This window comes from Pseudomonas silesiensis (assembly GCF_001661075.1).
Lineage (GTDB): Bacteria > Pseudomonadota > Gammaproteobacteria > Pseudomonadales > Pseudomonadaceae > Aquipseudomonas > Aquipseudomonas silesiensis.
On sequence record NZ_CP014870.1, the window covers coordinates 3,292,915 to 3,350,585 of the forward strand.

General features: G+C 61.3%; 48 protein-coding genes and 1 pseudogene (1 of these 49 running past the window's edge). 35 read left to right on the forward strand and 14 right to left on the reverse strand.

Features of this window, described 5'->3' with window-relative positions:
- The first annotated feature begins 126 nt into the window (after nucleotides 1-126).
- The 10 genes from PMA3_RS14715 to PMA3_RS14760 all read left to right on the forward strand — a co-directional run bounded on the left by PMA3_RS14715 (nucleotide 127) and on the right by PMA3_RS14760 (nucleotide 11,578).
- Complete coding sequence (locus PMA3_RS14715; RefSeq protein WP_064677837.1) at nucleotides 127-1,485, forward strand: glutamine synthetase family protein; 1,359 nt, start codon at nucleotides 127-129, stop codon at nucleotides 1,483-1,485.
- Between the two features lie 173 nt (nucleotides 1,486-1,658).
- Nucleotides 1,659-2,747 (forward strand): polyamine ABC transporter substrate-binding protein, encoded by a 1,089-nt coding sequence (locus tag PMA3_RS14720; protein ID WP_064677838.1) that lies wholly within the window; start codon nucleotides 1,659-1,661, stop codon nucleotides 2,745-2,747.
- Nucleotides 2,744-4,036, forward strand: a complete 1,293-nt coding sequence (locus PMA3_RS14725) for an NAD(P)/FAD-dependent oxidoreductase (RefSeq protein WP_064677839.1) — start codon at nucleotides 2,744-2,746, stop codon at nucleotides 4,034-4,036. Before PMA3_RS14720 ends, PMA3_RS14725 begins: the two co-directional genes overlap by 4 nt.
- 249 nt (nucleotides 4,037-4,285) lie before the next feature.
- On the forward strand, nucleotides 4,286-4,882 hold the full coding sequence (locus PMA3_RS14730) for a paraquat-inducible protein A (RefSeq protein WP_064677840.1): 597 nt from the start codon (nucleotides 4,286-4,288) through the stop codon (nucleotides 4,880-4,882).
- Nucleotides 4,879-5,544 carry a paraquat-inducible protein A gene (locus PMA3_RS14735; protein ID WP_064677841.1) on the forward strand — a complete coding sequence of 222 codons (666 nt, stop codon included), beginning with the start codon at nucleotides 4,879-4,881 and terminating at the stop codon, nucleotides 5,542-5,544. The genes PMA3_RS14730 and PMA3_RS14735 overlap by 4 nt, the downstream gene beginning before the upstream one ends.
- The gene (locus PMA3_RS14740) at nucleotides 5,525-7,180 is read left to right on the forward strand and encodes a PqiB family protein (RefSeq protein ID WP_064677842.1); all 1,656 of its coding nucleotides are present in this window, start codon (nucleotides 5,525-5,527) and stop codon (nucleotides 7,178-7,180) included. The genes PMA3_RS14735 and PMA3_RS14740 overlap by 20 nt, the downstream gene beginning before the upstream one ends.
- Before the next feature lie 17 nt (nucleotides 7,181-7,197).
- Nucleotides 7,198-7,758, forward strand: coding sequence for a PqiC family protein (locus PMA3_RS14745; protein WP_064677843.1), 561 nt, complete (start codon nucleotides 7,198-7,200; stop codon nucleotides 7,756-7,758).
- Nucleotides 7,759-7,895: 137 nt separating this feature from the next.
- On the forward strand, nucleotides 7,896-8,909 hold the full coding sequence (locus PMA3_RS14750; RefSeq protein ID WP_064677844.1) for an iron ABC transporter substrate-binding protein: 1,014 nt from the start codon (nucleotides 7,896-7,898) through the stop codon (nucleotides 8,907-8,909).
- 3 nt (nucleotides 8,910-8,912) lie between these two features.
- Nucleotides 8,913-10,511, forward strand: a complete 1,599-nt coding sequence (locus PMA3_RS14755) for an ABC transporter permease (protein WP_064677845.1) — start codon at nucleotides 8,913-8,915, stop codon at nucleotides 10,509-10,511.
- Entirely contained in the window at nucleotides 10,508-11,578 is a 1,071-nt protein-coding gene (locus tag PMA3_RS14760) for an ABC transporter ATP-binding protein (protein ID WP_064677846.1), read from the forward strand. The genes PMA3_RS14755 and PMA3_RS14760 overlap by 4 nt, the downstream gene beginning before the upstream one ends.
- A gap of 9 nt (nucleotides 11,579-11,587) precedes the next feature.
- On the opposite strand, the gene PMA3_RS14765 is transcribed toward PMA3_RS14760, so the two are convergent.
- Nucleotides 11,588-12,526, reverse strand: coding sequence for a site-specific integrase (locus tag PMA3_RS14765; RefSeq protein WP_064677847.1), 939 nt, complete (start codon nucleotides 12,524-12,526; stop codon nucleotides 11,588-11,590).
- Entirely contained in the window at nucleotides 12,519-12,668 is a 150-nt protein-coding gene (locus PMA3_RS32680) for a hypothetical protein (protein ID WP_161491147.1), read from the reverse strand. The genes PMA3_RS14765 and PMA3_RS32680 overlap by 8 nt, the downstream gene beginning before the upstream one ends.
- A gap of 47 nt (nucleotides 12,669-12,715) precedes the next feature.
- Here PMA3_RS32680 and PMA3_RS14770 point away from each other — a divergent pair, with 47 nt between their 5' ends.
- Nucleotides 12,716-14,095, forward strand: a complete 1,380-nt coding sequence (locus PMA3_RS14770; protein WP_064677848.1) for a UDP-glucose dehydrogenase family protein — start codon at nucleotides 12,716-12,718, stop codon at nucleotides 14,093-14,095.
- On the opposite strand, the gene PMA3_RS14775 is transcribed toward PMA3_RS14770, so the two are convergent.
- The 3 genes from PMA3_RS14775 to PMA3_RS14785 form a co-directional block, all read right to left on the reverse strand.
- Entirely contained in the window at nucleotides 14,062-15,135 is a 1,074-nt protein-coding gene (locus tag PMA3_RS14775) for an NAD(P)/FAD-dependent oxidoreductase (protein WP_064680713.1), read from the reverse strand. The two genes, PMA3_RS14770 and PMA3_RS14775, sit on opposite strands and share 34 nt — an antisense overlap.
- Nucleotides 15,128-17,314, reverse strand: coding sequence for a hypothetical protein (locus PMA3_RS14780; protein WP_064677849.1), 2,187 nt, complete (start codon nucleotides 17,312-17,314; stop codon nucleotides 15,128-15,130). Before PMA3_RS14780 ends, PMA3_RS14775 begins: the two co-directional genes overlap by 8 nt.
- 249 nt (nucleotides 17,315-17,563) lie before the next feature.
- Nucleotides 17,564-18,532: a LysR family transcriptional regulator gene (locus PMA3_RS14785; protein WP_064677850.1), complete on the reverse strand. Its 969-nt coding sequence runs from the start codon at nucleotides 18,530-18,532 to the stop codon at nucleotides 17,564-17,566.
- A gap of 331 nt (nucleotides 18,533-18,863) precedes the next feature.
- Here PMA3_RS14785 and argH point away from each other — a divergent pair, with 331 nt between their 5' ends.
- The 10 genes and pseudogenes from argH to PMA3_RS14835 form a co-directional block, all read left to right on the forward strand.
- Entirely contained in the window at nucleotides 18,864-20,291 is a 1,428-nt protein-coding gene (argH, locus tag PMA3_RS14790) for an argininosuccinate lyase (protein ID WP_064677851.1), read from the forward strand.
- 153 nt (nucleotides 20,292-20,444) lie between these two features.
- Nucleotides 20,445-21,323 (forward strand): amino acid ABC transporter permease, encoded by an 879-nt coding sequence (locus PMA3_RS14795; RefSeq protein ID WP_046047004.1) that lies wholly within the window; start codon nucleotides 20,445-20,447, stop codon nucleotides 21,321-21,323.
- 10 nt (nucleotides 21,324-21,333) lie between these two features.
- Nucleotides 21,334-22,098 carry an amino acid ABC transporter ATP-binding protein gene (locus PMA3_RS14800; protein ID WP_064677852.1) on the forward strand — a complete coding sequence of 255 codons (765 nt, stop codon included), beginning with the start codon at nucleotides 21,334-21,336 and terminating at the stop codon, nucleotides 22,096-22,098.
- Nucleotides 22,099-22,151: 53 nt separating this feature from the next.
- On the forward strand, nucleotides 22,152-22,976 hold the full coding sequence (locus PMA3_RS14805; RefSeq protein WP_064677853.1) for an ABC transporter substrate-binding protein: 825 nt from the start codon (nucleotides 22,152-22,154) through the stop codon (nucleotides 22,974-22,976).
- Nucleotides 22,977-23,188: 212 nt separating this feature from the next.
- Nucleotides 23,189-24,037 carry a polysaccharide deacetylase family protein gene (locus PMA3_RS14810; protein WP_064677854.1) on the forward strand — a complete coding sequence of 283 codons (849 nt, stop codon included), beginning with the start codon at nucleotides 23,189-23,191 and terminating at the stop codon, nucleotides 24,035-24,037.
- On the forward strand, nucleotides 24,030-24,917 hold the full coding sequence (locus tag PMA3_RS14815; protein ID WP_064677855.1) for a polysaccharide deacetylase family protein: 888 nt from the start codon (nucleotides 24,030-24,032) through the stop codon (nucleotides 24,915-24,917). Before PMA3_RS14810 ends, PMA3_RS14815 begins: the two co-directional genes overlap by 8 nt.
- A 291-nt stretch (nucleotides 24,918-25,208) precedes the next feature.
- Nucleotides 25,209-26,387 carry an MFS transporter gene (locus PMA3_RS14820; RefSeq protein ID WP_064677856.1) on the forward strand — a complete coding sequence of 393 codons (1,179 nt, stop codon included), beginning with the start codon at nucleotides 25,209-25,211 and terminating at the stop codon, nucleotides 26,385-26,387.
- 158 nt (nucleotides 26,388-26,545) lie between these two features.
- Entirely contained in the window at nucleotides 26,546-27,253 is a 708-nt protein-coding gene (locus tag PMA3_RS14825; protein ID WP_064677857.1) for an HPP family protein, read from the forward strand.
- A 278-nt stretch (nucleotides 27,254-27,531) separates the two neighbouring features.
- Complete coding sequence (locus PMA3_RS14830; RefSeq protein WP_064677858.1) at nucleotides 27,532-28,638, forward strand: enoyl-CoA hydratase/isomerase family protein; 1,107 nt, start codon at nucleotides 27,532-27,534, stop codon at nucleotides 28,636-28,638.
- Between the two features lie 3 nt (nucleotides 28,639-28,641).
- Nucleotides 28,642-29,772 (forward strand): annotated as a pseudogene (locus tag PMA3_RS14835) (acyl-CoA dehydrogenase family protein); the annotation flags it as partial.
- Nucleotides 29,773-29,793: 21 nt separating this feature from the next.
- On the opposite strand, the gene PMA3_RS30810 reads toward PMA3_RS14835, so the two are convergent.
- The 7 genes from PMA3_RS30810 to pssA all read right to left on the reverse strand — a co-directional run bounded on the left by PMA3_RS30810 (nucleotide 29,794) and on the right by pssA (nucleotide 38,159).
- Nucleotides 29,794-30,567, reverse strand: coding sequence for an enoyl-CoA hydratase (locus tag PMA3_RS30810; RefSeq protein WP_082930476.1), 774 nt, complete (start codon nucleotides 30,565-30,567; stop codon nucleotides 29,794-29,796).
- Nucleotides 30,568-30,600: 33 nt separating this feature from the next.
- A complete protein-coding gene (locus tag PMA3_RS14840) occupies nucleotides 30,601-31,728 on the reverse strand; it encodes an acyl-CoA dehydrogenase (protein WP_064677859.1) in 1,128 nt (375 codons plus the stop codon).
- 152 nt (nucleotides 31,729-31,880) lie between these two features.
- Nucleotides 31,881-33,074, reverse strand: a complete 1,194-nt coding sequence (locus PMA3_RS14845) for an acetyl-CoA C-acyltransferase (RefSeq protein WP_064677860.1) — start codon at nucleotides 33,072-33,074, stop codon at nucleotides 31,881-31,883.
- Between the two features lie 12 nt (nucleotides 33,075-33,086).
- Complete coding sequence (locus PMA3_RS14850) at nucleotides 33,087-33,848, reverse strand: SDR family NAD(P)-dependent oxidoreductase (protein WP_064677861.1); 762 nt, start codon at nucleotides 33,846-33,848, stop codon at nucleotides 33,087-33,089.
- Nucleotides 33,849-33,870: 22 nt separating this feature from the next.
- Nucleotides 33,871-35,529, reverse strand: coding sequence for an AMP-binding protein (locus PMA3_RS14855; protein ID WP_064677862.1), 1,659 nt, complete (start codon nucleotides 35,527-35,529; stop codon nucleotides 33,871-33,873).
- A 276-nt stretch (nucleotides 35,530-35,805) separates the two neighbouring features.
- Nucleotides 35,806-36,816: an AraC family transcriptional regulator gene (locus PMA3_RS14860; RefSeq protein ID WP_064677863.1), complete on the reverse strand. Its 1,011-nt coding sequence runs from the start codon at nucleotides 36,814-36,816 to the stop codon at nucleotides 35,806-35,808.
- The gene (gene pssA, locus PMA3_RS14865) at nucleotides 36,816-38,159 is read right to left on the reverse strand and encodes a CDP-diacylglycerol--serine O-phosphatidyltransferase (RefSeq protein WP_064677864.1); all 1,344 of its coding nucleotides are present in this window, start codon (nucleotides 38,157-38,159) and stop codon (nucleotides 36,816-36,818) included. The genes PMA3_RS14860 and pssA overlap by 1 nt, the downstream gene beginning before the upstream one ends.
- A gap of 184 nt (nucleotides 38,160-38,343) precedes the next feature.
- On the opposite strand from pssA, the gene PMA3_RS14870 reads away from it, so the two are divergent.
- The 3 genes from PMA3_RS14870 to PMA3_RS14880 all read left to right on the forward strand — a co-directional run bounded on the left by PMA3_RS14870 (nucleotide 38,344) and on the right by PMA3_RS14880 (nucleotide 40,457).
- Nucleotides 38,344-38,907 (forward strand): TetR/AcrR family transcriptional regulator, encoded by a 564-nt coding sequence (locus tag PMA3_RS14870; protein WP_064677865.1) that lies wholly within the window; start codon nucleotides 38,344-38,346, stop codon nucleotides 38,905-38,907.
- Nucleotides 38,908-38,963: 56 nt separating this feature from the next.
- Complete coding sequence (locus PMA3_RS14875; protein WP_064677866.1) at nucleotides 38,964-39,440, forward strand: nuclear transport factor 2 family protein; 477 nt, start codon at nucleotides 38,964-38,966, stop codon at nucleotides 39,438-39,440.
- Between the two features lie 237 nt (nucleotides 39,441-39,677).
- Entirely contained in the window at nucleotides 39,678-40,457 is a 780-nt protein-coding gene (locus PMA3_RS14880; RefSeq protein ID WP_064677867.1) for a TSUP family transporter, read from the forward strand.
- Here the strand turns inward: PMA3_RS14880 and nudC are convergent.
- On the reverse strand, nucleotides 40,425-41,255 hold the full coding sequence (nudC, locus tag PMA3_RS14885) for an NAD(+) diphosphatase (RefSeq protein ID WP_064677868.1): 831 nt from the start codon (nucleotides 41,253-41,255) through the stop codon (nucleotides 40,425-40,427). The genes PMA3_RS14880 and nudC overlap by 33 nt on opposite strands.
- Nucleotides 41,256-41,260: 5 nt before the next feature.
- The gene (locus PMA3_RS14890; protein ID WP_064677869.1) at nucleotides 41,261-42,073 is read right to left on the reverse strand and encodes a crotonase/enoyl-CoA hydratase family protein; all 813 of its coding nucleotides are present in this window, start codon (nucleotides 42,071-42,073) and stop codon (nucleotides 41,261-41,263) included.
- A 557-nt stretch (nucleotides 42,074-42,630) separates the two neighbouring features.
- Here PMA3_RS14890 and glgA point away from each other — a divergent pair.
- The 11 genes from glgA to PMA3_RS14945 form a co-directional block, all read left to right on the forward strand.
- Nucleotides 42,631-44,217 (forward strand): glycogen synthase GlgA, encoded by a 1,587-nt coding sequence (gene glgA, locus PMA3_RS14895; RefSeq protein WP_064677870.1) that lies wholly within the window; start codon nucleotides 42,631-42,633, stop codon nucleotides 44,215-44,217.
- Nucleotides 44,218-44,231: 14 nt separating this feature from the next.
- On the forward strand, nucleotides 44,232-46,028 hold the full coding sequence (gene treZ / locus PMA3_RS14900; RefSeq protein WP_064677871.1) for a malto-oligosyltrehalose trehalohydrolase: 1,797 nt from the start codon (nucleotides 44,232-44,234) through the stop codon (nucleotides 46,026-46,028).
- Complete coding sequence (gene malQ / locus PMA3_RS14905) at nucleotides 46,025-48,103, forward strand: 4-alpha-glucanotransferase (RefSeq protein WP_064677872.1); 2,079 nt, start codon at nucleotides 46,025-46,027, stop codon at nucleotides 48,101-48,103. Before treZ ends, malQ begins: the two co-directional genes overlap by 4 nt.
- Entirely contained in the window at nucleotides 48,100-50,895 is a 2,796-nt protein-coding gene (locus tag PMA3_RS14910) for a malto-oligosyltrehalose synthase (protein ID WP_064677873.1), read from the forward strand. Before malQ ends, PMA3_RS14910 begins: the two co-directional genes overlap by 4 nt.
- 21 nt (nucleotides 50,896-50,916) lie before the next feature.
- Nucleotides 50,917-51,270: a DUF2934 domain-containing protein gene (locus PMA3_RS14915; protein ID WP_064677874.1), complete on the forward strand. Its 354-nt coding sequence runs from the start codon at nucleotides 50,917-50,919 to the stop codon at nucleotides 51,268-51,270.
- Nucleotides 51,271-51,383: 113 nt separating this feature from the next.
- Nucleotides 51,384-53,546, forward strand: coding sequence for a glycogen debranching protein GlgX (glgX, locus tag PMA3_RS14920; protein WP_064677875.1), 2,163 nt, complete (start codon nucleotides 51,384-51,386; stop codon nucleotides 53,544-53,546).
- Between the two features lies 1 nt (nucleotide 53,547).
- Complete coding sequence (locus tag PMA3_RS14925; RefSeq protein WP_064677876.1) at nucleotides 53,548-54,537, forward strand: acyl-CoA dehydrogenase family protein; 990 nt, start codon at nucleotides 53,548-53,550, stop codon at nucleotides 54,535-54,537.
- Nucleotides 54,534-55,292, forward strand: coding sequence for a PIG-L deacetylase family protein (locus tag PMA3_RS14930; protein ID WP_064677877.1), 759 nt, complete (start codon nucleotides 54,534-54,536; stop codon nucleotides 55,290-55,292). Before PMA3_RS14925 ends, PMA3_RS14930 begins: the two co-directional genes overlap by 4 nt.
- A complete protein-coding gene (locus tag PMA3_RS14935) occupies nucleotides 55,289-55,888 on the forward strand; it encodes an SAM-dependent methyltransferase (protein ID WP_064677878.1) in 600 nt (199 codons plus the stop codon). Before PMA3_RS14930 ends, PMA3_RS14935 begins: the two co-directional genes overlap by 4 nt.
- Nucleotides 55,889-56,072: 184 nt before the next feature.
- Nucleotides 56,073-56,831 carry a PIG-L deacetylase family protein gene (locus PMA3_RS14940; RefSeq protein WP_064677879.1) on the forward strand — a complete coding sequence of 253 codons (759 nt, stop codon included), beginning with the start codon at nucleotides 56,073-56,075 and terminating at the stop codon, nucleotides 56,829-56,831.
- Between the two features lie 203 nt (nucleotides 56,832-57,034).
- A protein-coding gene (locus PMA3_RS14945; protein WP_064677880.1) for an endonuclease/exonuclease/phosphatase family protein crosses the window boundary here: on the forward strand, nucleotides 57,035-57,671 show its 5' portion. It continues 164 nt past the right edge of the window; 637 of the gene's 801 nt are visible here — the first part of the coding sequence; it begins with the start codon at nucleotides 57,035-57,037; the stop codon falls past the right edge of the window.

Below are 57,671 nucleotides of genomic sequence, written 5' to 3' on the forward strand. Positions count from 1 at the left end.
GCTGCTGAAAGTGGATAGATGGAACCGCAAGGCTCGCCCAAGATAGTCGTCAACGCGCCACAGGGGAAGTGGGTGGTGGATGAAACCACCCTCCCCGGCGTTAATAAAACCAATAACGAGGTCTTTATGAATGCCCCTTTCGATCAGCTGTTCACGTGGCTGAAAGATCACAAGATTACCGAAGTCGAGTGCGTCGTCAGCGACCTGACCGGCATTGCACGCGGCAAAATCGCACCGACCAACAAGTTCCTGCATGAGCGAGGCATGCGCCTGCCGGAAAGTGTGCTGTTGCAAACGGTAACCGGGGACTTTGTCGACGATGACATCTACTACGACCTGCTCGATCCAGCCGACATCGACATGGTGTGCAAGCCTGTTTCCGATGCGGTCTATGTGATTCCCTGGGCCATCGAGCCGACCGCGATCGTGATCCACGACACCTTCGACAAGTTTGGCAATCCGATCGAACTGTCGCCGCGCAACGTGTTGAAGAAAGTCCTGCAGCTGTACACCGACAAAGGCTGGAAGCCGATCGTCGCGCCGGAAATGGAGTTCTACCTGACCCAGCGCTGCGAGGACCCGGACTTGCCGCTCAAAGCACCGCTGGGCCGTTCGGGCCGTGCGGAAAGTGGCCGGCAGTCGTTTTCCATCGACGCCGCCAACGAGTTCGATCCGCTGTTCGAGGACGTCTACGACTGGTGCGAATTGCAGGGTCTGGACCTCGACACCTTGATCCACGAAGACGGCCCGGCGCAGATGGAAATCAACTTCCGTCACGGCGACGCCCTTGACCTGGCGGACCAGATCACCGTGTTCAAACGCACCATGCGTGAGGCGGCGCTCAAGCACAACGTTGCGGCGACTTTCATGGCCAAGCCGATCGGTGACGAGCCCGGCAGCGCCATGCACATCCACCAGAGCGTGGTCGATATCGCCAGCGGGCAACCGATCTTTGCCAATGCCGACGGCAGCATGAGCGAGCTGTTCCTGCACCATATCGGCGGTCTGCAGAAGTACATCCCCAAAGTGCTGCCGATGTTCGCGCCCAACGTGAACTCCTTCCGCCGGTTCCTGCCGGACACTTCGGCCCCGGTCAACGTCGAATGGGGCGAAGAAAACCGCACCGTCGGCCTGCGCGTACCGACCTCCACGCCGGATTCGATGCGGGTGGAGAACCGCTTGCCGGGCGCCGATGCCAACCCTTACCTGGCGATTGCGGCGAGTCTGTTGTGCGGCTACCTGGGCATGATCGAAGGCATTGAACCCAGCGCTGCGGTCCAGGGCCGTGCCTACGAACGGCGCAATCTGCGCCTGCCGATCACCATCGAAGACGCCCTGACGCAGATGGAGGAATGCGCAACCATCGGGCGCTACCTGGGCAGCAAGTTTGTCCGTGGGTATGTCGCGGTCAAGCGCGCCGAACACGAGAACTTCAAGCGGGTGATCAGTTCCTGGGAGCGGGAATTTCTGATGCTCAGCGTCTGAGGTTTGCGCTGCTCTGAAATCACACTCCCCTGTGGGAGCGGGCTTGCCCGCGATAGCGGTTTGTCAGACAACGGCGATGTTGAATGTGCTGGCCTCATCGCGGGCAAGCCCGCTCCCACAGGGAGAGCGAAAAAACACCTGAATAAATTCAACAACTATGAAGAGGTGTCGTCATGCATCTATTGAAATCCATCCTCCCGACCGCCCTGGCCCTGCTGTTCAGCACCGCAGCGCAGGCCGGGCAAAGCGTCAGCGTCTACAACTGGACCGACTACATCGGCGAGACCACCCTCGCCGACTTCCAGGCCAACACCGGGATCAAGGTGATCTACGACGTATTCGATTCCAACGAAACCCTGGAGGGCAAACTGCTCGCCGGGCGCACCGGGTACGACGTGGTGGTGCCGTCCAACCACTTCCTTGCCCGCCAGGTGAAGGCCGGTGCCTTTCTCAAGCTGGATCGCTCGCAGTTGCCCAACTACAAGAATCTCGACCCGAAACTGCTGACGTTGCTGGAACAGAACGATCCGGGCAACGAGCATTCGGTACCCTACCTGTGGGGCACCAACGGTATCGGCTACAACGTTGACAAGGTCAAGCAGGTGCTGGGCATCGATCGCATCGATTCCTGGGCAGTGTTTTTCGAGCCGGAGAACCTGAAAAAGCTCAGCCAGTGCGGCGTGTCGATGATGGATTCGGCGGATGAAGTGTTCCCGGCGGTCCTCAATTACATGGGCATGGACCCGCGCAGCGAAAAGCCTGAGGACTACAAAAAGGCTGAAGCCAAGCTACTGACCATTCGCCCCTACATCACCTATTTCCATTCCTCCAAGTACGTCTCGGACCTGGCCAACGGCGATATTTGCGTGGCCTTCGGTTACTCGGGCGACGTGTTCCAGGCCGCCAACCGGGCCAGGGAAGCGAACAACGGCGTGAACATCGCTTACGCGATCCCCAAGGAAGGCAGCAACCTGTGGTTCGATTTGCTGGCGATTCCCGCCGATGCCGGCAACCAGAAAGAAGCCCATGCGTTCATCAACAACCTGCTCGACCCAAAAGTGATCGCCAACGTCAGCGCTTCGGTCGGTTACGCCAACCCGAACCCGGCTTCCCAGCCGTACATGGACGCCGCACTGGTGAATAATCCAGAGGTGTATCCGCCTCAGGCCGTCCTCGACAAGCTCTACATCTCCACCACCCCGCCCCAGCCGATCATGCGCCTGATGACCCGTTCCTGGAGCAAAGTGAAGTCCAGCCAATGAACAACCAACACGCGCATTCCTATTACGCGGCGACAGCGAACAGCATGGCGCCCTACCCCACGCTGGACCAGGACCTGGTTGCCGATGTGTGCGTGATCGGCGGCGGTTTCACCGGGGTCAACACGGCGATCGAACTGGCGCAGCGTGGACTCTCGGTGATAGTGCTGGAAGCCCGGCGGATCGGCTGGGGCGCCAGCGGGCGCAACGGCGGTCAGTTGATCCGCGGGGTCGGTCATGACGTCAGCGGTTTTGCCCGGCATGTCGGTGAAGAAGGCGTGCGTTACCTCGAGCGCGCCGGGATCGAGTCGGTGGAACTGGTGGGTAACCGCATCCGCGAACACAAGATTGACTGCGACTTGCGCTGGGGCTTCTGTGAGCTGGCCAATACCAAGGCGCAGTTCGCCGCGTTCAAGGCAGAGCAACGAAGCCTGGCCGAGTCGGGATACGCCCATCAGACCTGTCTCGTGGGGCCGGAGCAGGTCCGTCAGCAAGTGGTGGACTCCGGGGTGTACGCCGGCGGTCTGGTGGACATGGGCTCGGGACACTTGCACCCGCTCAACCTGGTCCTCGGTGAAGCGCGACTGGCACACAGCCTCGGCGTGCAGATCTTCGAACAAAGCCCGGTGCTGGAATTGATTCATGGCAGTACCGTACAGGTGCGCTGTGCCGCTGGCACGGTACGCGCCGGCACGCTGGTGCTGGCGTGCAATGCGCACCTGGAAGAGCTGGAACCGAAACTCAGTGGCAAAGTGCTGCCGGCGGGCAGCTACATCATCGCCACCGAGCCTTTGGCTCCCGAGGTTGCAGCGCGGTTGATCCCGCAGAACCTGGCGTTGTGCGACCAGAAAGTCGGCCTGGATTATTACCGGCTCTCGGCGGACCGACGCCTGCTGTTTGGTGGGGCCTGCCATTATTCCGGGCGCGATCCGGTAGACATCGCGGTCTATATGCGTCCGAAAATGCTCAAGGTGTTCCCGCAACTGTCGGACGTGCGCATCGACTATCAATGGGGCGGTAAGATTGGCATCACCGCCAACCGCTTCCCCCAGGTCGGGCGTCTGAGCCAGCATCCGAACGTGTTTTACGCCCAGGGTTACTCGGGCCATGGCCTGAACGTGACCCACTGGTGCGCCAGGCTGTTGGCCGAAGCGATCCATGCCGGACACAGCAAGGGGTTCGATGTGTTCAGCGCCGTGCCGCACATGACCTTCCCTGGCGGGCCGATGCTGCGCTCGCCGCTGCTGGCGTTGGGGATGTTCTGGTATCGGTTGCGGGAGTTGGTTGGCTGATCAGGAAGTTTTTTGGTTGCCTGATAGGCCGCTATCGCGAGCAAGCTCGCTCCCACAGGGATTTGCGTCGTTCACAGATGCTGCGCTCACTGACGATCAACTGTGGGAGAGCTTGCTCCGGGCGGCGTTCCGACGACGAACGATGACGCGGTCTACAGGGGCAATTGCGCCTTTCGATTTGCTCAATCGCAAGGCACTTCTATATTGAGGGGGTGCTCTGAATTTCCTGACTCCTGGCGAGTGCGGCCTATGGCTACGACTGACCACCTGATCATCTGCGAGCACTGCGACTGCGTGTATGAAAAAGTCACGCTCGCCAAACATCAAAAAACCCTGTGTACGCGCTGCGGCGGCGTGCTACAGCGCTATAACGGTCTTTCAGTGGAACAGCGCCTGGCGCTAACCTTCACGGCGGCTGTCCTGTGGACTTTCGCCAATTTCTATCCCGTCATGAGCATCAGCCTCAAAGGCCTGAAAAACAGCGCGACGCTCTGGGATTCGGTGCTGGCCCTCAGCCAGGGCCCGATCACCTTCATTGCGTTGGTGGCGGCGGTTTCGATGATCATCGCGCCGGTGTTCCAGCTGTTGTTGCTGATCTGGGTCCTGAGTTACGCCCTTGCGAACCAGCGCTCGCCCGGCTTCCGGTTCTGCATGCGCTGGCTGGAAACCCTGCGGCCCTGGAGCATGCTCGAGGTCTGCCTGTTGGGGGCCATGGTCGCGGTGTTCAAACTCGCCGGATTGCTCGATGTGTTGCCCGGTATCGGTCTGTTCGCCCTGGCGGTGCTCAGCTTGATGATGATCCGCATTGCCGGACGCGATATCCGCGAACTGTGGGACATCTTATGACCACGCCACCGATCGCCAGCGAACTCGACCTGTGCCTGTGCCACAGCTGCGGCCTGGCCTGTGACATCACCCATGACCCCCATGAATGCGAACGCTGCGGCGCACCGCTGCACCGGCGCAAGACCGACTCGCTGACCCGGACCTGGGCGTTCCTGCTGGCGTCGCTGATATTTTATGTGCCGGCCAACCTGTTGCCGGTGATGAACACCACCATGCTCGGTTCCGGTTCCGAGAGCACCATCATGGGCGGCGTGCTGGAGTTCTGGCAGCACGGCGCCTGGGACATCGCCCTGATTATCTTCATCGCCAGCATCGCGGTGCCGGGCATCAAGTTCGTCGCCCTGACGATGCTGCTGGTGACGGTCCAGCGCGGGAGTTCCTGGGCGCTGAAAGAACGCTCGAAGCTGTACCGATTCGTCGAACTCATCGGCTACTGGTCAATGCTCGACGTGATTGTCGTCGCCCTCGTGGCGGCGCTGGTGAAGTTCCAGGCGCTGGGGGATATCGAGCCGCGCCAGGGCATTTTGTTCTTTGGCCTGGTGGTCGTGTTCACCATGCTGTCGGCGATGAGTTTCGACCCGCGCCTGATCTGGGACAAGCAGGATAAAGCACGCAACAACCCACCCAACGAGGAGGTCATGGATGAAGTCGCAAGCCACTGAAGGGCCGCAAGCCCCCGGCCCGGCCCCGGTCAAGACCCGCCGTTTCAGCGTTTCGCTGGTATGGATCGTGCCGATCGTCGCCGTGCTGGTGGGGATTTCACTGGTGGTGCACTCGGTCATGCAGGAAGGGCCGACCATCACCGTTACGTTCAAGACCGGCAGCGGCCTGACGGCCAACAAGACCCAGGTCAAATACCGCAATGTGGTGATCGGCGTGGTGTCCGACGTGGAATTGAGCGCCGATCAGAAGAGTGTCAACGCCACCGTCAAACTGGCCAAGCAGGCGGAAAGTTTCACCCGCCAGGACTCTCAGTTCTGGGTGGTGCGCCCGCGTATCGGCGCCGGCGGGGTTTCGGGTATCGATACCTTGCTCTCCGGGGACTACATCGGCGCCGATATCGGTCAGTCCAACGCCCGTGCGAAGAATTTCACGGGGCTGGAAAACCCGCCTCCGATCACCTATGGCGAACCGGGCAAGCGCTTCACGCTCAATACCCAGGACCTCGGTTCGCTGGACATCGGCTCGCCGGTTTACTACCGCAAGATTCCGGTCGGCCAGGTGGTGGCCTATGCCCTGAACGCCGACGGCAAAGGGGTGAATATCGAAGTATTCATCCACGCGCCCAACGATGCCTACGTCACCGAGAACACCCGGTTCTGGAATGCCAGCGGCATCGACGTCAACGTTGGCGCCAACGGCGTTGCGGTGAAGACCGAGTCGCTATCGTCCTTGCTGGTGGGCGGCATTGCCTTCCGCGCCCCGGAATACAGCCCCAACGATCAGCCGGCCAGCGAGGATAAAGCCTTCGACCTGTTCGACGACCAGCAAACCGCCCTTGCCCCGCCCCACGGCAAGGGGCAGTACCTGAGTTTGCGTTTCGACCAGGCGTTGCGCGGGCTCAAAGTCGATGCGCCAGTGGAGTTCCTCGGCATCGAATTCGGCAAAGTGGTGTCGATCAATCTGGATTATGATGCGAAAAATCGCAGTTTTCCGGTCAATGTCGGCATTCTCATCTACCCGCAACGCCTCGGTACGGCCCACTCCAAAATGCTCAAGGCCTTGAATCATGACCCCAATGATGAAGCCGCCGGCGTGCGGTTGATGGGCAGCTTTATTGAAAACGGTCTGCGGGCCCAGGCCCGCAGCGGCAATCTGTTGACCGGCCAGCTGTACATCGCACTCGATTTCTACCCCAAGGCGGAGAAAGTCGCGTTCGATCCGAGTGCCCGTCCCGTCATCATTCCAACGATTCCCGGCAACCTCGAGCAGTTGCAGGAAAAACTCGAGGGAATAGTCACCAAGATCAACCAGCTGCCGCTCGGGCGCATCGCCGGCAACCTCGACAGCAACCTCGTCGAACTGCGCAAAGGCCTGGTCCAATTCAATGCCAGGACCCTGCCCGGCGTGCAAACCACCCTGGCGGACGTCAGTAAAACACTGCAATCGGCGACTTCGACCCTGTCCGAAGATTCACCGCAACGTGAACAACTGACCCAGACCCTGGACGAGCTGGGACGCATGTCACGCTCCTTGCGCGACCTTTCCGATTACCTGGGCCGACATCCGGAATCGCTGCTGCGCGGGCGTCCCAACAATGCCGCGCCAATGGATCTGCAAGCGCCACCGCGCAATTGAGCACAGGAGCATTACCCATGGCTTTTCCGCTGAAGATCACCTTGGTTGCCGCGCTGCTACTGCTCACCGCTTGTCGCAGTGACCCGATTAAATTTCACACCCTGGTCCCGACCCAACCAGGCAACCCTTCGAAGTCCGCTGTGGCGGATATCCAGATCGAAGCGATCAGCGTACCGCCCCAGGTCGATCGTCCGCAGATCGTCATTCGCCAGGGCAACAGTGGCCTGGCGATCCTGGAAACCGAGTGGTGGGCCGCGAGCCTGGTGGATGAGTTGAGCAGCGCGTTGCAGGATCAACTGGTCAACGGCAACTCCCAACGCAAAATGTCGGTGCGGCTCGATGTGCAACGCTTTGACTCGATTCCCGGCCAGTACGGCCTGCTCGACGTCAAATGGCGCCTGCGCAAACTGGGCGAAGGGGATAACGCGCTGGTGACGTGCCGCAGCACCTTACAGACGCCTTCGGGGCCGAGCATCGATGATTTGGTGGCGGCCCAGCAGAACAACGTCAAACGCCTGGCCGCGCTCATCACCCAAGCGGCGAACGGAACACAAAGAGGTTGCCCGCCCGTCCAGTGACTTGGTGATTTTTCTGAGCCTGCGCATGATATTTACCCTGCGCAAACCTGCAAATGATTCGTATTGGCCTACAATAATTGACGACCGTCTCGGTTACGTCTGTGCGCACAATTCTATAAAACTGGAGCTGCCCCGGCATGATTCCCCCTATCCCGTCCTTACTTAGATACGCAGTGCTGGCGGCCGCGCTGTTGAGCGTCGGCCATGGGTACGCCGCTGACACCGACGGCATCGTGGTCTACAACGCCCAGCACGAGAGCCTGACTAAAGCCTGGATTGCTGGCTTCACCAAGGAAACCGGGATCAAGGTCACTGTGCGCAATGGTGACGACACCGAGATGGGCAATCAGATCGTGCAGGAAGGCGCGTCCTCCCCGGCGGATGTGTTCCTGACCGAGAATTCCCCGGCCATGGTGCTGGTCGACAACGCCGGGCTGTTCGCGCCGGTGGCACCGGCGACCCTTGAACAAGTCGACGCGGCCTACCGTCCGGCCCATGGCAACTGGGTGGCCATTGCCGCGCGCTCCACGGTATTCGTCTACAACCCGGGCAAACTGCCGGAAGCCGAACTGCCCAAGACGCTGATGGACCTCGCCGGTCCGAACTGGAAAGGCCGCTGGGGCGCTTCGCCGGCCGGCGCCGACTTCCAGGCGATCGTTGCCGCCGTGTTGGCGCTCAAGGGTGAAGCCGCGACCCTGGAGTGGTTGAAAGGGATGAAAAGCAACTTCACCGCGTACCGGGGCAACAGCGCCGTGCTCAAGGCGGTCAATGCCGGCCAGATCGACAGCGGCGTGATCTACCACTATTACCGCTTCGGCGATCAGGCCAAGACCGGTGAAAACAGCAAGAACACCGCCCTGCACTACTTCAAGCACCAGGATCCCGGAGCCTTTGTCAGCCTTTCCGGTGGCGGCGTCCTGGCGTCCAGCAAACACAAGGATCAGGCTCAGGCCTTCCTCAAGTGGGTGACCGGCAAAGACGGCCAGGCCATCCTCAAGACCGGCAATTCGTTCGAATACGCGGTGGGCAAAAACGCCGAATCCAACCCCAAACTGGTGCCTTTGCAGCAGCTTGACGCGCCGACAGTCGACGCTTCGAAACTCGACAGTAAAAAAGCCGTGGAGCTGATGACTCAGGCCGGACTGCTCTGATTGATGCCTGAAACGCTACCGGCGGGTGTCGCAGAGGCGATCCCGCCCCAGTTACGCCGACGTTCCCGTGGTCTTTTTGCGGGCCTCGGCGGTGCGTGGGTGATCGGTTTGTCGGTGCTGGTGTCGCTGCTGGCACTGCTGCCGATCGCTTTCGTCATCGGCGTGTCCTTCGAGACGGGCTGGGCGAGGCTGGTGCCGCTGATATTCCGGCCACGGGTCGGCGAGCTATTGATCAATACCCTGTTGCTGGTGGTGATCACGATTCCCTTGTGTGTGGTGCTCGGGGTGGCTCTGGCCTGGCTCACGGAGCGTACCGACATGCCGGGGCGGCGCTGGTGGTCATTGTTGGCCACCGCGCCGCTGGCAGTCCCCGCCTTCGTCCACAGCTATGCCTGGGTCAGCCTGGTGCCACCGATTCATGGACTGTTTGCCGCCGTTCTGGTCTCGGTCATCGCCTACTTCCCATTCCTGTACCTGCCCATAGCGGCATCCCTGCGGCGGATCGACCCGACCATCGAAGATGTCGCAGAGTCTCTGGGGCTCAGGCCCTGGGCGGTATTTTTCCGCGTGGTGCTGCCGCAATTGCGCCTGGCCATCTGCGGCGGCGCCTTGCTGGTGGGGCTGCACCTGCTGGCCGAATATGGCCTGTACGCGATGATCCGCTTCGACACCTTTACCACGGCGATCTTCGATCAGTTCAAGTCCACCTTCAACGGCCCCGCCGCCAACATGCTGGCGGGGGTGCTCGCCTTGTGTTGCCTGGCGATGCTGACCGTCGAATCCGCCGCGCGAGGCAATGCGCGTTATGCCCGCATCGGGTCGGGCAGCCCCCGCGAACAGCGGGTCGTGCACCTGTCTGCCGGGGCAGCCGTGCTGGCGCTGACCTTGCAGGTCCTGACCTGCGCACTCGCGCTCGGGGTGCCGTTGATCACGTTGGGTAAGTGGTTGATCGCTGGCGGCACGCAAGTCTGGCAACTGAGCGAACTGCTGCCGGCGCTGGAACAGACCGTGCTCCTGGGCATCAGCGGGGCGATGTTGACCACCTTGGCGGCCATCCCGATTGCCTGGCTGTCGATTCGCTCGCCCGGGCGACTGCAGCGGGTGCTGGAAAGCTGTAACTACATCACCAGCTCGCTGCCGGGGATTGTCGTGGCCCTGGCGCTGGTGACCATCACGATTCATTTCGCCCGGCCGATTTACCAGACCACAATCACGGTGCTGCTGGCTTATCTGCTGATGTTCCTGCCCCGGGCACTGGTGAGTTTGCGCGCCGGTATCGCCCAGGCACCGGTCGAATTGGAAAACATGGCCCGCAGCCTCGGTCGCTCCCCCGCCCTGGCGCTGTGGCTGATCACCTTGCGCCTGGCCGCACCGGGCGTGGCCGCGGGCGCCGCGCTGGTGTTCCTGGCGATTACCAATGAACTGACGGCCACCCTGCTGCTGGCTCCGAACGGTACGCGCACCCTGGCGACCGGGTTCTGGGCGTTGACCAGCGAAATCGATTATGCCGCCGCGGCGCCCTATGCCCTGCTGATGATCGTTCTGTCGCTGCCGCTGACCGGCATTCTTTATCATCAATCCAAGCGAACGGCGGGCCGATGAACGCTCTCGATCTGTACTCGATCTGCAAATCCTATGGTGCCCAGACGGCCTTGGAAAACATCAGCCTGTCGGTGCCCGCGGGCAGCCGCACGGTGATTGTCGGCCCTTCAGGTTCGGGCAAGACCACCTTGCTGCGCATGATCGCCGGCTTCGAATTCCCCGATTCGGGTCGCCTTCTGCTCAATGGACAGACGCTGGTCGACAGCACCCATGAGGTGCCGGCGCACCAACGATTGATTGGCTATGTTCCCCAGGATGGTGCCCTGTTCCCGCACATGACCGTCGCTGCCAACATCGGCTTCGGGTTGTCGACCAGGGGCTCTGAAAAACAGGAGCGGATCGCCGAACTGATGGACAGCGTGGCGCTGGACGCCAGCATGGCCAAGCGTTGGCCCCATGAGCTATCCGGCGGCCAGCAGCAACGGGTGGCCCTGGCGCGTGCCCTGGCCCAACAGCCGCGCCTGATGCTGCTGGACGAACCGTTTTCGGCACTGGATACCGGCTTGCGCGCCGCCATGCGCAAATTGGTCGCGCGGCTGCTGGCCGATGCGGGCGTCACCACCATTCTGGTCACCCATGACCAGAGTGAAGCGTTGTCGTTTGCCGATCAGCTGGCGGTGATGCGTCAGGGCCGACTGGTTCAGTCAGGCCACCCGCTGGACCTGTACCGCTATCCCGACGATGAACAAACCGCGCTGTTTCTCGGCGATGCGGTGGTCATGCCGGCGCGGATCGAGGCGGGCTGGGCCCATTGCGACCTGGGGCGGATTCCGGTCAACAATCACCGGAACAACCAATGCGCGCAGATCATGCTGCGGCCCGAGCAATTGCACCTGGTGAGCATCCAGACGAGTCCGGCAGAGGCCGTCGGCTGCCGTGCCGTGGTGACGGAGCGCGATTTCAGCGGCAATACCTGCACCTTGACGGTGGAGTTGCAGTCGCGCAATTGCGCGCAACAGCCAGGCCGGTCCTTGATGGTGCGCAGTTCCGGGTTGTATGCGCCACCCATGGGGAGCGCCGTTCACGTCTCGATGATCGGCCACGCCCACGTGCTGAGCGAAGCCTGACCCCTGCCCTCACAGATCGAAGCGATCAACCGCCCGCCGCCGCTCGTTGTCATCGCGCACGTCATAGTTGGCGGTCGTCTGGATGTTGCTGTGATGCGCCAGCTTCTGGGCGATCGACAAGTCATGTTCTTCGATCACCCGGGTAATGAACGAGCGCCGAAAGTCATGAGGCATGATCTTGACCCCGACTTGCGCGCCGCGCTGGCGGGCAATGTAATAGATCGCGTGCTTGGTGATGCGCTCGCGGGTGATGTGACTGCCGCGGCGGATGCGATTGAACAGGAAGGGATCGTCCTCTTCACCTTCCTTGAGTTGCGACCGGCGCAGCTCCAGCCAGGCATCCAGTTTGGCGAAGGCCCAGGCCGGTGCGTACTTGATCAACTGCTTGTTGCCCTTGGCAGTGACCCGCAGGCTGCGTTCGGCGAAATCGACCTGATCGAGGTCCAGGTTCACCGATTCCGACTTGCGCATCCCCGAGCCGTACAGAATCCCGATGATCGCCGCGTCCCGCAGGCCTTGTGGCCGAGGATCGGCGGCACAGACCGCCATCATCTCCTGGATCAGGCTGCGGCGCAGATTGCGCCCCTGGGACAGCCGGGTACCGGAGATGCCCTTGACCGAACGCATTTTCAGCAGGTGTTCCTGACTGATCAGGCTCATGCGCCACGCTTCGTTCATCACTCCGCGCACGGCATTGACGTACAGCGAAGAGGTATTGGGCGCGTAGCCGTCCGCGCGCAAGGTAGCCACCAGCGCAATCACATCTTCGGGCTGCAACTCATGCCAGGGAATCTCTTCGACATTCATGTCTTCGAAACCCAGGCGGTCGGCCGCATCCTGCAAGACGTAGCGCATGGTCAACTGGCTGGACGGGGCCAGTCGCGCCAGATACAGGGTCAGCGGATTGATTTTTGGCGTATGGGCAACAACAGCGGGTAAGTCAGTCAAACGAAACGGCCTTGAATGAAAAGTCCAAAGGAAAAGCACAACGCCAGGTGAAGAACTGGCGATTACGCTGCCTGGCGTGGCCGGGAATGTGAATTGTCACGCCCGGCAGGTCAAGGTTAACGCGATGGATGAACTGAAACATGGCCCTGCTACTCCTGGATGGGTGTCGATCAGGACAGGAGAGCCCCCATGAAAATCAGTGTATTCGGTAGCGGTTACGTTGGCCTGGTGCAAGCCGCCGTCCTGGCTGAAGTCGGCCACGACGTGGTGTGCATGGACATTGACCCACAGAAAGTCGAGTTGTTGCAGCAAGGCCATGTGAGCATTTTCGAACCGGGACTGGCCAGCCTGGTGCGTGAAAACCTGGACGCCAGGCGGCTGCAGTTCACCACCGACGAGAAACTCGCGGTGCAACACGGCCAGGTGCTGTTCATAGCCGTCGGTACCCCGTCCCGGGACGATGGCTCGGCGGATCTGCGCTACGTGATGGCAGTGGGCGAAGCGGTGGCGCGTCATCGCGAACAACCGGTGATTCTGGTGGAGAAGTCCACGGTCCCGGTGGGCACCGGCGATGCCCTGCGCGCGCATATCGACAAATGCCTGCTCAAGGTCGGCCGACTGTTGCAGTTCGATATCGTTTCCAACCCGGAGTTTTTGAAAGAAGGTTCGGCCGTGGCCGATTGCCGCCGCCCGGACCGGATCATCATCGGCTGCGATCGCGATGACATACGCGAGGTGATGCGTGACCTCTATGGGCCGTTCAACCGCAACCACGACCGCATCATGTTCATGGACCTGCGCAGCGCGGAGCTGACCAAGTACGCCGCCAACTGCATGCTGGCGACCAAGATCAGCTTCATCAACCAGATCGCCGAACTGGCCGAACACCTGGGCGCCGACATCGAGTCCGTGCGCCTGGGCATCGGTGCCGATTCGCGCATCGGCTATCACTTTATCTACCCGGGGTGCGGGTATGGCGGTTCGTGTTTCCCCAAGGACATGCGCGCCCTGATCCACAGCGCCGAACAGGCGCAGTGCTCCAGCGACCTGCTGCAAGCGGTGGAGGCCATCAACCAGCGGCAGAAACACAAGCTGTTCGAGCGTATCAATGCGTTCTACCAAGGTGACTTGCGCGGCAGGACCTTTGCCTTGTGGGGCCTGGCGTTCAAACCCAACACCGATGACATGCGCGATGCGCCGAGCCGGGTGCTGCTGGAAGCGCTGTGGGCCGCCGGGGCCAACGTGCGTGCGTTCGATCCGGAAGCCATGCAGCAAACCCGGCAGCTGTATCCCCATGAATCGAAGTTGATGCTCATGGGCACGCCGGAGTCCGCGCTGTCCGGTGCCGATGCACTGATCATCTGCACCGAGTGGCAACAGTTCAAGGCGCCGGATTTCAATCTGATCCAGCAGCGGCTCAACGCGCCGGTGATCTTCGACGGGCGTAACTTGTATGACGCCGAACGCCTGGCGCGCGCGGGTTTCCTGTACTTCCCGATAGGGCGTGGGGAATCGCGCGGATTGCCGATTCCGCTTCAGCGATGGCCGGCGGCTTCGGTCGTCGCCTGATTTCGCCGATCGGTCATCGACAGCCAATGCGGGGGTGATGGGTGCGAACGGTACAACTCACCCATTGCGTTCATGTCACGGACGAACCAGCGCTGCATCCATTGTCGATATTGCGTGTTGATTGCGCTTCGATGCCGCGGGAAAGCGTTCTCACGGATGATGGCGTGTGCGGCCATCATTCCGGACATGATGGCCTTGAGTACGCCATGGGAGGTGCCTGGATCAAGCACGAATGCGGCATCGCCCACAATGAAATAGCCATTCCCGGCCGTGCGGTGACAGCTTCGCCAGGTCACATCGGCGCCCCGGATCCCTCCCACGGCGGTCAGGTGATCGAACATTGCCGGCGGACCGGCTTGCCGGGCCTGGGCTTTGTCAAAGTACAGACGGGTCCAGTTGTATAGTTTCGGCGCCACTCTGGCAGTCCAGTACCAACCCTGAGCGTCGGCAACAATGCCGGGCGCCTCATCACATGCCGCCCGTTCTCCCGTTGCGTAACCGTATTTTGCGATCAGCAACGGGGAAAACAACGAGTGATCGAGTGCCAGTTGCCGCATCAGCCACGAGTGTGAGCCGCTGGCATCAATGAGCTGTCGTGAAAAAAACTCGCCTGCGGTTGTTCTGGCACCGATAACCCGATCGTTGTGCCGAATCACTTCATTGACCCGGCACGGCTGCACGACATGGACACCCCGTTCAACGGCTTTTTCAAGCAACAGACTGTCGAACGTGGCCCGGGGAATTTGAAAGCCACACCACGGAGTGGCCGGTTCACCACCAAACGCAGAAAACCGGCGCTCTGCGCCCCATTGCACCCAATGCCCCGTATGACGAATAAAATCCCCTTGCACCACCACATCCGCTACGTCCAGTTGCTGCAATAGCGGTTCAATACCGGGGGGTAATGTCTCGCCAGGTCGCTCACGAGGAAAAGCGCACTGCTCGAGCAGCGCTACACGCAAGCCGTGCCGGGCGCAAAAAATGGCCGCGGCGCAACCGGCAGGCCCGGCGCCAATCACCACGACATCGTAGTCACCCAAGGTATTGAACCGTCCAGGCAGCGTCACCCCGCTTGCTCAGGAGTGCTTCTTCGCCGACAAATGAACAGGTCATTTCAAGGATTTCGACCTGCCGTTTGGTAAAGTCCCCGGGAGGCGTCGAGAGGCTGCCCTTATCGGGTTTATAGATTTGATAGCAATGAATATCGCCCTGCAGCACGGCTCCCGCTTCCTGCTCTGCGAACTCCAGCGCGGCATGCGGTCGGGTTATTTTCCGGAACGACAGGACTGACCACTCTGCCTTCTGCTGTCGGGTACTGGCGCCTAAAGCAGTGAACGCGTTATGGAGCGTCCATATGCGTCTCGCATAATCATCCGCGCTCGTTTGCGCCGTACGATGCAGGGATAACAGGCCTGCCAAGGCATTTTTAGTGTAGTCGCAATGGTCAAAAGCCGTATATTCCACAACCTGCTTGCCTTGGGCATCGGTGAGGAGTCTTGGTCCGTCGACTCCGTCCCAAGAGCCGGAATCTGCCTGCCCGCCCTCTTCGTCGGTGAGTGGAATAATTGGAACCCGGGATGCATTGGGTTCAAATGTCCGTGAGGTATCCGGGGAGACCGCAGGCCAATAGCCGCCAATCGATGCACAAATCCTCACATCCTCGGTAAACGGACTTCCCAACTCGTAGCCGCAAAGCGATGCAGGACGCGGTCCCCCGCCATCGGGGCCGCTGATCTCCCAACCCGGGCTGAGGGAGCCGGCTGCCCGATCGGATAACCAGGATGCACGGCCATTTGTTGTGCGAGCACCCGATGCTGCGCGGTCTTCAACCTCGACAGGGTGCGAAACGATCGCTGTTACTCCCTTGTCGTCAGGCTGGAAATAGTTTCCGTTCAGATCGGGGTTGCCAGCCGCGCGCAGATTCGAAAGGACCCGCAAGGACTGGCCAAAGAAAGGTTGAGGGAACTGTTGTTGGTCGCTCCACTCGAGTAGTTCACGCTGTGAGGACGCAGGATAAAAGTCGGGCGCGGCAATTATCGAGTAAGCCACGGCATTGTCTGGTATCACCGTCTCAAGCATCGGGCAACTCGCCCGCACCCAACCTTCCGCCGTAAAGTCGATAAAGTGTAAAGCCCTGTAGCCACCGGCTTTGACGATATTGACGACATCGGGATTCAGGTTTAAATCGTCAATCGATCCGTCCTCAAGCAGTTTGTACCGTCTGTTGATGATGTAGCCGCGATAGTTGGGTTCGGCCGGGATTGTAAAAAAGACATCCTGATGGTCATACGTTGCTTTTTCCACCAGGCCGCGTTGTGCCACGGGCAAGAGCAGGCCCTGGCCAGACCCGGTTTCATCAGCCCAGTGCGCCAACCCGTCAGTGAGCACAAACGGTGGGCCGGAAAGAACCGGTTCCTGCCAATCCGGTTCCGGAAACTTAAGATGGAATCTGCGTAACTTGTCGTTGATGTGATAACACTCGAGGTTCACATTCAGCTCCATGCCTGCGATGCATTCCGTGCCCTCGAACAACTTGTGTAACGGCGTCCAGAAATCGCGTTCCTCATCGCCGGGTTGAAAAGACTGCGGTCCGAAACGGGCTGCATCCCCCTTGCGTTGTACCGCGATATAAGCACTGAACCGAGCAGGCATCACCCGTATTGCCTTGGGGTCGTCTTCAACCCAGGGCAAGAAGCCGCGGCGCTGCGGGTCATACCATGCAGGGGCCGTCCCTACCCGAGCGATACCGGTGCGGGAAAAACACAGATCGGCATGTTTTCCGTGAACCGTACCGGGCCCCGGACGATATTCGATGGCAAACACGACTATCGCTAAAACCGCCCCCTCGCCCGCTTGCTCGAACAACGCCTCAAGACCAGGCGGACATACGCCATAGACATAATTTAAAACCGTCTCTATTTCAGCGGCGGTGGGATAGATCGTTAAGGCGTTGCCTTTTGAATCCGTAGTGACATTGGGCGATGCAAAAGCGTGGTACAGCAGGCTGCGAGAGGGATTTCCCGCTTCAATGGCGCAGTTACCCTTCAGGGAAAAATCTTCAAAACCGTTTACAGTACGATCGACAGGTAATTGTTTTTTTAATTCGGCCTCCAACGGGCATGCCTTGATGTCCAGCCCATGCTGCAACAAAAGATCATGCCAGCCAGCGTCCATTGCCAGACGGTCGCAAATTATCTTCACTTCATCGATCAAGGCCATGTTAATCCCAACAATTGAGTGCGTTCCATCCTGCCGTTCTGAATGGCTCAGTGCAGACGACAAGTCACTTGGTGGGTAAGCGTAGTATTGAAAGGATCAGACGCAAGACGAAAGGATTACCGTTGATTGCGGTGACTGACAGGCTGCAATAACAAAGTGAAGAGAGAGAAAAAAGCGCGCCATTGCATCGGTGCTAATGATTTATGCACTTACATTTAAAAAGCCTGTAGATAGCACTCTCACGCGTAATCACCCCACCGTCGCCTTCAGATCCACCCCCAAGGCTCGTGCAAACGCCTTGACCAGCGGACTGCGCACGGTGTTGTGACGCAGGATGAGGTTGAACGGGGTATCGATGTGGATCAGGTCCGGGCGCACGGCTCGAAATTGCCCCTGTGCCACCAGCGAGGCGGCGTAATGCCGGGGTAGAAAGCCTACGAAACGCCCGGTCTTGATCAGCAGCGCCACGGCTTCAACCTGGGTCGCCGAGGCCGAAAAGCTGTCGTAGTGGGTAAAGTTCAGTTTGTCGCGATGTATCGCATAACGGTGGTTGATGCACTCGTAGTCCTTGAGCACATTGCTGCCCATTTCCACCTCTGGCAGGGTGAACAACGGATGGCCGATGGCGCAATAGACCTCTGAGCGCTCCTCATAAAGCGCGTAGTAATCGAACTCTTCCCGTCTTTGATAAACCGGGACAATCCCCGCCAGCAACCGCCCCTCTACCACGCCCCTTTCCACCTCATCCAGTTGCGAGGTCTGAAGTTGGAACCTTACTTTGGGCGACGCTTCGTTAATCTGCTTAAGTGCAGCAACTAAGGGCGACTGGGCATCAGATATCGTATTATCAATAACCCCCACGCCAAGATCGCCAATAAGTTCGTTTTGCGCTGAACTAAGACGATCACGAAAGTTATCGACCGAGGCAAACAGATCAATGGATGCCTGATACACCAGGCTGCCTTCTTCGGTCAGGTGAAAGCCTTCCCGCCCCCGCGTGCACAGGCGCATGCCGATGCGAATTTCCAGGTCGGAGATCTGTTTGCTGATAGCTGCCAGCCCCACGTTCAGCTCGTTCTGAGCCGCACTGAACCCGCCCGCCTCGACCACGGCCTTGAACACTTTGAGCAATTTGAAGTCCAGGCCACTGAGGGTCAGCGGTGCCCGATGCGACGTTTTCAGCGGCGGGTTTCCGGAATTGGAAAGTGGGGTTTCCATAATGCTTATTTACCTCTGGCGCCCTAATCAACACTCTGTGCACAACAACAAAAACATGGCTGGCCAATAATAATGAACACAGAAAACCAGGCTTGGCAACCGCTAATAAATTTCGCCCATCAGTGCCAACTCACTGATTTCGAACTGTTAAAAGCTGACATTTCGATCAACTCCCGCCACTTCGCAACTGCCCTCTTGAACACTGCTTCAGCCTGCAAGTGCACCCCGACTCTGTAGGCGCGAGCGGGCGGCGATTCGACTTGCCCGCCAGGCTCTTTGACCGGACACACGATTAATTTTCAACTCCCGAGCAACGACGAGGAAAACAATAATGTCCCAAACCACCGACCGTCTCTGGGGTGCCCGCTTCAAAACCGGCCCGTCCGAAGCTCTGGCGGCCCTGTCCCGTTGCCCTGAGCGCTATTTCCGGCTTACCCCGTACGACCTCGCCGGTTCCAGGGCACATGCCCGTGAACTGCAACGCGCCGGGCTGTTGAACGAGCAGGAAACCCGGACCATGGTCGATGCGCTGGAACGCATTGGCGCTGACTTCCGCGCTGGCAGCATCGCCCCGACCCTGGAGGACGAAGACGTCCACACCTTCATCGAACGCCTGTTGACCGAGCGCCTCGGCGCCCTCGGCGGCAAACTGCGCGCCGGCCGTTCGCGCAATGACCAGACCGCCAACGACCTGCGCCTGTTCCTGCGTGATCATGTGCGTACCCTGGCCGTTGAAGTCCTGGCCCTGCAGCAAGCCCTGGTGGCTCAGGCCGAGCAACACGTGGACAGCATCTGCCCGGGTTTCACGCACCTGCAGCAGGCCCAGCCGATCGTTTTCGCACATCACTTGCTGGCCCACGCCCAATCCATGCTGCGCGATGTGCAGCGCCTGGTGGATTGGGACGTGCGCACCTCGCTGTCGCCACTGGGGGCGGCGGCCATGGCCGGCTCCGCCATTGCACGCCAGCCGCAGCAGTCGGCCAGGGAAATGGGCTACAGCGGAGTCTGCGAAAACTCCATTGACGCCGTGGCCAGCCGCGATCACGTCGCCGAATTCCTGTTTATCGCCAGCATGCTCGGGATCAACATTTCCCGCCTCGCCGAAGAGTTCTGCCTGTGGTCGTCCCGGCAATTCCGCTGGGTTGCGCTGGACGATGCCTACGCCACCGGCAGCTCGATCATGCCGCAGAAGAAGAATCCGGACATTGCTGAACTGGCCCGGGGCAAGGCAGGCCGCTTGATCGGTAATCTGACCGGCCTGCTGTCGACCCTCAAATCCCTGCCGCTGTCGTACAACCGCGATTTGAGCGAGGACAAGCACGGCGTGCTCGACAGCGTCGACACCTTGCTGCTGGTGCTGCCGGCCATGGCCGGAATGGTCGCGACCATGACGGTCAATGTCGAGGAGTTGCGGCGTCAGGCGCCGCTGGGCTTCACCCTCGCCACCGAAGTCGCCGACTGGCTGGCCATGCGCGGCGTGCCGTTCAAGGAGGCCCACGAAATTACCGGTGCGCTGGTCCAGGCCTGCGAGAAACGTGACATCGAGCTGTGGGAAGCCTCGGCGGCCCTGTTGGCGGAGATCGATCCGCGCCTGACGCCTGAGGTGCGTGAAAGCCTGACCCTTGAAGCCGCCATCGCTGCGCGCAGTGGTTGGGGAGGCACGGCGCCGCAACAGGTGCGCGAGCAGATCGGCCGCTTGAAGACCGCCCTGGCTGCGCAGCAACGCTGGACTGAGGACTATCAGGGCTTCCGGCTCTGAAGCAGGACACAAAACCTGTAGGAGCGAGGCTTGCCCGCGAAGGCGGTGTGTCAGTCAGCGCTGATGACAACTGACCCACCGCTTTCGCGAGCAAGCTTCGCTCCTACAGGGGATCGCTAATGGCCTGAATTACCAAGTGTACGGAGTAGCAAGATGAGCCAGACCCAGGCAGAACGACTCCAGGCGGAGCGCAAACTGGCGGAAAACCAGTTCGATATCACCCAATACCACCATGTGCCACGGCGTTATTACGGGCGGATATTCTTCGCCACCGTAATCGTCATCGCGATTCTCGGCCTGGTGCGCGCCTTCGCCGAAGGCAAGATCGAATGGTCATACATCGGCCAGTTCCTCACCTCCCAGGCGATCATGTGGGGCTTGCTCAACACCATCGTCATGGCGGTGCTGGCGATGGCCCTGGGCATCGTCTTCGGGGTGATCACGGCGATCATGCGCATGTCGGCCAACCCGATCCTGCGCTACGTGGCCGTGACCTATACCTGGCTGTTTCGCGGTACGCCGCTGATCCTGCAACTGCTGTTGTGGTTCAACCTGGCGTTGATCTTCCCCACCATCGGCATTCCCGGCCTGTTCGAAATGGACACCGTGAGCCTGATGACGCCGTTCGTGGCGGCGCTGCTCGGCTTGAGCATCAACCAGGGCGCCTACACCGCCGAAGTGGTGCGTGCCGGCCTGCTGTCGGTGGACACCGGTCAGTACGAAGCCGCCAAATCGATCGGCATGCCGCGCCTGCAAGCGCTGCGCCGGATCATCCTGCCCCAGGCCATGCGGGTGATCATTCCGCCGGTCGGCAACGAATTCATCGGCATGGTGAAAATGACATCCCTGGCGAGCGTCATCCAGTATTCGGAACTGCTCTACAACGCGCAGAACATCTACTACGCCAACGCCCGGGTGATGGAGCTGCTGATCGTCGCCGGCATCTGGTACCTGGCCACCGTCACCGTGCTGTCCTTCGGTCAAAGCCGCCTGGAGCGTCGTTTCGCTCGCGGCGCCGGCAAGCGTTCTTGAGGAGTCCGACATGAGAAGCATCGTCAAGGCCGTGAGCCTGAACAAGTACTACGACCACTTCCACGCCCTCAAGGACGTCAATATCGAAGTCGAGCAAGGCGAAGTGCTGTGCATCATCGGCCCGTCCGGCTCGGGCAAAAGCACCTTGCTGCGCTGCATCAACCAGCTGGAAAAGATCGACAAGGGTGGCCTGTGGGTCGATGGCGAACTGGTGGGTTACCGCATCGCCGGCAATAAACTGTACGAGCTCAACGAGTCGCAGATCGCCCGGCAACGGCTGTCCACCGGCATGGTGTTCCAGCGCTTCAACCTGTTCCCGCACATGACTGTGCTGCAAAACATCATCGAAGGGCCGTGCCAGGTGCTCAAGCGTTCGCCCAAGGAGGCGCACGAAGAAGCGGTGGAACTGCTCGCCCGCGTTGGCCTCGCCGACAAGCGCAACAGCTACCCGATCGAATTGTCGGGTGGCCAGCAACAACGGGTGGCCATTGCCCGCGCATTGGCCATGCGCCCCAAGCTGATGTTGTTCGATGAACCCACTTCGGCACTCGACCCGGAACTGGTCGGTGAGGTGCTGTCGGTGATGCGCGACCTTGCGCAGACCGGCATGACCATGATCGTCGTCACCCATGAGCTGGGCTTCGCACGCGAGGTGTCCAACCGCATGGTGTTCATGGACGGCGGGCAGATCGTGGAGGCTGGAAGCCCCGAAGAAATACTGATAAGTCCGCAAAACCCGCGCACCCAGAGCTTCATTTCTGCCGTTCGAACCTAAGTGCCATGCTTGGAAAACAAGCGCCGCCTCACAACACTCATAAGAGAACGACCATGAAGAACTTCGTTATTCCAGCAGTACTCGCCAGCGTCATGGCCTCCGGCTTCACATTCGCCGCCGAATTGCCGGCCAGCATCAAGGCCAAGGGCGAGGTTGTGGTGGCGATCATGCCGAACTACCCGCCGATGGACTTCAAGGATCCGGCCACCAATACCCTCACCGGGCTCGACGTTGACCTGGGCAATGCCCTGGCCGAACGCCTGGGCGTGAAGATCAAGTGGCAGGAAACCGGCTTCGAGCAAATGATCAACGCCCTGACCACCGACCGCGTGGACATGGTGATGTCGGGCATGACCGACACGGCCGAACGCCAGGCCAGCGTGACCTTCGTCGACTACTTTACCAGCGGGCCGCAGTTCTACACCTTGCAGAAAAACAAGGACACCAACGAGATCATCGACCTGTGTGGCAAAAAGGTCGGCACCAGCCGCCGCACGACCTTCCCCGCGGAAATCGCCGAATGGAGCAAGGCCAATTGCGAAGCCGCCGGCAAGCCTGCGATCAATGTAATCGGCACCGAAGGCTCGGCCGACGCCCGTGCGCAGTTACGCCAGAGCCGCATCGATGCGGCGATGCAGGGCAGCGAGACCTTGTCGTACCTGAAGAACCAGGAAAAGGACATGTACAAGACCGTGGGCCTGCCGATCTCCGAGCAGTTCACCGGGCTGGGGGTGAGCAAGAAAAAGCCTGAGCTCAGTGAAGCGCTGAAGGTGGCGCTGCAGAGCATGATCGATGACGGCACCTACCAGACCATCCTGAAAAAATGGGACCTGGAATTGGGCGCGATCAAGACCGTGACCATCAACGCCGGGAAATAATGGACCGTTGCCTGCCCTTTGATCACAAAAAGGACGGGCAACACCTAACCATTGTGGGAGCGGGCTTGCCCGCGATAGCGGTCTGACAGGCGACATCGATGTCGATTGTGCCGGCGTCATCGCGGGCAAGTCGAATCGTCGCACCGCCGCTCCCACAGGGTTCCCGGTTGACCACAGATATTGCGTATCCCCACGAGTAATGGAGCGCTGTGATGTCCTCCTCGCCACAACCCACCTGGCCCGCCCCACACAAAGCCTGCCTCGCCCTGGCCTTCGACCTCGATGGCCCCACCGGCGATGCCATGCTCAACGGCTCGATCTGGCGCAAGCCCGAGTACTTCGGTTTCGGCGGTTACGGCCCCTATCGGGCGCTGCCGAGGATTCTCGACCTGCTCGACGAATTCCGGATCCCGACGACGTTTTTCGTCCCCGCCTGGGTGGTGGAGAACTGGCCAAGACAGTGCCAGGCGATTGTCGAACGCGGACATGAGGTGGCCTACCACGGCTACAAACACGAATCCTTTTACGCCTTGACGCTGGAGCAGCAAAAGGACGTGATGAGCAAATCCCGCGAGGTGTTCTGGAAATACCTGCACATTCGCGCCGAAGGTTTCCGCACCCCCTCCGGCGACTGGCGAGCCGAGACGCCGGCGATGCTGGTCGAGGCAGGCGTGACCTACTCCAGCAGCATGCGCGGCGATGACCGGCCGTACCTGGTCAAGGTGCCGGGCTTTGCCACGCCGCTGGTGGAAATCCCCGGCCGCTGGGAAATGGACGACTACGCCTCCATCGCCTATACCCGAGCGCCCGACTTTCCATCCGGCCTGGACCGCACCGCCAGCTACGAGCTGACCCTGGACAACTGGTGCCGCGAGTACGACGGCGCGATGAACGAAGGCCTGTGCCTGACCACCCTGTTCCACCCCAAGATCACCGGCAAACCGGGACGCATCCTGCTGCTGGAAAAACTCTTCGAACACATGCGCCAGCGCGATGACGTGTGGTTCGCCACCTGCCGCGACGTCGCCCACTGGTGGGTGAAGGAGCATCACCATGGCTGATTCCATTGTCTGGCCCAAAGGCTACCGCTGCGCCGTGGTGCTGACCGTCGATTACAACGATGTGCACGGCATCCTGACGCAAGCGCCTGAAGTCGCCGGACGCGACAAGACCCTCTCGGTCTGGCGCTACGGCAGCCAGCGCGGCGTCGAGCGCTTGCTCGGTCTGTTTGCAGAGTTGGGCGTACCCGGCAGCTGGTGCATTCCCGGCATCGTCGCCGAGGAAAACCCGGACCACATCCGGGCCATCCAGGCGGGCGGTCACGAGATTGCCTGCGCTGGTTATCGCCATCAAAACTACGACAGTCTGGACCTGGCCGCGCAGCGCGCCGAGATCGCCAAGGGTTGCGCGGCGTTGACTGCGCTGACCGGCCAGCGTCCGACCGGGTTTCGTATCCCGGCCGGCAATGGCGCGCCGGGGTTCATCGAGGCGTTGAAAGATCATGGCATTCGCTGGTCCTCATCCTGGCGTGGCGATGACTTGCCCTTCGCTCATCCGACCGCGCCTGAGGTCATCGAACTACCGCTGCACTACGAACTGGAAGACGAACCCTACTTCGCCTTCAACCTCAGCCCCGCCGTGCCACCGGCGCAATCACGGATCGCGTCCTACAGCCACACCCTGGGCAACCTGCAAATGGACTTCGCCGGGTTTCACCGGTTCGGCTTGTGTTATGTGCTGCGCCTGCACCCGGAGATCATTGCCACGCCCGGGCGGATTGGCGTGCTACGCGAATTGCTTGAGGGGATTCAACGGCATGAAGACGTGTGGATTGCCACGGGGGCCGACGTCGCCCGATGGTGGGCTGAGTCAGCGCCGCCAGTGACCGAGGATCATCCTGCTTCGGTGTATGAGCGGCATTATCGGGATTACCTCCTATGACGGAACCCATGCAACGACTGGCACTGGGTGAACTGGAGTCGGTTGAATTGACCATTGCATTGCCTGACCCGGCCCCTTCGCGAGCAAGCTCGCTCCCACAGTTGAAATGCATTCCCCTGTGGGAGCGAGACCGGCTTGCCGGCGAAGGGCGGCGACTCGGTACATCGGCGATCCACACAAGCGCCCACAGTTGAAATGCATTCCCCTGTGGGAGCGAGCTTGCTCGCGAATGGCAGCGACTCGGTATCAAGCCGAACACCATAGAATCTGAATAAGGACATTTGCCCCACCGTGGCCACCTACTCACTCGTTATCCGCCGGTTGATGATCGTTTCGCTGACCATCGTCGTCAGCCGCGCCATCACCAGCCCTTTGCTCACGCTGTTCCTGAGCAACAAACTCGGCCTCAACCAGCAGGATGTCGGCCTGTTGCTGGGCATCGCGGTGTTCATCGCCACCCTGCTCGCGCTCTACGGCGGCTACATCATCGACCGCCTCGAAAAGCGCCGACTGCTGATCCTCGCCATGCTTTCCAGTGCCATCGGCTTCGTGCTGCTGACCTTCGCCGACAACCTCTACCTGACCACCGCCACCCTGGTGATCACCGAAACCGCCTCGGCCCTGTTCCTGATCGGCTCGAAGGCGATCCTCAGTGAAAACCTGCCCATGGGCCAGCGCGCCAAGGCGTTTTCCCTGCGCTACACCTTGACCAACATCGGCTACGCCACCGGTCCGATGTTGGGCGTGGTGATTGCCGGCGTGTATCCGATTGCACCCTTCCTTATTGCCGGCGGTATCGCGTTTTTCAGTATTTTCCTGATGATCGGGATACCCAGGGACTCGGCCCTGACACCCGCCATCGGCCAACCCCAGAGTTTTCTCAAAACCCTGGTCACCCTGAAAAACGACCGCACGCTGATCATGTTCACCTGCGGCTGCCTGCTCAGCACCGTGGTCCACGGCCGCTTCACCCTGTACCTGTCGCAATACCTGCTGGTGACCGAGGATTCCAAGCGGGCCCTGGAAACCATGGCCGCCCTGCTCGCCTGCAACGCCATCAGCGTGATCCTGCTGCAATACCAGATCGGCCGTTTTCTCAAGCGCGAACAATTGCGCTACTGGATCGCCGGTGGCACCAGCCTGTTCATCGTCGGCCTGATCGGCTTCAGCCTGGCCGACAGCCTGGTGAGCTGGTGCGTGGCGATGTTTATCTTCACCCTCGGGGAAATGATCATCTACCCCGCCGAATTCCTCTTCGTCGATACCCTGGCGCCGGAGGAACTGCGCGGCAGTTATTACGGCGCACAGAACCTCGCCGCCCTGGGCGGCGCGCTGAGTCCGGTGATCTGCGGTTACCTGCTGCTGCACTCCCCTGCACCCACCATGTTTTATGCCTTGAGCGCCCTGACTGCCATGGGTGGTTTCCTGTGTTTCATGAGTGGGCGGCGGGTTGCCATGCATCAGAAATAATGAACTGAAGCTTCATTAATATGAATTTGTCAGCATCAGGATTGAACGGCACACTGTGCTGGTTCCTCCCCCAATAGTTGGAACACCTTCAAGGGCTTTCTGGGTATCCCAGCTAAGCCTTTTTTTTGCCTCGGTTTTTTCTACGGATCCTGTGCCTCATGTTTGCTCGCTGGTTACCTGCTGCCATCAACACCCGTCCTTCCGAATGGAGCCGCGCTGCCATCGGCATGTCACTGGGCACGATGTTCAGCGTCTGGCTCTGCAGCCAGGTATTCGGCATGCAAGTGGCGCAGCATCTGATCGGCCCGCTGGGTGCGTCGGCCGTGTTGCTGTTCGCCGTGTCCTCCGGTGCACTGGCTCAGCCCTGGTCGATTCTTGGCGGGTATTTGAGCGCCGGGGTGGTGTCGTTACTGGTGGCGCATGTGCTCGGGCGGACCCTAGGCAGCGCTTGCCTGGCGGCGGGCATGGCGCTAATCCTGATGTGCTGGCTGCGTTGCCTGCACCCTCCTGCCGGGGCGCTGGCGTTGCTGTTGGTGCTGGCGGACCCGGCGACCATCGCCCTGGACTGGAAAGCCCTCGGCCCGGTGATGCTCAGCGCCTCGACCATGCTGCTCAGCGCCCTGACCTACAACAACCTGACACGCATCCGTTACCCCAGGCGTGCCGGCGAACCGGTGGCCGTGGTGCCGGCCGATCACCCGCCGATCGACAGCCAGGCCATCACCGCCCAGGATCTCAAGCTGGCCCTGGCGGAAATGGAAGCGTTCTTTGACGTTACCCCCGAAGACCTCGAGCAACTGATTCATATCAGTGAGTTGCACGCCAAACGTCGCAGTATTGGTGAAGTGCTGAACCAGAGTTACTGACAGCACACATCCCCTGTGGGAGCGAGCTTGCTCGCGAAAGCGTTGGGTCAGGCGATATTGATATCGACTGACACGGCCTCATCGCGGGCAAGCCCGCTCCCACAGTGACTTGGGGTGGACACTAAACATCAAGACTCGCATACATGTGAAGCCATGCAAATTTGCAGGAAGCACCTGCACATATCCCGGTTGTACATCACAAATTTGCACTGGTACGATCCAGCATCGCTCGTGCGCGAGCTTGTCTATAAAAGAACAATAAAAGCAGGGAGTTACTGATGACTGCTCAGGTTTTTTCTCCGGGGACTTCGTCCATGGATGCCACGCAAAACGAAGTGCTGGCCGAGGTGCGCAACCATATCGGTCACTTGACCCTCAATCGCCCTGCCGGCCTCAATGCCCTGACCCTGGACATGGTGCGCACGCTGCAGCGTCAGCTCGACGTCTGGGCGCAGGACTCGCAGGTGCATGCAGTGGTCATGCGCGGTGCCGGCGAGAAGGCGTTCTGTGCCGGCGGCGATATTCGCTCGCTGTACGACAGTTTCAAGAATGGCGACACCCTGCATGAGGACTTTTTCGTCGAGGAGTACGCCCTCGACCTGGCGATTCACGATTACTGCAAACCGGTCCTCGCCTTGATGGACGGTTTCGTCCTGGGCGGCGGCATGGGCCTGGTGCAAGGCGCGGACTTGCGGGTGGTTACCGAGAAAAGCCGCCTGGCGATGCCGGAAGTCGCGATCGGTTATTTCCCGGACGTCGGCGGCAGCCACTTTTTGCCACGGGTTCCCGGGGAACTGGGGATCTACCTCGGCGTCAGCGGTGTGCAGATCCGCGCGGCCGATGCGCTCTATTGCGGCCTGGCCGATTGGTACCTTGAGAGCAGCAAACTCGGCACACTCGACGAGCAACTGGATCAGTTGCAATGGCACGACACACCGCTCAAGGACCTGCAAGGCCTGCTGGCCAAACTTGCGGTGCAACATCTGCCCGATGCACCCCTGAGCGTATTGCGCCCGGCCATCGATCACTTCTTCGCCTTGCCCGATGTGCCGAGTATTGTTGAGCAACTGCGTGAGGTAACGGTCGCCGACAGTCATGAATGGGCCCTGACCACCGCCGACCTGCTTGAAAGCCGTTCGCCGCTGGCCATGGGGGTGACCCTGGAAATGTTGCGCCGCGGCCGGCACCTGAGCCTGGAGCACTGCTTCGCCCTTGAGCTGCACCTCGACCGTCAGTGGTTCGAGCGCGGCGACCTGATCGAAGGCGTGCGCGCCTTGCTGATCGACAAAGACAAGAGCCCGCGCTGGAACCCGCCGACCTTGCAGGCGCTGGACGCCGGGCACGTCGCGAGTTTTTTCAGCGGGTTCGACCCAAGCTGGAGCTGAGCCATGCACGATATCGAATTGAGCGAAGAACAAGTCATGATCCGCGACATGGCCCGGGACTTTGCCCGCGGCGAAATCGCACCCCACGCCCAGGCCTGGGAAAAGGCCGGCTGGATCGATGATGGCCTGGTAGCGAAGATGGGCGAACTGGGCCTGCTGGGCATGGTGGTGCCCGAGGAATGGGGCGGCACCTATGTCGACTACGTCGCGTATGCCCTGGCCGTGGAAGAGATTTCCGCTGGCGACGGTGCCACTGGCGCGCTGATGAGCATCCACAACTCGGTGGGTTGCGGACCGGTGTTGAACTACGGCACCGAAGAACAGAAACAGACCTGGTTGCCGGATCTGGCCAGCGGCCAGGCCATCGGCTGCTTCTGCCTGACCGAGCCCCAGGCCGGTTCCGAGGCCCACAACCTGCGCACCCGCGCTGAACTGCGCGATGGCCAGTGGGTGATCAACGGTGCCAAGCAATTCGTCAGCAATGGCAAACGGGCGAAACTGGCCATCGTGTTCGCGGTGACCGATCCGGATCTGGGCAAGCGCGGCATCTCGGCGTTCCTGGTCCCCACCGACACTGCAGGGTTCATCGTCGATCGCACCGAACACAAGATGGGCATTCGCGCTTCCGACACCTGCGCGGTGACCCTGAGCAACTGCACGATCCCCGAAGCCAACCTGCTCGGCGAACGCGGCAAAGGCCTGGCCATCGCCCTGTCGAACCTCGAAGGGGGGCGCATCGGGATCGCGGCGCAGGCATTGGGTATTGCGCGTGCGGCATTCGAAGCGGCGCTGGCCTATTCGCGGGATCGGGTCCAGTTCGACAAACCGATCATCGAGCATCAGAGCATTGCGAATATGCTGGCCGATATGCACACGCGGTTGAATGCGGCGCGGTTGCTGATCCTGCATGCCGCGCGCCTGCGCAGCGCGGGCAAGCCTTGCCTGTCGGAGGCTTCACAGGCGAAGTTGTTTGCCTCGGAGATGGCCGAGAAGGTCTGCTCGTCAGCGATGCAGATTCATGGCGGGTATGGTTATCTGGAGGATTACCCGGTGGAGCGTTATTACCGGGATGCGCGGATCACGCAGATTTATGAAGGGTCGAGCGAGATACAGCGGATGGTGATTGCCCGCGATGGCGTCAGTGAAAACGCTACATCACTTCCCTTTGAACTCAGCCTCACGCTTGGCAATAAACGCCGCCATCCCTTCCTTCTGATCCTGCGTCGCAAACGCCGCATGGAACACCCGACGCTCAAAGCGCACGCCTTCCGACAGGCTCACTTCAAACGCGCGGTTGACGCTTTCCTTGACCATCATCGCAATCGGCAGCGACTTCGCGGCAATCTTGGCCGCCACTTTCAGCGCTTCTTCCACCAGTTCATCCGCCGGCACGATCCGCGCGACGATCCCGCAGCGCTCCGCTTCCACCGCATCGATCAGGCGGCCGCTGAGGCACATTTCCATGGCCTTGGCCTTGCCCACGGCGCGGGTCAGGCGCTGGGTGCCGCCCATGCCCGGGAGCACGCCGAGGTTGATTTCCGGTTGACCGAACTTCGCGTTGTCACCGGCCAGGATGAAGTCGCACATCAACGCCAACTCACAACCACCGCCCAAGGCGAAACCGTTGACCGCGGCAATGATCGGCTTGCGGCGGTTGGCCACGCGGTCGCTGTCACTGAACAGATCGTCCAGATAGATCTGCGGATAGGTCAGCTCGACCATTTCCTTGATGTCGGCGCCTGCAGCGAAGGCTTTCTTCGAGCCGGTCAGCACGATGCAGCCAATGTTCGAATCGGCCTCCAGACCGTCGAGGGCCTGGTTCAGTTCGCTGACGATCTGCGCATTCAACGCGTTCAGCGCTTGCGGACGGTTGAGGGTAATCAGGCCAACGCGACCATGGGTTTCCAGCAAAATCGTTTCGTAACTCATGTATGACTCCCAAGCATTGTAAAAGCCTTTTGTTCAAAGATTGCGCGAAATGACCATGCGCTGAATATCGCTGGTGCCTTCGTAGATCTGGCAGACCCGCACGTCGCGATAGATCCGCTCCAGCGGGAAATCGTTCAAGTAGCCGTAACCGCCAAGGGTTTGCAAGGCCGATGAGCATACCTTCTCGGCCATTTCCGAGGCGAACAGTTTGGCCATGGACGCTTCGACCAGTGCCGGTTTGCCGCTGTCACGCAGCGCCGCGGCGTAGTGCACCATCTGCCGGGCCACGGCGATCTGGGTCGCCATATCGGCCAGGCGGAACGCGACTGCCTGGTGTTCGATGATCGGCTTGCCGAAGCTCTCACGCTCACGAGCGTAGTCACGGGCCGCTTCGAACGCGGCGCGGGCCATGCCCACCGATTGCGAGGCGATGCCGACACGGCCGCCTTCGAGGTTGGCCAGGGCGATCCGGTAACCTTCGCCCTCCTCGCCCAGGCGGTTGGCCAGCGGCACTTTGACGTCTTCGAACAGAATCTGGCAGGTGTCGGACGCGTGCTGCCCCAGCTTGTCCTCGACCCGTGCGACTTTGTAGCCCGGCGAGTCGGTCGGCACGATGAACGCGCTGATGCCACGCTTGCCGGCGGCCGGGTCGGTCACGGCGAAGACGATCACCACCCCGGCGTTTTGCCCCGATGTGATGAACTGCTTGCAGCCGTTGAGCACGTAGTGGTCGCCGTTCAGCCGGGCGCGGGTTTTCAGGCCACTGGCATCGGAGCCGGCCTGGGGTTCGGTCAGGGCGAAGGCACCCAGCATCGCGCCGCTGGCCAGCGGTTTGAGGAAGCGCTCTTTCTGGTCGTCGTTGCCGTACTTGAGGATCGGCACACACCCCACCGAGTTGTGCACGCTCATGATGGTCGAACAGGAACCGTCACCGGCGGCAATTTCCTCCAGGGCCATGGCGTAGGCCAGGTAACCGGTATCGCAACCGCCCCATTCTTCTGGCACCAGCATGCCGAAAAAGCCCAGCTGCGCCATCTCGCCGATGGCGTCCTTGGGGAAGCGATGTTCGCGGTCCCATTCTGCGGCGAATGGTTTCAGCCGTTCATCGGCGAACTGCCGGGCCATATCGCGGATTTGTTGTTGGTCGTCATTGGGGATCATGGTGAATCCTTAAAATTAAAATTGCCCCATGCCCCTTGTAGGAGCGAGCTTGCTCGCGATGGACGTGAGGGCGCCGCGTTCATACAGGTAGCCCCCGTCATCGTTAACGTCCATCGCGAGCAAGCTCGCTCCTACAGGGATTGGTGTCAGCCTCAGTAGAGGCATTCCACGGCCATCGCCGTCGCTTCGCCGCCGCCGATGCAAATCGCCGCCACACCACGCTTCAGGCCTTTCTGGCGCAGGGCCGAGAGCAAGGTCACGAGGATCCGCGCACCGGACGCACCGATCGGGTGACCCAGGGCGCAAGCGCCGCCGTGGACGTTGATCTTCTCGTGGGGGATTTCCAGTTTGGTCATGGTCACCAGACTGACCACGGCGAAAGCCTCGTTGACTTCCACCAGATCCACTTCGTCCAGGGACCAGCCGGTTTTCTTCATCAGTTTCTGGATCGCGCCCACCGGCGCCACCGGGAACAGGCCCGGGGTATCGGCGAACGCGGCGTGGCCGTGGATCACCGCCAAGGGTTTCAGGCCGCGCTTCTCGGCTTCGGAACGGCGCATCAGCACCAGTGCCGCAGCGCCATCGGAGATCGAGCTGGAGTTGGCCGCAGTGACAGTGCCACCGTCGCGGAACGCCGGCTTGAGCGAGGCGATCTTGTCCAGCCTGGCTTTCGGTGGCTGCTCGTCGTGGCTGATCACTACCTGCTCTTTGCCCACGGTCACGGTGAGCGGCACGATTTCGTCCTTGAAGCTGCCGTCCTTGATCGCCTGCTGTGCACGGGTGGTCGAGGCAATGGCAAACGCGTCCTGGGCTTCACGGGTGAAACCGTTGGTTTCAGCGCAATCCTCGGCGAAGGTGCCCATCAAGCGGCCCTTGTCGTAAGCGTCTTCCAGACCGTCCAGAAACATGTGATCGAGTACGCGGCCGTGGCCCATGCGGTAACCGCTGCGCGCGCGGTCCAACAGGTACGGCGCGTTGGACATGCTTTCCATGCCGCCGGCGACCACCACTTCGGCGCTGCCGGCCACCAGCATGTCATGCGCCAGAATGGCCGCTTCCATGCCCGAACCGCACATCTTGTTCAGGGTGGTGCAGCGGGTCGATTTATCCAGCCCCGCGCCCAGTGCGGCCTGACGCGCCGGGGCCTGGCCGAGGCCGGCGGGCAGTACGCAGCCGAACAGCACTTCTTCAACCGCATCCGGCGCAATACCGGCGCGTTCAACCGCAGCTTTGATCGCTGCCGCACCGAGTTGCGGCGCGGTCAGGCTTTTCAGTTCGCCCTGGAAACCGCCCATCGGGGTGCGGACGGCGCTGACGATAACAATTGGATCGTTGGCAATAGTCATGACAAATCCTCTTTACTTGGCGGCCATGCGCAAGGCGCCGTCGAGACGGATCACCTCGCCATTGAGCATGCTGTTTTCAATGATATGCCTGACCAGCCCGGCATACTCGTCCGGCTTGCCCAGGCGCGGCGGAAACGGCACGCCTGCAGCTAGGGACGCGCGGACTTCCGGGGTCATGCCAGCCATCATCGGCGTTTCGAAAATCCCCGGTGCGATGGTCATGACGCGGATGCCGAAGCGCGCCAGTTCACGGGCGGCGGGCAAGGTCAGGCTGACGATCGCGCCTTTGGATGCCGCGTAGGCGGCCTGGCCGATCTGGCCGTCGTAAGCCGCCGCCGAGGCCGTATTGATGATCACCCCGCGTTCGCCATCGGCATCCGCTTCGGTCTCGGCAATCGCCGCCGCCGCCAGGCGCAGCATATTGAAGCTGCCGATCAGGTTGACGTTGATCACCTGGCTGAAATTGGCCAGCACGTGCGGGCCGGTCTTGCCGAGGATTTTCTCGCCGCGCACGATGCCGGCGCAGTTAACCAGGCCATTGAGGCCGCCGAACGCCTTGACCGTCGCCAGCACCGCGGCTTCGGCCGCCGCTTCGTTGCTGATATCGGCCACCACGCTCTGAGCGCCCAGACGTTGCGCCTGAGCGGCAACCGCCTCGGCGTTCATGTCCACCAGCATGACTTTAGCGCCGGCAGCGACCAGCATTTCAGCGGTGGCCGCACCGAGTCCGGAAGCACCGCCGGTGACGAGAAAAACCTTGTTTGCGATCTGCATCATTGTGTCCTTGGATTCATGCTTAAAGGTTCTTCGCCGCAGCCTCTTGAGCCTTGGCGATTTCCTGGTTGCGCAAGATAAAGCGCTGCAACTTGCCGCTAGGGGTTTTCGGCAACTCGCTGACAAATTCGATTTCACGGGGGTATGAGTGCGCGGCCAGGCGCTTGCGCACGTGTTGGCGCAATTCTTCGGCCAGCTCCGGTTCAGGACGGTATTGCGCGCTGAGCACCACGAAGGCCTTGACCAGTTCGGTGCGTTCCGGGTCGGGCTTGCCGACCACCGCGGCTTCGACCACTGCCGGGTGTTCGATCAGTGCGCTTTCGACGTCGAACGGACCCACACGATAACCCGACGTGGTGATCACATCGTCACTGCGGCCGACGAAGCTGATGCTGCCATCCGGGTTCCACTCGACGGTGTCGCCGCTCAGGTAATAGTTACCGACGAAGGCTTTGGTCGGCGCGCCTTCATAACCGCCGAACCAGCACATCGGCGACTGGGTACGATCGATGGCCAGGATGCCTGGCTGGCCGACGCCGAGCTCCTTGTACTCTTCGTCCAGCACGACGATGCGGTGGCCCGGCGAGGCAAATCCGGCGGCGCCCATGTGGATCGGGTGCTCCAGGGCATGGTGATTGCACAGCACCATGCCCAGTTCGGTCTGGCCGTAATGGTCGTGAATCACTACGCCGAGGTTGTCGGCGAACCAGCGGATCACTTCCGGGTTCAGCGGCTCGCCGGCACTGCTGACGATGCGCAGCTTGCCCTTGATCGAGCGGGCGAACTCGTTGCCACCGGCAATCAACAGGCGATAAGCGGTCGGTGAGCCGGTGAGGTTGGTGATCCCGTATTTGTTGATCACCCGGCAGGTGCTTTCAAGGGTGAACGGGCCATCGTAGAACGTGATCGGATGTCCCATGGCCATAGGCCCGGTGACGCCGAAATAGATGCCATAGGCCCAGCCCGGATCGGCGACGTTCCAGAACGCATCTTCAGGGCGCAGGTCCACGGCGTCGCGGGTGTAGCTCTGGAAGGCAACGATGGCCTTGAGCGGCACCGACAGCGCTTTGGAAGGGCCGGTGGTGCCCGAGGTGAACATCAGCAGGAACGGGTCTTCGCCGGTCAGCAGCACCGGTTCGCACTCGGCGGGATAATTGGCCAGTTCGGCCCAGAAACTGTAATCGCCCTGGACGATGCCCTGCCCCTTGGGACCGGCGACGGTGACGATAGTCGGGCAGTCGGCCACTTCACACAGTTTCGAGCGATTGACCGCGTCGGTGACCACGACCTTGGCGCCGGAGCTGTTCAAGCGATGCTCGATGGCTTTGGGGCCGAAGGCGGTGAACAGCGGTTGGTAGACCGCGCCGATACGCCAGGTGGCGAACACGGTGATCAGCAATTCGATGTTGCGGGGCAACAGGCCTGCAACCTTGTCGCCTTTCTTCACGCCCTGGGCGAGGAGGAAATTGGCAAACCTTGCCGCTTTATCCTGCAGGTCGGTAAAGGTGTAAGTCGCGCTGGCGCCGTCCCGGCCTTCCCAGAACAGCGCGATGCGCCCCGGCAAGGCATGTCGGTCGCAACACTCGATACAGGCGTTGAGGGCCGTCAAATCGCCCGCAAGTGCGGCGTCCACGGTGTGCTGGTAATCGAACTGTGACGTGGCAGACAAATAATCGCGCATTGCCAGAATCCCTCGGTCTTCTTATTAGGTTTGGGGGAACCGTAAGTAACAGGGAAATATTCGCTCTACGCGGGGGGTGGGGCAATGGTCAAAGCTATCAAGTTGTGTGACTGGTTTGGCCAAGATCCAAAGGATGTGTTGCCTGGACTAACGCCATCGCGGGCAAGCCCGCTCCCGCAGTGATTGTCGGTGCTCACAATTGTTGTGTACGCCGCAGAACCCTGTGGGAGCTGGCTTGCCAGCGAAGGCGTCAGCATTGTCACCACAAAGTCCGGATCAGTCGTTAAGAATCAAACTCCGGTAATGCCCCGGATTCGACCCCGACCACTTGCGAAACGCCTTGTAGAACGAGCTGGCATCGGCAAACCCCAGGCGCGTGGCAATCTCGGCAAAACTGATAGAGGGCTCGGCCAGCCATACGATCGCCAATTCCTTGCGCACGCTGTCCTTGAGCCCCTGATAGGTCTGCCCCTCTTCGGCCAGGCGCCGACGCAAGGTCGAGGCCGACATGCACAGTCGTTGCGCCAAAGCCTCGGTTTCGGGCCAATGTTCGGCAGGCAATTGCCGCAAATCATGCTTGATCCGGCTGGCCAGGCTTTGCGGGTCGCGGTATTTCACCAGGATATTGGCCGGTGCCTGCGCCAGGAAACGCTTGAGTTCTTCAGCCGTGCGCTTGATCGGCAAATCCAGGCACTCGGCGGAGAAGATCATTCGCGTGCGCGGCCGGTCGAAACGCAGGTTTTCGGAGAACATCACCTGATAGTCATCACAGAAGTCCGGTTCGGGGCAGCGCAGCTCGATGGCCAGGATCGGAATCCTTCGCCCCGCCAGCCAACAGGCCACGCCGTGAACGATCATCCAGTAGGTGAAATAGGTGAAGGCCCGACGCGGGTCCTGGTCGTCCTCCTGCAGCACGATCTCCGCCAGGCTTTGCTGGCGAACCAACTGGGCGGGCAGGTGCTCCAGCATCAGCGACAGGAAACCCAGGCCCGAGGCCAGGGCGGCGGCCAGGTTCGGCTGGACCATGGAGCATTGACAGAGAAATGCCAGGCTGCCGGACTTGAGTTTGCGCGGATCCATGCCAAAAAACTCGTCGTCCCCACGCCTGGCCAGCAATCGCCACAGGCGCGCATACGCAGTGGCCGGGACACGGGCGTCGGCGGTCTGCAGCAGCGCCGGATCGATGCCGACTTTGTTCAGCACCTCTTCGGTGGCAGCCCCCGGGGCGCAACTTTGCAACAGCGCTTCACGCACCAGTTGCATGGAGATGGTGTCTTTTTCCGACATTAGAGAATCCGGTACAACAACCGCTCGATCCGCACGCGGCTCACGCGCTTGAGAAATTTGGCCACCGCCGGCGGGTATTCCAGCAGTGTGTCCAGCTCCTGGTAACGCGCGATGCGACGGGTGTGCTGGAAAATCTCGTCCAGCTCGTTTCGCCGTGGCGCAAGCAATTCACCTTTGGGATCATCGATCAGCAGCGCGTTTTCCAGATCCAGACGGAACGCCCGCGGATTGATGTTGTTGCCGGTCAGCAAGGTGTAGCGCTGATCGATCCACATGCCTTTGAGGTGGTAGGTGTTGTCGCCGTCCTTCCACAGGTGCAGGTTCAACAGTCCGCTGTCGATGCTGCGATGATGGCGTTTGGCGAAGCGCCGCAGGCTGATCTCGTACAGGTACGGCAGCGCCGCGATCACCTTGAACGGTTCGCTCGGCGGAATATAGAAGTCGTTGGCGGTCTTGTCTCCAACCACGATGTCGATCTTCACCCCCCGCGCCAATGCCCGGTTGATTTCCCGGGTGACCGCCAGCGGCAGGTTGAAGTACGGCGTACAGATCGTCAGTTGATCGCGGGCACTGGCGATCAACTCGCAAATCACCCGGCTCAACGGGTTGTTCTTGCCCACACCGAGCAACGGGCTGACGGTCAAGCCGTCTTTGGCGGCAGTACCCGCCGTGGTGTCGTACGCCGCGTGCTTGAGACGGCTGCGCAGGTCACCGATGTCGTTGCGCAGGCTGCGGGTGGTCGGCAGGTTCGGAAGGTCCAGTCGGTGTACCGCCTTGGAGGCGATCAGGCCGTGCTGGATCAGGTGCTGCATCGAATCGGCCAGCGCGCTGTTGTGCAACAGGTGATAACGGTCGTAGCGGTACTTGTCGAACTTGTGCAGATAGACGTTGTTCAGACTGGCGCCGCTGTAGATCACGCAGTCGTCGATCACAAAACCCTTCAAGTGCAGCACGCCGAACAGCTCTCGGGTCTGTACCGGAACGCCATACACCGGCACTACGCTTTCATGAGTGCGGGTGGTCTCCTGATACCAGGCCGAGTTGCCCGGCTGCTTGCCGGCACCGATCAAGCCGCGCTGGGCCCGAAGCCAGTCGACGACCACCACCACGTCCAGTTCCGGACGCGCCAGTTTGGCGGCATGCAGGGCATCGAGGATTTCCTGGCCGGCTTCGTCCTGCTGCAGGTACAGCGCGACGATGTAGATGCGTCGGGTCGCCTGGGCGATTTTTTCCAGCAGGCAACGGCGGAATTCCGCAGCGCCGGAAAGAATGGTGACGGCATCGGCGGTCAGCGGAAAACTGCGCAGTTTGGGCAGTAGAGATCGTTTGAAAAGCGACGGCATAGGGCTCGCAATGGGTCGAATCCGAAGAACCCGAGAGCTTACACCATGGATTGGCTGGGGTCTTGTTGGTGTCTGTGACGGCCTCTTCGCTGTAGGAGCGAGCTTGCTCCTACACTGAAGCAATTTCATAGGCGACAAAAATATCCGCTTGACCAAGGAGAACGATCGTTCTACTGTTTGAAGCATGAACGAAATAACCAGCAGCGACACACGCGACATCATCCTGGATGTCACCGAAAAGTTGATCTATAAAAGTGGCATTGCCGCCACCGGCATGGACCTTCTGGTGAAAACCGCCGGCGTCTCCAGGAAAAGTATTTACCGCTACTTCGCCAACAAGGAGGAGTTGACCGTCGCGGCCCTGCAGCGGCGCGACCTGCGCTGGATGCACTGGTACAGGAGCGCCGTCGACCAGGCGGAAACGCCGGCCGAACGGCTGCTCAACCTGTTCACCGTGCTCAAGGCCTGGTTCGCCTCCGAAGGCTTTCGTGGCTGCGCCTTCATCAACACCAGCGGTGAAACCGGCGACCCGCAAGACCCGGTTCGCCTGGTTGCCAAAGACCATAAACAGAAGCTGCTCGACTACCTGCGCGAGCTTTGTACCGAACATGGCGCCACAGACCCGGATACGCTGGCCAGACAGCTGCTGATCCTGATCGATGGTGCCATTACCGTGGCGCTTGTCATGGGTGATCACAGTGCCGCCGATAATGCGCAATGCATGGCGCGAAAGTTATTGGACCTGTGACGCTTCAAATAAGCCCGACAACTTGCTTGAACGTTAATCTGCCAGGGAGACTTTAAATGTCTAACGCCGAAGTTCGTCCGCCTTTACCGCCCTTCACCCGTGAATCGGCCATCGAGAAAGTTCGCCTGGCCGAGGACGGCTGGAACTCCCGCGACCCGGAACGGGTGTCGCTGGCCTATACCCTGGACACCCGGTGGCGCAACCGGGCCGAGTTCGCCAGCAATCGCGAAGAAGCCAAAGGCTTTCTGACCCGCAAATGGGCCAGGGAACTGGACTATCGCTTGATCAAGGAACTCTGGGCCTTTACGGACAACCGCATCGCCGTGCGTTACGCCTACGAATGGCACGACGACTCGGGCAACTGGTTCCGGTCCTACGGCAACGAGAATTGGGAGTTCAACGAAGACGGATTGATGGCCAACCGGTTCGCCAGCATCAACGACATGCCGATCAAGGAAAGCGAGCGCAAGTTCCATTGGCCGCTGGGTCGTCGACCCGACGATCATCCAGGCCTGTCCGACCTCGGTCTCTAGACAACACCGCACCCCCTGTAGGAGCTGGCTTGTCGGACCGCCGCACCGCAGCGAGACCGGCCTCAAGCCCTGCACCGCCCATGCAGACGCCTTCGCCGGCAAGCCGGATCCTACTAAAGCAATCGCGGTTGCCCACGTTTACACAAACAATCCCGGTCGCCCGCAACAAGGGATATAGGTAAGATACCGGCCCTTCCCCGCAGCCTTCACCTGCGTCCTGCCGAATAAGCCGATTCCATGCCTTTCGAACTCAGCGTTGACCTCACCACCCTGGCCATCCTCGTCCTTGTCGCTTTTGTTGCCGGTTTCATCGATGCCATCGCCGGCGGAGGTGGCCTGTTGACCACGCCGGCACTGTTGACCGCCGGCCTGCCGCCGCACCTGGTGCTGGGCACCAACAAACTCAGTTCGACCTTCGGCTCGGCCACCGCCAGCTTCACCTTCTACCGCCGCAAGTTGTTCCATCCAAGGCAGTGGACGCATGCCATCGTCGGCACCCTGGTCGGTGCCTTGACCGGTGCCGTGGTCGCGCATTACCTGCCCGCGGAATGGCTGAACAAGATGCTTCCGGTGATTGTCTTTGCCTGCGGCCTCTATCTGTTGTTTGGCGGCACGCCGAAGGCGCCGCTGGACAGCGATGCACCGATCAGGAAAAAGTGGCAATCGAGCCAGGGTTTCAGCCTCGGTTTCTACGATGGCGTGGCCGGTCCCGGCACCGGGGCTTTCTGGACCGTCAGCAGCATGTTGATGTACCCCATCGACCTGGTGAAGGCCAGCGGCGTGGCGCGCAGCATGAACTTCGTCAGCAACATCGCGGCGCTATCGGTGTTCGTGTTTTCCGGGCAAGTGGACTGGATCATCGGCCTGAGCATGGGCCTGTCGGTGATGGTCGGCGCGTTCTTCGGTGCTCGCACCGCCATCAGCGGCGGTGCGAAATTCATTCGCCCGGTGTTCATCACCGTGGTGTTGGGGCTGACCGTGCGGTTAGCCTGGCAGCACTGGTTCAGCGTGGCCTAGGCGCCGCGCCACGTAGACGTCGATCAGGTAACGGGCAATCGAGCGTGACGCCGGCAACGGTGGCAGCTCGTTGACGTTGAACCACTGGGCGTCTTCGATCTCGTCTTCCTGGCACACGATCTCGCCTCCCGCGTACTCGGCATGGAAGCCGAGCATCATCGAATGCGGGAACGGCCAGCACTGGCTGCCCATGTACTGGATGTTCCTGACTTCGATCTGCACCTCTTCACGCACCTCGCGAATCAGGCAGTCCTCGGCGGACTCGCCCGGCTCGGCAAACCCCGCCAGCGTGCTATAGACCCCGGTGACAAAACGCGGTGAACGCGCCAGCAGGATTTCGTCGCCACGGGTGATCAGCACGATCATGCTCGGCGAGATGCGCGGGTAATAGCGTAGATCGCAAGGCTCGCAGTACATCGCCCGTTCGCGCACGACCTGCCGGGTTGCCTGCCCGCAGTTGCCACAGAAGCGATGCTCGCGGGCCCAGGTGCCGATCTGCGCGGCGTAACCGAGCACCTTGAACACCCCGTGGTCGCCTTCGAGCATGAACGCGCGCAAGCCTTTCCAGTTGCAGCCCGGCACTTCGCTGTGACTGCGCAACTCCAGCAGATAGACCGGCTCACCATCCAGATGACCGATGCCGTGCTCGGCGAGGATCGACAGGTCCTGGCGTTTGAGCCACTCCCGTGGAAACAGCGCGCCGTTATCGTCGTACAAGAAGCCTTCGGGGCTGCGCGCCACGGCCCAGCCGCCGGGTTGATCGGTGTCCAGTACTGCAGTGGTCCAGCGTGAAGTCATGTCAATCAATCCAGAAATTCGGGTTTCTGTTTGCTCATATGGGCGGCCATGGCCACGCGCAGATCGGTGGATTGCAGCATGGCGGCGTTCCAGGTGGCGACGTATTCGAGGCCGTCGTCAATGCGATGGTCGCGCATGTAGCTGATCATCTCCTTGGTGCCGGTGATGGCGAGCGGCGACTTGGCGGCGATCTCGCGGGCAATGCCCATCACGCCATCAAGCAGGCTGGCAGCGTCGCTGTAGATGCGATTGACCAGGCCCATGCCCCGCGCTTCCTCGGCGCCAAACGAACGACCAGTGTAAGCCAGTTCACGCAGCATGCCGTCACCGATGATCCGCGGCAAGCGTTGCAAGGTGCCGACGTCGGCGGCCATGCCGATGTCGATTTCCTTGATCGAGAATTGCGCGTCTTCGGCGGCGTATCGCATGTCGCAGGCGGCAATCAGGTCGATGGCGCCGCCCAGGCAATAACCCTGCACCGCCGCCAGCACCGGTTTGCGGCACTGGTCGACGGCATTGAACGACGATTGCAGCGCCAGGATCTTGCGTCGCAGCAAGCGCGCGTTTCGCCCGACATCCGTGCCCAGTTCATTGGCCACTCCGGCCAGCATCATCAGGTCGATGCCCGAGGAAAAATGCTTGCCGGCACCACTGAGCACCACCACCCGGACTTCGTCGGTGTCGTCGACCCACTGGAAAATCTCGATGATTTCACTCCAGAACGCTGCGTTCATCGAATTGATCTTCTCGGGGCGATTGATCTGCACGTGTGCGATTTTATCTGCCAATTCGACGGTGAATGCGGTGTACTGAGCCATGCGAGTGATCCTTTACCGGGCAAGAACGAGAGCCGAACTATACCAAGGCCGCACGGTGCCCCGTAAGGCAGCGGTTCGGCCAAAAGCGGGACGCATGCGTGCACCGTAATAGTGCGCAAGCCTTGCCGTCTGGGGCACGATAATGTGTCGTTACTCAGCTTTTTTGACGCCAAATCATTGAAAAAGCAGCCCTTCGTCGGTGAATTTCGCCTTCTAAACGGCACGCCCGTACCTCTTTGCACCGATTGTCGAACAATTTTGCCATTCGGCCTTCCCCGCTCTAAGTTCTGGCCTAGACTCCTTTGCGCGAGGCGAAACCGGTCGGTCATAAAGTGAAAAAAAACTCGAAACTTTTACCTGTCGCGACAGGTCACCTGACAGGGAGGTGTGTTGCGACTGGTGCAATCCTTGCAATGTCCATTTCAAGCGTTACTGCTTCAGCGCATGGGCAGCATTTGCTCTCCGATGCGTAGCGCGTTTGCGCCCGGCCACATGAATTGGCCACGGAAAATCGTCTGCCAGACCTAAGAATTAGATCAATAACACGGGAGATTCATATGATCAGTGCGGCTTTAGATATTCAGGGAGAACGTGCTCATCAGCAGGTCGGCGAGTCGAGCGTCGTGAGTTCAGGCAGTGCCCAAACGATCAGCGTCACGGGCACCAAGGCGCTGGCACCGGTTGCCAGGCACAATCCCAATAGAAAGAAAGTCTTGTTCGTCACCTCCGAAATTGCCGATCTGGTGAAGACCGGCGGGCTGGGTGACGTTTCCGCAGCGCTGCCCCGGGCCATGGCTCAACTGCACGATGTGCGTGTATTGATTCCCGGATACCCCCAGGTACTGCACAGCGAGAACCCCATTCATATCATTGGCGAGCTGGGCGGCCACGCAGCCCTGCCTCCCTGCAAGATCGGGCGCATGGACATGCCTGACGGCCTGGTCATCTACGTGCTGATCTGCCCCGAACTCTACGAGCGCGAAGGGTCGCCTTACGGCGCAAACAACGGTCGCGACTGGCCGGATAACCATATCCGCTTCGCCCGACTGGGCCTGGCCGCCGCCGATATCGCCGCCAACCTCGCACAAATCCACTGGTGCCCGGACCTGGTGCATGCCCATGACTGGCCGGCCGGCCTTGCACCTGCTTATATGCACTGGCGTGGACAGCGCACCCCGACCCTGTTCACCATCCACAACCTGGCGTATCAGGGCGTGACCAGCCTGGGATCATGCCCGGAACTGGGAATCCCCACCCATGCCCTGCAACAGGATGGCATGGAGTTCTACGGCAAGATGTCGTTCCTCAAGGCCGGCATGGCGTATTCGAGCCACATCACCACGGTCAGCGCGACCTACGCTCAGGAAATCACCACCCCGGCCTTCGGCTGCGGCCTCGACGGTTTTCTCGCCGCCAAGACCCAGCAAGGTCTGCTCAGCGGCATCCCCAACGGCATCGATGAAAGCTGGGATGCGGCCACCGACCCCCACCTGTTCTGCCCGTTCGAAATCGGCGATTGGGAAGGCAAAGCCGTCAACGCCGCCCACGTTCGTGAGCTGTTCGGCCTGGACGATAGCGAAGGTCCGCTGTTCGCCGTGGTCTCGCGCCTGGTTTATCAGAAAGGCCTGGACCTGACCGAAGCCGTCTCCGAATACATCGTCGAATCCGGTGGCCAGATCGCGATCATCGGGCGTGGCGAGCCGGAAGAAGAACAAGCCATGCGTGAGCTGGCCCTGCGTTTCCCTGGGCAAATCGGGGTGCGCATCGGCTTTAATGAAACCGACGCCCGACGCATGTTCGCCGGCAGCGACTTCCTGCTGATGCCGTCGCGCTACGAGCCCTGCGGCCTGAGCCAGATGTACGCCCAGCGCTTCGGTTCATTGCCGGTGGCACGCAATACCGGTGGCTTGGCCGACACCATCGAAAACGGCGTGACCGGGTTCCTGTTCGACGAATCCACGGTGGAAAGTTACCAGGAAGCCCTGAGCCGCGCGTTCAAGGTATTCGCCTACCCCGATCTGCTCAATGCCATGCGCTGCCGCGCCATGGCCGCGCCATTCAACTGGTGCAAGGCGGTCGAACCCTACGCCGAACTCTACGAACAGCTGGTGGCTAAAGCACTGGGTAAATCGCACAGACAGTAAGAGGTTTTCAATAGATGCCGTTACGGACCCTTGAGACCTGGCCCCACGGCGCAATCATGCTGGACGCAGAACACACGCGTTTTGCCTTGTGGGCGCCAGATGCGTTTTTTGTCAGTGTCGAACTGGAAGATGGACAATCCTTGCCACTATTGCCTCAGGCTGATGGCTGGTTCGTGATCAACACTCGCTGCCCCGCCGGCACGCGATACCGCTACAACATCGATGGGGAGCTGGAGGTGCCCGACCCGGCCTCCCGCGCCCAGGCCGGTGATATACATCTGCACAGCGTAGTGGTCGACCCCCTCGCCTATCGGTGGCAACACAGCACCTGGTTGGGTCGGCCATGGAACGAGGCGGTGATTTACGAATTGCACGTCGGTGCCCTCGGCGGTTTCAGTGACGTCGAGAAGCACCTGGCGCGCCTGGTCGAACTGGGAGTCACCGCGATCGAACTGATGCCTCTGGCGCAGTTCCCCGGTGACCGCAATTGGGGCTACGACGGCGTCCTGCCCTACGCACCGCAATCCTCCTATGGCACCCCCGAACAACTCAAGCACCTGATCGACACCGCCCACGGCCATGGCCTGGCGGTGATTCTCGACGTGGTCTACAACCACTTCGGCCCGGACGGCAATTACCTGCATCGCTACGCCAAGGGATTTTTCCGCGAAGACAAACACACCCCCTGGGGTGCCGCCATTGATTTCCGGCGGCGCGAGGTGCGGGATTTCTTCATCGAAAACGCGCTGATGTGGCTGCTCGAATACCGCTTCGACGGCCTGCGCCTGGACGCGGTCCACGCCATTGAAAGTCCCGACTTCCTCCAGGAACTGGCGCAACGGGTTCGTGAGCAGACAGATCCGGCTCGACATGTGTGGCTGACGCTGGAGAACGAGCACAACCAGGCCAGCCTGCTGCAGGAAGGCTTCGACGCGCAGTGGAACGATGACGGCCATAATGCCCTGCATGTGCTGCTCACCGGCGAAACCGACGCCTATTACGCCGACTATGCCGACAACCCCACCGAGCAACTGGCTCGCTGCCTGAGCCAGGGTTTCGTGTTTCAGGGCCACGTCACCCGCCACGGAACACCCCGCGGAGAACCCAGCGGCCATCTGCCGCCCAGTGCTTTTGTGCTGTTTCTGCAAAACCACGACCAGATCGGCAATCGCGCCTTTGGCGAACGCCTGCATCAACTGACCAGCCCCGAGGCCTTGAAAGCCGCCACTGCGCTGCTGTTGCTGTCGCCGATGATCCCGCTGATGTTCATGGGCGATGAATTCGCCGCCGAAGAACCCTTCCTGTTTTTCACCAGTCACCACGGTGAACTGGCGGAACTGGTGCGCGAAGGACGACGCAACGAATTTGCCGCGTTCAGCGCGTTTACCGATCCGCATAAACGCGAGCAGATTCCCGATCCGAACGCGCGACAGACCTTTGAGGCGTCCCGGCCCAAACTGACCGCCACCCGGCAATCGGTCATGCAGGGCCTGTATCACCAACTGTTGCGGCTTCGGCATAAGCACATCATTCCCCATCTGCCGGGTACCGTTGCCTTGGGCGCCGAGGTGCTGGCCGAGGGAGCGGTGACCGCGCGCTGGCAACTGGGTAATGGCAGTCAGCTGCGTATTGACCTGAACCTCAGCGACAAGCCTGTGGTCCACTCACCGCAGGCCGACGCTTCGCTGCTGTTCGAACACCCGCCGCAGTCGGCCGGTCTGCTGGATCAGGGCACGCTTGCCCCGTATTGCGCGCTAGTCAGCCTCACGGCCGCAGCCCCTATGCTACCCCTGGATGGAGAGCGCCAATGAGTGATGCGCAACTGGAAATACTGGCCAGCCGAGCTGGTTTGGCAGTCGACTGGATCGACGCCAATGGCCGCCCGCAGAAAGTCGCCCCATCGGTTTTGCGCAACGTCCTCACCGGACTCGGCCACCCGGCCGGCTCCGCACAGGAGATCGACGCCAGCCTGCTGCAATTGCAGCAAGTGCAACAGACCCGTCACCTGCCGCCGCTGATGACCGCAGACGTCGGCGTCGGTCTCAATCTGGCGCATTACTTCGAGCCGCAAACGCCCTGCGAGGTCCATCTCGAAGATGGATCGCGGCTCAATTTGAAGCTGGACGCCGAGGCGATTCTGCCTGGGCTGATTCCGGTCGGTTATCAACACGTCAGCATCGACGGACAATCCTTTACCCTGGCCGTCGCCCCGGCTCGCTGCTACAGCGTCGGCGATGCCGTCAACAACCCGATCCCCCGTGCCTGGGGCCTGAGCGTGCAGCTGTACGGCTTGCGCCGTCCCGGCGACGGTGGCTTCGGCGACACCCAGGCCCTGGAAGACCTGGTCCGGGTCGCTGGCGAGCGTGGTGCCGAAGCCATCGCGATCAGCCCGCTGCATGCGATGTTTGCCAACGATACCCATCGCTACAGCCCTTATTCGCCGTCCAGCCGTCTGTTCCTCAACAGCCTCTATGCCGCACCGGGCCTCATTCTTGGCGAGCGCGCCGTGCGTACGGCAATCGATGCCACGGGGCTTGCCGCCGAACTCAAGCACCTTGAAGAGTTGCCGCTGATCGATTGGCCAGTGGCCGCCGAGGCCAAGCATCGTCTGTTGCAGGCGCTCTACGAAGGCTTTGTCCAGGGCGAACACCCACTGCATGCCGACTTCGGCAGCTTCCGCCACGCTGGCGGCGAAGCCCTGGAAAATCACTGCCGCTTCGAAGCCATCCAGGAAGCCCGCGCCGCCAAGGGTGAAGGCCTCGACTGGCGCGAATGGCCCGAACAATGGCGCGACCCGCGCAGCGCCGCCCTCGCCGCGTTTGCCGAAGAAAACGCCGGCCGCATCGGCTTCTTTGCCTTCTGCCAATGGCTGATCACCCGCTGCCTGGAGCGCGCACAGACCGCCGCCCGCGCCAGCGGCATGAGCATCGGCCTGATCGCCGATCTGGCGGTGGGTGCCGACGGCGGCGGCAGCCAGGCCTGGAGTCGCCAGGACGAGTTGCTCGCCTCTCTGACCGTGGGCGCACCACCGGACATTCTCAACCGCACCGGCCAGGGCTGGGGCATTTCCGCGTTCTCCCCCGAAGGCCTGGTGCGCAACGGTTTTCGGGCGTTCATTGAAATGCTCCGGGACAACTTCGCCCATGCCGGCGGCCTGCGCATCGACCACGTCATGGGCCTGCAACGGCTGTGGGTGATTCCCAACGACGCCCCCCCGGCGGACGGCGCCTACCTGTATTACCCGGTAGACGACCTGCTGCGCTTGCTGGCCCTCGAATCCCATCGCCACCAGGCCATCGTCCTCGGTGAAGACCTGGGAACCGTGCCGGAAGGCCTGCGGGAAAAACTCATTGCACGTTCGATTCTTGGCATGCGCGTACTTCTGTTCGAACAGGACAACGCCCATTTCAAGCCGATGCTCGACTGGCCGGACAACGCGCTGGCCACCACCAGCACCCATGACTTGCCGACCCTCAATGGCTGGTGGCACGGCCACGATATCGACTGGAATGCACGTCTCGGCATGGTCGACGCCACGGGTGAAATCGAATGGCGCCAGCACCGCGAACGCGAGCGCGAAGGCTTGCGCCGGGTGTTGAGCGAGGACCCGCAGAACTTCCGCGAAGAGTCCCATGAAACCGATCAGGTGCTGGATGCCGCGATCCGTTTCCTCGGCCATACCCCGGCGCCGCTGGTGCTGCTGCCGCTGGAAGATGCCCTGGGCATTGAACAGCAGGCCAACTTGCCCGGCACCACCGACGCCCATCCCAACTGGTCGCGACGTTTACCCGGTGACAGCGAAACCCTGCTCGATGACCCGGACGCCGCCCGGCGTCTGGAACTGCTCGCCTGCGCGCGACTCCAGGCGGCCGAGCGTGACCAATGAATCAAGCGCTCATCCAACCGTTGCGGGCGACCCTGCGACTGCAGTTTCATAAAGGCTTCACCCTGGACCAGGCGGTGCCGCTGGTCCCCTATTTCGCCAGCCTGGGCATCAGCCATCTCTATGCTTCGCCACTGCTGAGCGCGCGTCCGGGCTCCATGCATGGCTACGATGTGGTGGACCCGACCACGGTCAATCCGGAACTGGGCGGCGAAGCGGCATTGCGCCGCCTGGTCAGCACCTTGCGTGAGCACCGGATGGGGCTGATCCTCGACATCGTGTCCAACCACATGGCGGTCGGCGGTGGCGACAACCCCTGGTGGCTGGACTTGCTGGAATGGGGGCGCCTGAGCCCCTACGGCGAGTTCTTCGATATCCAGTGGCATTCCCCCGATCCGTTGATGTCAGGCCAGCTGCTGCTGCCCTTCCTCGGCAGCGATTACGGCGTCGCCCTGCAGGACGGCACCCTGCCCTTGCGTTTCGATGCAGAGCACGGCGCGTTTCATGTCGAGCACTACGAGCATCACTTCCCGATCTGCCCGACGGCTTACGGCGAACTGCTCAAGGCCGATGACGCGCTGAATGCCGATCAAGCCGAGCAACTCAAATCCCTGGCCGACCGTTTCAGCGCCTTGAGCTACCAGATGGATGCGCACAGCCTGGCGATCCCGCTCAAGGCGGAGCTGCGCGACCTCGCTGCTGATCCGGTCATTGCGCAAGCGATCCAGCGCAACGTGGAGGCTTATGATTCGCTGACGCGCGAGGGGTTCGAGCGTTTGCACGACTTGCTGGAGCGCCAAAGCTATCGCCTGGCCAGCTGGCGCACAGCGGCGGACGATATCAATTGGCGGCGCTTTTTCGATGTCAACGAACTCGGCGGCCTGCGGGTCGAGCGCCCGGCCGTGTTCGAAGAGACCCACGCGAAGATCTTCGAACTGGTGGCCGACGGCCTGGTCGACGGCCTGCGTATCGACCACATCGACGGCCTTGCCGACCCCCGTGGCTATTGCCGCAAGTTGCGGCGCCGGGTCGACAGCCTGTCACCGCAGCGGCACCTGCCGATCTTCGTCGAGAAGATCCTCGGCGAAGGTGAGACCCTGCACCGCGACTGGTCCGTCGACGGCACCACCGGTTATGAATTCATGAACCAGTTGTCGTTGCTGCAACACGACCCGGAAGGCGCCCAGACCCTGGGCAAGCTCTGGAGCCGCTACAGCGAACGGCCCGCCGATTTTCGCCAGGAAGCGCAACTGGCCCGCCAGCAGATCCTTAACGGTTCTCTCGCCGGGGACTTCGAGAGTGTCGCCCAGGCGTTGCTGCAAGTCGCCCGTGACGACCTGATGACCCGCGACCTGACCCTCGGCGCAATCCGGCGGGCGTTGCAGGAACTGATCGTGCACTTCCCGGTGTATCGCACCTATATCAGCCCCCGTGGCCGCAGCGCCGAAGACGATGTGTTTTTCCAGCAGGCCATGGACGGCGCCCGGCAATCGCTCAGCGAGGCCGATTGGCCGGTGCTCGATTGCCTGGCCCGCTGGCTCGGCGGTGAACCGTGGCGCAAACGCCCGGCGGGTCGCCAGCGCAAGATGCTCAAGCACGCCTGCGTTCGCTTCCAGCAACTGACCTCGCCGGCCGCGGCCAAGGCAGTGGAAGACACTGCGTTCTATCGCTCGGCGGTGTTGCTGTCGCGCAATGACGTGGGGTTCAGCACCGAGCAGTTCAGTGCCCCGGTGGCCGACTTCCACGCCGTTTGCCTGAACCGTCTCGAAGCGTTTCCCGATAACTTGCTGGCCACCGCCACCCATGACCACAAACGCGGCGAAGACACCCGTGCGCGGTTGGCGGTGCTGAGCGAACGCAGTGCCTGGTACGCCGAGCAAGTGCCGCTCTGGCAAGCCCTGGCCCGACCTCTGCGCGATGACGACCAGATGCCATCGACGGGTGACGAGTTGATCCTGTATCAAGCGATCCTCGGCAGCTGGCCGCTGGACCTGCGTAGCGAAGATCCCATAGCGATCGAGGCGTACACCCAACGACTCTGGCAGTGGCAGCAGAAAGCCTTGCGCGAGGCCAAGTTGCAAAGCAGCTGGAGCGCGCCCAACGACGCCTACGAACAAGCGATGCAGCAATTTTTGCAACGACTGATGCTCAGTCCCGAAGGTGAACTGTTGCGTGCAGCCCTGGGCAAGGCGGTCAATACCCTCGCCGCACCCGGCGCACTCAACGGATTGGCGCAAACCTTGCTGCGCATGACCGTGCCGGGCATACCGGATTTATATCAGGGCAACGAGTACTGGGATTTCACCCTGGTGGATCCGGATAACCGGCGGCCGGTGGATTACGCAGACAGGCAACGGGCGCTGGACGCCTCGGCGGACTTGCCCGAACTGCTGACGACCTGGCGAGACGGGCGCATCAAGCAAAGCCTGATCGCCCAGGCGTTGAATCTGCGGGCCGAACACACGGAGCTGTTCCGGCGAGGGGCGTATCAAGCCCTGGAAGTTGTCGGCAGCCAGGCGCACCGGGTGCTGGCGTTTGCCCGCTCCGTAGAAGGAAAACGGGCGATCGTGATCGTGCCGATCCGCTGCGCCGAGTTGCTGAAAAACAGTGCCGAACCGCGGATCGACGCGCGGCTGTGGGGCGATACCCGGGTCAAATTACCGTTCGCCACCTCTGATCAACATTTGAAGGGACTTTTTTCCGGCGTCGCAGTCACACCCCAAGGGGAGCTGATGATCAGCGCTGCGCTGGGGGACTTCCCGGTCAATCTCTTTATCCAAACTACCGACACTTGAGTGCAGTTCAGGAGCATAGCGATGAGTACCGAAGATAAACGCATCCGCGAGTTTGCCTATCAGATCTGGGAATCGGAAGGCAAGCCCGAAGGCCAGGACGCCCGTCACTGGGAAATGGCCCGCAAGCTGGCTGAAGCCGAAGCCCTGTCACCGAACAAATCGTCAAAAGCTGCAGGCGGCAAAACTGCCGCGACCAAGACAGCAACGAAAAAGCCCGACGGCAAGCTAGTCAATGACAAGGCGCTCGATGGCAAGGGTGCAGAGCCAAAAACCAAGGCCAAAGCCAAGCCGGCCGCTGCCTCATCGGTGATCCCCCCTGGTGAAAAAGCCGCCGTGAAAAAGCCTCGCGCCGCGCGAAAACCACCCGCGGTCTAACGCTTCCTTACCTATTCTGAATGAATGCGTGGCGAGCCCTCTCGCCACCGAGGGCTCGCTCGCCTTCGAAAAACCCCTGAGCCACGAATTGTCCCCCTTTTGCAGGAGCATGTATGAGCAGTACAAAGAAATCCGCGCCAGAACCGCACGTCGAGACGCCATCGCGAATCCGTGAAGGTTTGCCCTTCCCGCTGGGCGCGACCTGGGATGGCCTGGGGGTCAATTTCGCCTTGTTTTCCGCCAACGCCACCAAGGTTGAATTGTGCATTTTCGATGATGCCGGTGAAGTCGAGCTCGAACGCATCGAGTTGCCGGAATACACCGACGAGATCTACCACGGTTACCTGCCGGATGCACATCCGGGGCTGATCTATGGCTACCGTGTCTACGGTGCCTACGACCCGGCCAACGGTCATCGCTTCAACCACAACAAATTGCTGATCGACCCCTATGCCAAACAATTGGTCGGCGAGCTGAAATGGTCCGAAGCGTTGTTCGGCTACACCATCGGCCACCCTGACGCCGACCTCAGCTTCGATGAGCGTGACAGCGCGCCCTTCGTGCCCAAATGCAAGGTCATCGACCCGGCCCACACCTGGGGGCACGACCATCGTGTCAGCGTGCCGTGGGACAAGACGATCATTTATGAAACACACGTGCGCGGCATCAGCATGCGTCACCCCTCCGTCCCCGAGAGCCAGCGTGGCACCTTCGCCGGGTTGATGGTCGATGACGTGCTGGAACACATTCGCAAGCTCGGTGTGTCGAGCGTGGAATTGCTGCCGATCCATGCCTTCGTCAATGACCAGCACCTGCTGCACAAGGGCATGACCAATTACTGGGGCTACAACAGCATCGCGTTTTTTGCCCCCGACCCGCGTTACCTGGCCAGCGGCAAGATCGCCGAATTCAAGGAGATGGTCGCGCACCTGCACGAAGCCAATCTCGAAGTGATCCTCGACGTGGTCTACAACCACACCGCCGAGGGCAATGAACAGGGCCCGACCCTGTCCATGCGCGGCATCGACAACGCCTCTTACTACCGCTTGATGCCCGACGACAAGCGCTACTACATCAACGATTCCGGCACCGGCAACACCCTGGACCTGAGTCACCCCTGTGTGCTGCAGATGGTCACCGACTCCCTGCGCTACTGGGCCACGGAAATGCACGTGGACGGTTTCCGTTTCGACCTGGCGACCATTCTCGGCCGTTACCATGAGGGTTTCGACGAACGTCACAGCTTCCTGGTCGCCTGTCGCCAGGACCCTGTGCTACGCCAGGTGAAAATGATTGCCGAGCCGTGGGATTGCGGCCCGGGCGGTTATCAGGTCGGTGGTTTTCCGCCGGGTTGGGTCGAGTGGAACGACAAGTTCCGCGACACCGTGCGCGCGTTCTGGAAAGGCGATGACGGCCAGCTCGCGGACTTCGCCAGCCGCATGACCGCTTCCGGCGAAATGTTCAACCAGCGGGGCCGGCGGCCATATGCGTCGTTGAACTTCATCACCGCCCACGACGGTTTCACCCTTAACGACCTGGTCTCGTACAACGACAAGCACAACGAAGCCAACGACGAGGACAACCAGGACGGAAGCAACAACAACCTGTCGTGGAACCACGGCGTCGAAGGCCCGACCGACGATCCCGAGATCAATGAACTGCGTCAGCGCCAGATGCGTAATTTCTTCGCCACGCTGCTGCTGTCCCAGGGCACGCCGATGCTGGTGGCCGGCGACGAATTCGCCCGCACCCAGGAAGGCAACAACAATGCCTATTGCCAGGACAGCGAGATCGGTTGGGTCAACTGGGACCTGAGCGAAGACGGCAAGGCCCTGCTCAAGTTCGTCAAACGCCTGATCAAGCTGCGCCTGGCCTACCCGATCCTGCGTCGCGGGCGCTTCCTGGTGGGCAATTACAACGAAGACATCGGGGTCAAGGACGTCACCTGGCTGGCGCCGGATGGCAGCGAGATGAGCATCGAACAGTGGGAAGAAGCCCATGGCCGCTGCCTGGGCATGCTGCTCGATGGCCGCGCCCAGGAAACCGGGATCCGCCGCAAAGGCGGCGATGCGACCCTGCTGCTGGTGGTCAACGCTCACCATGACGTGGTCAACTTCCTGCTGCCGGAAGTGCCCGATGGCACTTACTGGACCTGCATGATCGACACCAACCAACCTTCCATTCGCGGGCAGGAACGCTTCGAGTTCGGCCACGAGTACTCGGTGACCGGGCGTTCGCTGCTGCTGTTCGAACTGCACCGTGAGGATGACGAGTGAAATGGACCTCCAGGGTTTTCTGCATCGCCAGACACCGGACTACGCAGATACCCAGGCGTTAGGCCGGTGCCTGCGGGCGCTGGTGGAGGCAGGTCTCGACCGGCTTCCCCTGCCCGGCAGTGGCCGGACCCTGGAGCGTTTCCAGGCGCTGGCCGCGGTCGGCGGGCATGATCTGGGGTTGTGCAAGTTGTACGAGGGCCATACCGATGCGCTGGCGATCATCCAGCAACTCGGCGGTTCGCCAACACCGGGCAGTACATGGGGCATGTGGGCCGCCGAACCGCCCCAGGCGCGGGTAAAGGTCAGCCCACAGGGGCAATCGATCGTACTGAACGGATGCAAGGCCTGGTGTTCAGGAGCTGCGGTGTTGAGCCACGGCTTGCTGACCGCCTGGGACGAGCAGGATCGACAGCAGCTGGTGGCGGTGGCGCTGGATCAACCCGGTGTGACCATCACCGATCAAGGCTGGCACGCGGTCGGCATGGGCGTGACCGGCAGCGTCGACGTGTTGTTCGATGGCGCCCGGGCGCACGCCATCGGCCAGCCCGGCGACTACCTGCGGCGCCCCGGCTTCTGGCAAGGCGGGGTCGGTATTGCCGCCTGTTGGTATGGCGCTGCCCAAAGCATCGCCGAACGTCTGCGCAGTCACTGCGCCCTTCGTGAAGAACCCCATGCCCTCGCCCACCTCGGGGCCGTCGACAGCGCATTACAGGCCGCTGCCGACGTGCTGCGCGGCGGTGCCCGGAGCATTGACGCCGCACCACTGGACAACGCCGAGCTGCTGGCCCGTCGCGTGCGCGCTGCGGTCGAGCATAGTGCCGAACAGGTCATCCTTCATGTCGGCCACGCCCTGGGCGCCGGTCCCTATTGCAAGGATCGACAATTCGCCCGGCTGATCGCCGACCTGCCGGTGTTCCTGCGTCAAAGCCACGCCGAGCGAGACCTTGCCGCGCTGGGTCGACAGGTTATCAACGGAACATGGAGCCTATGAAAACCAATCCAATCGTCGGCCAGGGTACGCCCCTGCACCTGTGGCAAACCTCCAGCCACCTGGCGCAGTTACCGGTGATCGACATCCTGACGCTGGTACCCCAAGGTTCCCGGGCCGTCATCATCGCCCCCCATCCGGACGATGAAGTACTCGGCTGCGGCGGCTTCCTGCAATTGCTCGCCGCGGCAAACCGGGCGCTGCAGCTGATCTCGGTCACCGATGGCAGCGCCAGTCACCCGGGGTCCGAGCGCTGGCCGGTGGAACGTCTGAGCGCGGTCCGCCCGCAGGAATCCGCCGAAGCCCTGCGCCGCCTCGGCCTGCCGCTACACAGTCTGAAATGGCTGCGCGGCGGGTTCGCCGACAGTCGGGTAGCGGCGCGGGAAGCCGAGTTGAGCGAGTTTATCGAACGCCACCTGTGCGCCAGCGATGTGGTGTTTACCACTTGGCGTGAAGACGGTCATTGCGACCACGAGGCGGTGGGTCGTGCCAGCGCGGAGGCGGCCCGGCGCGTAGGGGCCACCCTGCACGAACTGCCCGTCTGGACCTGGCATTGGGCAACCCCCGATGACAGTGGCGTGCCGTGGCACCGGGCGCGAAAAGTCTTGCTCACGCCCCATCAGGTAGCGCGCAAGCGTCACGCCGTACACGCCTTCGCCAGCCAGTTGGAAGGCGACCCGCACATCGGTTTGCCGCCCGTCCTGGCCCCCTATGTGCTGGATCGTCTGCTGCAACCCTTCGAAGTGGTGTTTCTATGAGCGTCGAGGATCGCTACTTCGACGGCCTGTTTGCGGGTAACGACGATCCCTGGGCGTTCCGTGATCGCTGGTACGAACAGCGCAAACGCGCCATCACTCTGGCCGCGCTGCCCCGGCCACACTATCGCGCGATCTTCGAGCCGGGTTGCGCCAACGGGGAACTGAGTGCCGACCTGGCCACCCGCTGCGACCGCCTGTTGTGTTGCGACACCGCGGCCGCCGCGGTGACACTGGCCCGCACGCGTCTGAGCCTGTTCGAGCATGCCGAAGTCCGTCAGGGCCGCCTGCCGGGCGACTGGCCGAACGAACAGTTCGACCTGATCGTGCTCAGCGAAGTCGGCTATTACCTGGACGCTCCTGACCTCAAGCACCTGATCGAACGCGCCGCACAATCGCTGACCGCCGACGGCCAACTCCTGGCCTGCCACTGGCGCCCGCCGATCGATGGCTGCCCGCTCAATGCCCGACTCGTCCATGACCTGCTCCACGAGCATTTGCACTTGCCGCGCCTGGTCCTGCATCAGGAGGCCGATTTCCTGTTGGAACTGTGGAGCCGCGAACCCCGCTCAGTGGCGGCGCTTGAAGGTTTGAGGTGATGGGCAATTTTCCATTTGTCAAAAAAAGCCTGCCAGCCCACCTGACTTCAGAAATGCAGCAAGATAAAAAACGTACCAGATAGATCATCGACGCGACGAATAGCCTGACATGAGTAATACTCTGCTCGCGGCAATCCAGGGTTTGGAGCGCTGCACACTGTAATCAGACAAGGACGTAGCACCGATGAAAACCGTTTCCATCAATGAACGCAGCCATCCGGCACAGATCTGGAACAGCGCCCCCCAACTGCACAACATCCCCGTCATCAGCACCGAAACCCTGGTCCCCTCCGGCGCGCGTGCCGTGGTGATCGCGCCGCATCCCGGTGATGAAGTGGTGACCTGCGGCGGCTTGCTGCAGTTGCTCAGCACCCTGGGGCATCCCCTGCAATTGATTTCCATGAGCGACGGCAGCGCCAGCCATCCGGGGTCGCAGCAGTGGTCGGAGAAACGCCTGAGTGTGTTTCGCCCCCAGGAAAGCGTCGAGGCCTTGCGCCGGCTGGGGTTGCCGATGCACAGCCTGAAGTGGATTCGCGGCGGCTTCACCGACAACGCCCTGGCCGGGCGGGAGCTTCAACTGACTCAATTCATTACCCGATACTTGCGCCCCGGTGATGTGGTGTTCAGCACCTGGGGCGAGGACGGCAATGATGACCATGACGCGGTGGGTCGGGCCAGCGCCAGGGCTGCCGCCCTGGTCGGTGCGACGTTTCATGAAGTGCCGCTCCAGGCCTGGCACTGGCCGACCCGCGATCGCGCCATGATTCCCTGGCACCGCGCGCGCAAGATCCGGCTCGACACCTGGACCGTCGCGCGCAAAAGCCACGCCACTCACGCTTACGCCAGCCAGCTCGACGGTGAGCCGGCCATCGGCCTTGCGCCGCTGCTGCCTCGGGTATTGCTGGAGCGTATACGCTTGCCGTATGAAATCGTCTTTGTCTGAATCAACGCAAATCCAAATGTGGGAGCGGGCTTGCTCGCGAAGGCGGCGGCACATTCAATATTGATGTAACTGACAGACCGTCTTCGCGAGCAAGCCCGCTCCCACAGTTGATCGGCGGGGAACCCACTTTCCCGGAACACTACTGAACTGCCCGCCCCCGCATCAGTCGCATACATAAGCAGCCCGAAATCAGAGGAGTGAACGTGAGCAGTGATTCCAAGCCGCAGGCCATCGAATCCACGCCGGTGGACACGCCACCGGTGGTTCATCGGCTGAGAGTGCTCACCGTCAACACCCACAAGGGTTTTACCGCACTCAACCGCCGCTTCATTCTCCCGGAACTGCGCGAAGCGGTGCGCAGCACCTCGGCGGACCTGGTCTTCCTGCAGGAAGTCGTCGGCGAACACGAGCGTCATTCGTCTCGTTTCAACAATTGGCCGCAAACCTCGCAATACGAGTTCCTGGCCGACAGCATGTGGAACGACTTCGCCTACGGCCGCAACGCGGTCTATCCCGCCGGTCACCACGGCAATGCCCTGCTGTCGAAATACCCGATCCGCGAATACCGCAACCTCGACGTGTCGATCACCGGCCCCGAACGCCGCGGCCTGCTGCATTGTGTGCTGGATGTGCCGGGGCACGCCGAGGTCCACGCGATCTGCGTGCACCTGAGCCTGTTGGAAAGTCATCGCCAGTTGCAGCTTCAGCTATTGTGCCAACTGCTCGAATCCCTGCCTGACGAGGCGCCCGTCATCATCGCCGGCGACTTCAACGACTGGCAGCTCCAGGGCAATGCCGCCCTGATCCGCCGCGACTACCTGCATGAAGCCTTCGAACGTC

Bases quoted from the DNA above. Each gene is read 5' to 3' on its own strand.
- PMA3_RS14715 (WP_064677837.1), top strand. From the start codon at position 127: ATGAATGCCCCTTTCGATCAGCTGTTCACGTGGCTGAAAGATCACAAG.
- PMA3_RS14720 (WP_064677838.1), top strand. From the start codon at position 1,659: ATGCATCTATTGAAATCCATCCTCCCGACCGCCCTGGCCCTGCTGTTC.
- PMA3_RS14725 (WP_064677839.1), top strand. From the start codon at position 2,744: ATGAACAACCAACACGCGCATTCCTATTACGCGGCGACAGCGAACAGC.
- PMA3_RS14730 (WP_064677840.1), top strand. From the start codon at position 4,286: ATGGCTACGACTGACCACCTGATCATCTGCGAGCACTGCGACTGCGTG.
- PMA3_RS14735 (WP_064677841.1), top strand. From the start codon at position 4,879: ATGACCACGCCACCGATCGCCAGCGAACTCGACCTGTGCCTGTGCCAC.
- PMA3_RS14740 (WP_064677842.1), top strand. From the start codon at position 5,525: ATGAAGTCGCAAGCCACTGAAGGGCCGCAAGCCCCCGGCCCGGCCCCG.
- PMA3_RS14745 (WP_064677843.1), top strand. From the start codon at position 7,198: ATGGCTTTTCCGCTGAAGATCACCTTGGTTGCCGCGCTGCTACTGCTC.
- PMA3_RS14750 (WP_064677844.1), top strand. From the start codon at position 7,896: ATGATTCCCCCTATCCCGTCCTTACTTAGATACGCAGTGCTGGCGGCC.
- PMA3_RS14755 (WP_064677845.1), top strand. From the start codon at position 8,913: ATGCCTGAAACGCTACCGGCGGGTGTCGCAGAGGCGATCCCGCCCCAG.
- PMA3_RS14760 (WP_064677846.1), top strand. From the start codon at position 10,508: ATGAACGCTCTCGATCTGTACTCGATCTGCAAATCCTATGGTGCCCAG.
- PMA3_RS32680 (WP_161491147.1), bottom strand. From the start codon at position 12,668: ATGTTTCAGTTCATCCATCGCGTTAACCTTGACCTGCCGGGCGTGACA.
- PMA3_RS14770 (WP_064677848.1), top strand. From the start codon at position 12,716: ATGAAAATCAGTGTATTCGGTAGCGGTTACGTTGGCCTGGTGCAAGCC.
- PMA3_RS14780 (WP_064677849.1), bottom strand. From the start codon at position 17,314: ATGGCCTTGATCGATGAAGTGAAGATAATTTGCGACCGTCTGGCAATG.
- PMA3_RS14785 (WP_064677850.1), bottom strand. From the start codon at position 18,532: ATGGAAACCCCACTTTCCAATTCCGGAAACCCGCCGCTGAAAACGTCG.
- argH (WP_064677851.1), top strand. From the start codon at position 18,864: ATGTCCCAAACCACCGACCGTCTCTGGGGTGCCCGCTTCAAAACCGGC.
- PMA3_RS14795 (WP_046047004.1), top strand. From the start codon at position 20,445: ATGAGCCAGACCCAGGCAGAACGACTCCAGGCGGAGCGCAAACTGGCG.
- PMA3_RS14800 (WP_064677852.1), top strand. From the start codon at position 21,334: ATGAGAAGCATCGTCAAGGCCGTGAGCCTGAACAAGTACTACGACCAC.
- PMA3_RS14805 (WP_064677853.1), top strand. From the start codon at position 22,152: ATGAAGAACTTCGTTATTCCAGCAGTACTCGCCAGCGTCATGGCCTCC.
- PMA3_RS14810 (WP_064677854.1), top strand. From the start codon at position 23,189: ATGTCCTCCTCGCCACAACCCACCTGGCCCGCCCCACACAAAGCCTGC.
- PMA3_RS14815 (WP_064677855.1), top strand. From the start codon at position 24,030: ATGGCTGATTCCATTGTCTGGCCCAAAGGCTACCGCTGCGCCGTGGTG.
- PMA3_RS14825 (WP_064677857.1), top strand. From the start codon at position 26,546: ATGTTTGCTCGCTGGTTACCTGCTGCCATCAACACCCGTCCTTCCGAA.
- PMA3_RS14830 (WP_064677858.1), top strand. From the start codon at position 27,532: ATGACTGCTCAGGTTTTTTCTCCGGGGACTTCGTCCATGGATGCCACG.
- PMA3_RS30810 (WP_082930476.1), bottom strand. From the start codon at position 30,567: ATGAGTTACGAAACGATTTTGCTGGAAACCCATGGTCGCGTTGGCCTG.
- PMA3_RS14840 (WP_064677859.1), bottom strand. From the start codon at position 31,728: ATGATCCCCAATGACGACCAACAACAAATCCGCGATATGGCCCGGCAG.
- PMA3_RS14845 (WP_064677860.1), bottom strand. From the start codon at position 33,074: ATGACTATTGCCAACGATCCAATTGTTATCGTCAGCGCCGTCCGCACC.
- PMA3_RS14850 (WP_064677861.1), bottom strand. From the start codon at position 33,848: ATGCAGATCGCAAACAAGGTTTTTCTCGTCACCGGCGGTGCTTCCGGA.
- PMA3_RS14855 (WP_064677862.1), bottom strand. From the start codon at position 35,529: ATGCGCGATTATTTGTCTGCCACGTCACAGTTCGATTACCAGCACACC.
- PMA3_RS14860 (WP_064677863.1), bottom strand. From the start codon at position 36,816: ATGTCGGAAAAAGACACCATCTCCATGCAACTGGTGCGTGAAGCGCTG.
- pssA (WP_064677864.1), bottom strand. From the start codon at position 38,159: ATGCCGTCGCTTTTCAAACGATCTCTACTGCCCAAACTGCGCAGTTTT.
- PMA3_RS14870 (WP_064677865.1), top strand. From the start codon at position 38,344: ATGAACGAAATAACCAGCAGCGACACACGCGACATCATCCTGGATGTC.
- PMA3_RS14875 (WP_064677866.1), top strand. From the start codon at position 38,964: ATGTCTAACGCCGAAGTTCGTCCGCCTTTACCGCCCTTCACCCGTGAA.
- PMA3_RS14880 (WP_064677867.1), top strand. From the start codon at position 39,678: ATGCCTTTCGAACTCAGCGTTGACCTCACCACCCTGGCCATCCTCGTC.
- nudC (WP_064677868.1), bottom strand. From the start codon at position 41,255: ATGACTTCACGCTGGACCACTGCAGTACTGGACACCGATCAACCCGGC.
- PMA3_RS14890 (WP_064677869.1), bottom strand. From the start codon at position 42,073: ATGGCTCAGTACACCGCATTCACCGTCGAATTGGCAGATAAAATCGCA.
- glgA (WP_064677870.1), top strand. From the start codon at position 42,631: ATGATCAGTGCGGCTTTAGATATTCAGGGAGAACGTGCTCATCAGCAG.
- treZ (WP_064677871.1), top strand. From the start codon at position 44,232: ATGCCGTTACGGACCCTTGAGACCTGGCCCCACGGCGCAATCATGCTG.
- malQ (WP_064677872.1), top strand. From the start codon at position 46,025: ATGAGTGATGCGCAACTGGAAATACTGGCCAGCCGAGCTGGTTTGGCA.
- PMA3_RS14910 (WP_064677873.1), top strand. From the start codon at position 48,100: ATGAATCAAGCGCTCATCCAACCGTTGCGGGCGACCCTGCGACTGCAG.
- PMA3_RS14915 (WP_064677874.1), top strand. From the start codon at position 50,917: ATGAGTACCGAAGATAAACGCATCCGCGAGTTTGCCTATCAGATCTGG.
- glgX (WP_064677875.1), top strand. From the start codon at position 51,384: ATGAGCAGTACAAAGAAATCCGCGCCAGAACCGCACGTCGAGACGCCA.
- PMA3_RS14925 (WP_064677876.1), top strand. From the start codon at position 53,548: ATGGACCTCCAGGGTTTTCTGCATCGCCAGACACCGGACTACGCAGAT.
- PMA3_RS14930 (WP_064677877.1), top strand. From the start codon at position 54,534: ATGAAAACCAATCCAATCGTCGGCCAGGGTACGCCCCTGCACCTGTGG.
- PMA3_RS14935 (WP_064677878.1), top strand. From the start codon at position 55,289: ATGAGCGTCGAGGATCGCTACTTCGACGGCCTGTTTGCGGGTAACGAC.
- PMA3_RS14940 (WP_064677879.1), top strand. From the start codon at position 56,073: ATGAAAACCGTTTCCATCAATGAACGCAGCCATCCGGCACAGATCTGG.